This is a genomic window from Streptomyces sp. NPDC098781, from assembly GCF_044759995.1.
Lineage (GTDB): Bacteria > Actinomycetota > Actinomycetes > Streptomycetales > Streptomycetaceae > Streptomyces.
The window spans coordinates 1,074,306-1,131,976 of the sequence record NZ_JBIWAK010000002.1 but is presented as its reverse complement, the minus strand read 5'-3'; the positions used below and the strand labels follow the sequence as shown (position 1 = coordinate 1,131,976).

The 57,671-nt window shown below is 70.4% G+C and carries 45 protein-coding genes and 2 tRNA genes (2 of these 47 cut by a window edge); 38 read left to right on the top strand and 9 right to left on the bottom strand.

Going from position 1 to position 57,671, the window contains the following annotated elements; all coding sequences use genetic code 11:
- On the bottom strand, positions 1-71 hold the 5' end (the start) of the coding sequence (locus ACIQWG_RS11125; RefSeq protein WP_404093168.1) for a DUF2225 domain-containing protein. The gene continues 583 nt to the left of window position 1, outside the view; the window shows 71 of its 654 coding nt (coding positions 1-71); its start codon is at positions 69-71; the stop codon falls past the left edge of the window.
- Positions 49-1,149 (bottom strand): trypsin-like peptidase domain-containing protein, encoded by a 1,101-nt coding sequence (locus tag ACIQWG_RS11120; RefSeq protein ID WP_404093165.1) that lies wholly within the window; start codon positions 1,147-1,149, stop codon positions 49-51. Before ACIQWG_RS11120 ends, ACIQWG_RS11125 begins: the two co-directional genes overlap by 23 nt.
- A gap of 420 nt (positions 1,150-1,569) precedes the next feature.
- Here ACIQWG_RS11120 and ACIQWG_RS11115 point away from each other — a divergent pair, with 420 nt between their 5' ends.
- From ACIQWG_RS11115 to ACIQWG_RS11100, 4 genes are all read left to right on the top strand, one after another.
- Complete coding sequence (locus ACIQWG_RS11115) at positions 1,570-2,175, top strand: dihydrofolate reductase family protein (RefSeq protein ID WP_404093162.1); 606 nt, start codon at positions 1,570-1,572, stop codon at positions 2,173-2,175.
- 270 nt (positions 2,176-2,445) lie between these two features.
- Positions 2,446-4,518 (top strand): restriction endonuclease, encoded by a 2,073-nt coding sequence (locus ACIQWG_RS11110; protein ID WP_404093159.1) that lies wholly within the window; start codon positions 2,446-2,448, stop codon positions 4,516-4,518.
- The gene (locus ACIQWG_RS11105) at positions 4,437-4,712 is read left to right on the top strand and encodes a S1 RNA-binding domain-containing protein (protein ID WP_404093568.1); all 276 of its coding nucleotides are present in this window, start codon (positions 4,437-4,439) and stop codon (positions 4,710-4,712) included. The genes ACIQWG_RS11110 and ACIQWG_RS11105 overlap by 82 nt, the downstream gene beginning before the upstream one ends.
- Positions 4,713-5,001: 289 nt before the next feature.
- Entirely contained in the window at positions 5,002-5,328 is a 327-nt protein-coding gene (locus ACIQWG_RS11100) for a hypothetical protein (protein WP_404093157.1), read from the top strand.
- 45 nt (positions 5,329-5,373) lie between these two features.
- Here the strand turns inward: ACIQWG_RS11100 and ACIQWG_RS11095 are convergent, their stop codons facing one another.
- On the bottom strand, positions 5,374-6,210 hold the full coding sequence (locus ACIQWG_RS11095) for an enoyl-CoA hydratase/isomerase family protein (protein WP_404093154.1): 837 nt from the start codon (positions 6,208-6,210) through the stop codon (positions 5,374-5,376).
- A 194-nt stretch (positions 6,211-6,404) separates the two neighbouring features.
- Between ACIQWG_RS11095 and ACIQWG_RS11090 the strand changes: the two genes are divergently transcribed.
- Positions 6,405-7,841 carry a Yip1 family protein gene (locus ACIQWG_RS11090; RefSeq protein ID WP_404093152.1) on the top strand — a complete coding sequence of 479 codons (1,437 nt, stop codon included), beginning with the start codon at positions 6,405-6,407 and terminating at the stop codon, positions 7,839-7,841.
- Positions 7,842-7,857: 16 nt separating this feature from the next.
- Here the strand turns inward: ACIQWG_RS11090 and ACIQWG_RS11085 are convergent, their stop codons facing one another.
- The gene (locus ACIQWG_RS11085) at positions 7,858-9,279 is read right to left on the bottom strand and encodes a hypothetical protein (RefSeq protein ID WP_404093150.1); all 1,422 of its coding nucleotides are present in this window, start codon (positions 9,277-9,279) and stop codon (positions 7,858-7,860) included.
- A 283-nt stretch (positions 9,280-9,562) separates the two neighbouring features.
- Between ACIQWG_RS11085 and ACIQWG_RS11080 the strand changes: the two genes are divergently transcribed.
- The 13 genes from ACIQWG_RS11080 to ACIQWG_RS11020 all read left to right on the top strand — a co-directional run bounded on the left by ACIQWG_RS11080 (position 9,563) and on the right by ACIQWG_RS11020 (position 29,890).
- A complete protein-coding gene (locus ACIQWG_RS11080) occupies positions 9,563-10,663 on the top strand; it encodes a hypothetical protein (RefSeq protein WP_404093147.1) in 1,101 nt (366 codons plus the stop codon).
- Positions 10,664-10,711: 48 nt separating this feature from the next.
- On the top strand, positions 10,712-11,476 hold the full coding sequence (locus tag ACIQWG_RS11075; RefSeq protein ID WP_404093145.1) for a TIGR03936 family radical SAM-associated protein: 765 nt from the start codon (positions 10,712-10,714) through the stop codon (positions 11,474-11,476).
- Positions 11,477-11,738: 262 nt separating this feature from the next.
- Complete coding sequence (locus ACIQWG_RS11070) at positions 11,739-15,842, top strand: Rne/Rng family ribonuclease (RefSeq protein ID WP_404093143.1); 4,104 nt, start codon at positions 11,739-11,741, stop codon at positions 15,840-15,842.
- 236 nt (positions 15,843-16,078) lie between these two features.
- Positions 16,079-16,399: a 50S ribosomal protein L21 gene (gene rplU / locus ACIQWG_RS11065; protein WP_007381993.1), complete on the top strand. Its 321-nt coding sequence runs from the start codon at positions 16,079-16,081 to the stop codon at positions 16,397-16,399.
- A gap of 14 nt (positions 16,400-16,413) precedes the next feature.
- Complete coding sequence (gene rpmA / locus ACIQWG_RS11060; protein WP_404093140.1) at positions 16,414-16,668, top strand: 50S ribosomal protein L27; 255 nt, start codon at positions 16,414-16,416, stop codon at positions 16,666-16,668.
- A 134-nt stretch (positions 16,669-16,802) separates the two neighbouring features.
- Positions 16,803-18,248: a GTPase ObgE gene (obgE, locus tag ACIQWG_RS11055; RefSeq protein ID WP_404093137.1), complete on the top strand. Its 1,446-nt coding sequence runs from the start codon at positions 16,803-16,805 to the stop codon at positions 18,246-18,248.
- A 251-nt stretch (positions 18,249-18,499) separates the two neighbouring features.
- Entirely contained in the window at positions 18,500-20,014 is a 1,515-nt protein-coding gene (locus tag ACIQWG_RS11050; RefSeq protein ID WP_404093134.1) for an FG-GAP-like repeat-containing protein, read from the top strand.
- Positions 20,015-20,088: 74 nt separating this feature from the next.
- The gene (locus ACIQWG_RS11045; protein WP_404093131.1) at positions 20,089-21,573 is read left to right on the top strand and encodes a VCBS repeat-containing protein; all 1,485 of its coding nucleotides are present in this window, start codon (positions 20,089-20,091) and stop codon (positions 21,571-21,573) included.
- Between the two features lie 170 nt (positions 21,574-21,743).
- Positions 21,744-23,303, top strand: coding sequence for an alkaline phosphatase D family protein (locus ACIQWG_RS11040; RefSeq protein ID WP_404093128.1), 1,560 nt, complete (start codon positions 21,744-21,746; stop codon positions 23,301-23,303).
- 93 nt (positions 23,304-23,396) lie between these two features.
- Positions 23,397-24,590 (top strand): hypothetical protein, encoded by a 1,194-nt coding sequence (locus tag ACIQWG_RS11035; protein WP_404093127.1) that lies wholly within the window; start codon positions 23,397-23,399, stop codon positions 24,588-24,590.
- Between the two features lie 181 nt (positions 24,591-24,771).
- Entirely contained in the window at positions 24,772-26,271 is a 1,500-nt protein-coding gene (locus tag ACIQWG_RS11030; RefSeq protein WP_404093124.1) for a D-ribitol-5-phosphate cytidylyltransferase, read from the top strand.
- Between the two features lie 119 nt (positions 26,272-26,390).
- A complete protein-coding gene (locus ACIQWG_RS11025; RefSeq protein WP_404093123.1) occupies positions 26,391-28,436 on the top strand; it encodes a hypothetical protein in 2,046 nt (681 codons plus the stop codon).
- A 230-nt stretch (positions 28,437-28,666) separates the two neighbouring features.
- Entirely contained in the window at positions 28,667-29,890 is a 1,224-nt protein-coding gene (locus ACIQWG_RS11020) for a glycosyltransferase family 2 protein (RefSeq protein WP_404093121.1), read from the top strand.
- Here ACIQWG_RS11020 and ACIQWG_RS11015 read toward each other — a convergent pair.
- Together ACIQWG_RS11015 and ACIQWG_RS11010 are read right to left on the bottom strand one after the other, a co-directional pair.
- The gene (locus ACIQWG_RS11015; RefSeq protein ID WP_404093118.1) at positions 29,859-31,907 is read right to left on the bottom strand and encodes a hypothetical protein; all 2,049 of its coding nucleotides are present in this window, start codon (positions 31,905-31,907) and stop codon (positions 29,859-29,861) included. The genes ACIQWG_RS11020 and ACIQWG_RS11015 overlap by 32 nt on opposite strands.
- 107 nt (positions 31,908-32,014) lie before the next feature.
- Positions 32,015-33,421 (bottom strand): polysaccharide pyruvyl transferase family protein, encoded by a 1,407-nt coding sequence (locus tag ACIQWG_RS11010; RefSeq protein WP_404093116.1) that lies wholly within the window; start codon positions 33,419-33,421, stop codon positions 32,015-32,017.
- Positions 33,422-33,612: 191 nt separating this feature from the next.
- Between ACIQWG_RS11010 and proB the strand changes: the two genes are divergently transcribed.
- The 5 genes from proB to ACIQWG_RS10985 all read left to right on the top strand — a co-directional run bounded on the left by proB (position 33,613) and on the right by ACIQWG_RS10985 (position 38,691).
- Positions 33,613-34,740 (top strand): glutamate 5-kinase, encoded by a 1,128-nt coding sequence (gene proB, locus ACIQWG_RS11005; protein ID WP_404093113.1) that lies wholly within the window; start codon positions 33,613-33,615, stop codon positions 34,738-34,740.
- Between the two features lie 214 nt (positions 34,741-34,954).
- Entirely contained in the window at positions 34,955-35,410 is a 456-nt protein-coding gene (locus tag ACIQWG_RS11000) for a hypothetical protein (RefSeq protein WP_404093566.1), read from the top strand.
- Between the two features lie 75 nt (positions 35,411-35,485).
- Positions 35,486-36,772 (top strand): glutamate-5-semialdehyde dehydrogenase, encoded by a 1,287-nt coding sequence (locus ACIQWG_RS10995; RefSeq protein WP_404093110.1) that lies wholly within the window; start codon positions 35,486-35,488, stop codon positions 36,770-36,772.
- Between the two features lie 145 nt (positions 36,773-36,917).
- A complete protein-coding gene (locus ACIQWG_RS10990; protein WP_404093107.1) occupies positions 36,918-37,496 on the top strand; it encodes a hypothetical protein in 579 nt (192 codons plus the stop codon).
- A gap of 121 nt (positions 37,497-37,617) precedes the next feature.
- The gene (locus ACIQWG_RS10985) at positions 37,618-38,691 is read left to right on the top strand and encodes a hypothetical protein (protein ID WP_404093106.1); all 1,074 of its coding nucleotides are present in this window, start codon (positions 37,618-37,620) and stop codon (positions 38,689-38,691) included.
- A 13-nt stretch (positions 38,692-38,704) separates the two neighbouring features.
- Here ACIQWG_RS10985 and ACIQWG_RS10980 read toward each other — a convergent pair whose 3' ends face one another.
- Positions 38,705-39,802, bottom strand: coding sequence for a M48 family metallopeptidase (locus ACIQWG_RS10980; RefSeq protein WP_404093104.1), 1,098 nt, complete (start codon positions 39,800-39,802; stop codon positions 38,705-38,707).
- 143 nt (positions 39,803-39,945) lie between these two features.
- On the opposite strand from ACIQWG_RS10980, the gene ACIQWG_RS10975 reads away from it, so the two are divergent.
- The 9 genes from ACIQWG_RS10975 to ACIQWG_RS10935 all read left to right on the top strand — a co-directional run bounded on the left by ACIQWG_RS10975 (position 39,946) and on the right by ACIQWG_RS10935 (position 45,196).
- Complete coding sequence (locus tag ACIQWG_RS10975; protein ID WP_404093102.1) at positions 39,946-40,107, top strand: hypothetical protein; 162 nt, start codon at positions 39,946-39,948, stop codon at positions 40,105-40,107.
- Between the two features lie 129 nt (positions 40,108-40,236).
- Complete coding sequence (locus ACIQWG_RS10970) at positions 40,237-40,401, top strand: hypothetical protein (protein ID WP_404093101.1); 165 nt, start codon at positions 40,237-40,239, stop codon at positions 40,399-40,401.
- Between the two features lie 76 nt (positions 40,402-40,477).
- Positions 40,478-41,116 carry a nicotinate-nucleotide adenylyltransferase gene (nadD, locus tag ACIQWG_RS10965; RefSeq protein WP_404093098.1) on the top strand — a complete coding sequence of 213 codons (639 nt, stop codon included), beginning with the start codon at positions 40,478-40,480 and terminating at the stop codon, positions 41,114-41,116.
- 25 nt (positions 41,117-41,141) lie between these two features.
- Positions 41,142-42,836, top strand: a complete 1,695-nt coding sequence (locus tag ACIQWG_RS10960) for a LytR C-terminal domain-containing protein (protein WP_404093096.1) — start codon at positions 41,142-41,144, stop codon at positions 42,834-42,836.
- A gap of 99 nt (positions 42,837-42,935) precedes the next feature.
- The gene (gene rsfS, locus ACIQWG_RS10955; RefSeq protein ID WP_404093094.1) at positions 42,936-43,382 is read left to right on the top strand and encodes a ribosome silencing factor; all 447 of its coding nucleotides are present in this window, start codon (positions 42,936-42,938) and stop codon (positions 43,380-43,382) included.
- Positions 43,379-44,050: a histidine phosphatase family protein gene (locus tag ACIQWG_RS10950; protein ID WP_404093092.1), complete on the top strand. Its 672-nt coding sequence runs from the start codon at positions 43,379-43,381 to the stop codon at positions 44,048-44,050. Before rsfS ends, ACIQWG_RS10950 begins: the two co-directional genes overlap by 4 nt.
- A 129-nt stretch (positions 44,051-44,179) precedes the next feature.
- Positions 44,180-44,252 (top strand) — tRNA-Ala (locus ACIQWG_RS10945).
- Positions 44,253-44,755: 503 nt separating this feature from the next.
- Positions 44,756-44,989: a hypothetical protein gene (locus tag ACIQWG_RS10940; protein WP_003976229.1), complete on the top strand. Its 234-nt coding sequence runs from the start codon at positions 44,756-44,758 to the stop codon at positions 44,987-44,989.
- 134 nt (positions 44,990-45,123) lie between these two features.
- Positions 45,124-45,196 (top strand) — tRNA-Ala (locus ACIQWG_RS10935).
- Positions 45,197-45,300: 104 nt separating this feature from the next.
- Here ACIQWG_RS10935 and ACIQWG_RS10930 read toward each other — a convergent pair.
- Together ACIQWG_RS10930 and ACIQWG_RS10925 are read right to left on the bottom strand one after the other, a co-directional pair.
- Positions 45,301-46,911: an NADH-ubiquinone oxidoreductase-F iron-sulfur binding region domain-containing protein gene (locus ACIQWG_RS10930; RefSeq protein ID WP_404093091.1), complete on the bottom strand. Its 1,611-nt coding sequence runs from the start codon at positions 46,909-46,911 to the stop codon at positions 45,301-45,303.
- Positions 46,908-48,149, bottom strand: a complete 1,242-nt coding sequence (locus ACIQWG_RS10925; protein ID WP_404093563.1) for a cytochrome b/b6 domain-containing protein — start codon at positions 48,147-48,149, stop codon at positions 46,908-46,910. Before ACIQWG_RS10925 ends, ACIQWG_RS10930 begins: the two co-directional genes overlap by 4 nt.
- A gap of 614 nt (positions 48,150-48,763) precedes the next feature.
- Here ACIQWG_RS10925 and leuS point away from each other — a divergent pair.
- From leuS to ACIQWG_RS10895, 6 genes are all read left to right on the top strand, one after another.
- The gene (gene leuS / locus ACIQWG_RS10920; protein ID WP_404093090.1) at positions 48,764-51,640 is read left to right on the top strand and encodes a leucine--tRNA ligase; all 2,877 of its coding nucleotides are present in this window, start codon (positions 48,764-48,766) and stop codon (positions 51,638-51,640) included.
- Between the two features lie 279 nt (positions 51,641-51,919).
- Positions 51,920-52,735, top strand: coding sequence for a hypothetical protein (locus ACIQWG_RS10915; protein WP_404093089.1), 816 nt, complete (start codon positions 51,920-51,922; stop codon positions 52,733-52,735).
- Positions 52,736-52,828: 93 nt separating this feature from the next.
- Positions 52,829-53,674 (top strand): DegV family protein, encoded by an 846-nt coding sequence (locus ACIQWG_RS10910; protein ID WP_404093088.1) that lies wholly within the window; start codon positions 52,829-52,831, stop codon positions 53,672-53,674.
- A gap of 130 nt (positions 53,675-53,804) precedes the next feature.
- Positions 53,805-54,929 (top strand): helix-hairpin-helix domain-containing protein, encoded by a 1,125-nt coding sequence (locus ACIQWG_RS10905; protein WP_404093087.1) that lies wholly within the window; start codon positions 53,805-53,807, stop codon positions 54,927-54,929.
- Positions 54,926-57,613, top strand: coding sequence for a ComEC/Rec2 family competence protein (locus tag ACIQWG_RS10900; protein WP_404093086.1), 2,688 nt, complete (start codon positions 54,926-54,928; stop codon positions 57,611-57,613). Before ACIQWG_RS10905 ends, ACIQWG_RS10900 begins: the two co-directional genes overlap by 4 nt.
- Positions 57,614-57,617: 4 nt before the next feature.
- Positions 57,618-57,671, top strand: partial view of an arylamine N-acetyltransferase gene (locus tag ACIQWG_RS10895; RefSeq protein WP_404093083.1) — the 5' end (the start) only. Its footprint extends 786 nt past the window's final position; the window shows 54 of its 840 coding nt (coding positions 1-54); its start codon is at positions 57,618-57,620; its stop codon lies off the right edge, out of view.

Sequence of the window (57,671 nt, the reverse complement as noted above, 5' to 3'; positions counted from 1 at the left end):
CCGGTGACGTAGGACTCGAATGTCGTATCGCAGTTGGGACAGTCGAAGTCACGCGGGAAGATGGTCGTCATCGGAGCCCCCTTCGATGAAACGCGGAACGCTGGTCTGCCCACGCAGCTCGTCGGGAAGATGGGCGAGCACGCTTGAGAGCAGGATGCCCTCGTTGCGGTAGAAGAACCGGCCAGTTGTCGGCTCGGGAATCCTGCCCCCGCTGTGGTGGATCGCCACCACATGCCACTGGTCGTCCAGTACCGGGGAGCCCGAGGAGCCGGGGAGTGTGGACGTCAGATACTGAACAACGTCCCCTCCTTGGTAAGCGATCCGGTTGTGCTGGAGAGCGATCTGCTTGGGCAGTCCGGCCGGATGCTGCACGATATTGACGCGGTCCCCGGTCCGTGGAGGCGTCTTCGACGCGCTCAGCCATCCCCACTTACGTCCGGGCTGCCCGTCGATCGCGATGAGGGAGTAGTCCAGTTCGTCGCCCGGACTCGTGTGCAGGAGGCCGCCCTCAGCCGGCCGGTACTCACTGACCGGTCGGGCGCGGCCTTCGGCGTCGTCCTCGAAGCCGAAGCGGAAAACCGATCCGCGTAACTGCTCTTCACTGCCGATCACATGATGGTTCGTCAGTAATAGTCCGGGGGCGATGAGGAAGCCCGTGCCCGACCAGCTGCGGTTTCCCACCCTGGTCTCGACGTATGCGACGGCGGCTGCGGCACGCAGGCCTTCGGCGAGGAAGGAGACGGGCCGCAGCGTGTTCTCGCCGATGATCTTTTCCTGGAACTGGGCGATGTCCCGGTCGCTCAGAGCCCCACTTGGCTCGGGTTGTGGCGCCACCGGAACCATGAGGCCGTAGCGATCCAGGATGCCGGTGAGGAGCGTGCGCTGCTCCATCCCCACGAGCAATGTCAACTCGTTGACGATTCGCCCTAGTGCCTCGTGTTCCGGGGAGACGCGCCCATACGCGAGGGCGTGGGTCACCAGCCTGCTCGCCGCCACGTAGGGCGATCCGCTCAGGTCGACGTGGGTGACCAGCTGCGCCAGCCCGGCGTTCCGCACGAACTCGCCCCGATCGGCCTCGCGGGCGAACTCCGGTAGTTCCTTGAGTACGGCGATGAGCGCCGACCTGTCGTCCGGCGACAGTTCGACCATCCGGCAGTCCCCCTTCGGGCCGTCCGCACGACCCACCAACCAGCGTCACAGCGGCTCAGCGTCCACGGTATCCATGTCCGGGTGCGAGGCGCTGCCTATTGGTCAGAGGCCGCCCCATAACGGTCGTGGCCGCTCCCATTGACGGCGGGGTTTTGGGCTTGCTGGGGTGTGCCCCCAGATGGACTGAGGTGGGCGGGGCGCTCGATCGCGTGACGGCGGCCTTGGCGGGGCGAGCGGCAGTCACGCCTTCAGGCTGTGACACCGTCACAGAGCGTGCGATTCGACTACGGCCATCCGGGTTCTGACGAACCCCGCCTTGGCCTCAGGGTCCCCACACCTACGCGTTACTCCAGAGCGCGGCGATGAGTTTGTGACTCCCCGCCGGTCCAAGCTCGTGACGCCCTAGGAAAGGACACCGCCGTGTCGGAGCTTCTTGTCGACTTCATCACCACCCTCGACGGCTACGCATCGGGAGAGGGATGGCCCGGGTTCTGGGGCCTCGAGGGCCCGGAGTACCTCGCATGGCTCGGCGAGCAGCCCGAGGTCACCTACCTGATGGGAGCAAAGACCTACCGCCTGATGTCGGGCTTCGCCGCGGGTGAGGTCCCGAGTGGCCAGGACGAGTTCAGGCCCGAAGAAGAGGCGTCCGTCGACGAGCTCACGCAAGCGTCCAAGGTGGTGTTCTCCTCCACACTCGAGGAGCCACTGACGTGGGCCAACTCCGAGCTCGTCCGCGGTGACGCCGTCGAGGCGGTCCGGGCCATGAAGTCGAGTGGATCGGGGCTCCTCAGCACGATCGGCAGCCTCAGCCTGTGCCGGTCCCTGCTCCGAGCCGGACTCGTCGACCGCTTCAGGGTCGTGATGTTCCCGGTGATCACCGGGGCCACGGGCGATGAACGCATCTACGACGGCTATCCGGACGTCGCCCTGGAGATGATCGGGCACCGCACCTTCGACGGCCGTACCCAGCTGGTCGAGTACAAGCCCCGCGTACTCGAGCACCCGCCGCTCGGCGACCCCGCGTGACGTCGCGCCGTCCGCCGGTCTGGACGGCCGCCAGGCCGCTGGAGCCGCCAGGCCGGCGTCGGCGGACGCGGAGCGCGACCTGATAGGGGCGAACGGCCATCAGCGCTCTCCGAGGCCGCTGAGCTGCCTGAACGATCGGCTCGACTTGCCTTTGGCAAGTCGATGTCCAGGATGGTGATTACTGGATAAAGTCGGATTGTTACTACTGGTTGCGGGGGCGACCAGGTTTTGGTCGGCGGTGCCGACGTCCCTGGGGAGGGCAGGTAGCGCATGAGTCGTCGCTCTGCTGGTTTGGTCGGCGTCTGGGCCGAGATGCAGCGTCAACAACAGCGCCGGACGGAAGCTGAGGCGAGACAGCTCAGGGAGGAGGCTCGGCAGGCGCGGGCCTACCAGCGGCTCGCTGCTCAGGGGCAACGGGAGCATCGAGAGTTCCGGCAGGCGGAGGCAAGGCGGCGCACGGAGGAGATCGAAGCGCAGGTGGCGTCCTTGCAGGGGCTGTTGGTCGCTGGTTGCCAGGCCCCGGTCTTCAGAGCGTCTTCCTTGATGCGTCCGGAAGCGATCGCGCCCTTCGATCCAGGGCCGCTCGCTTGGCCAGTACGCATGCCGGACCAGAGTCAGAGCCAGTACCAGCCGCAGGGCGGTTGGACCGCGGGCCGGCGTGCACAAGCTCAAGCCGAGGCACGGGCTCGCTTCGAACGGGACTGGCACGCGGCACAGGCTGCCGAAGCACAGCGGCAGCAGCAGTTAGCGGCCGCACAGCGGGAGTATGACCGAGGGGCGGAGGCTCAGCGGTCGGAGGTACGTCGGCACAATGCCGGCATCGTCGAGGTGACCGCCGGGGTGCGGCGGGGCGAGCCGGACTCCGTGGTCGAGTACTTCTCGGCCGCGCTCTACTCGTCGACTGCCTGGCCCGAAGGGTTCCCGCGGCAGGTCGCCGCAGCTTTTGATCCTGCGGCCCGGCAACTCGTCCTGGACTGGGAGATGCCTTCGTACGACGTCGTGCCTGAGGCGAAGTCGGTGAGGTACGTCCCCTCTCAGGACCAGGACAAAGAGACCGCTCGTCCGGTGACCCAGCGTCGGGCGCTGTACCGAGAGGTGCTGGCGCAGAGCATGCTGCTGGTGTCGCATCAACTGTTCGCCGCGGACGAGTACGGCATCCTCGACTCGGTCGCTCTGAACGGCTTCGTAGACGCGCCCGACCCGGCGACGGGGAGGCAATCGCACATCTTTCTGGCGACCGTCATGGCTGGACGGTCGGACTTCACCGGGCTGCATCTGGAGCAGGTGGATCCCGTGAGCTGCCTGACCGATGCGTTGCGCGGCCAACTCACAGTTCGACCCGATCAGCTCACCTCGGTGCGGCCGAGCCGTCGGCCTCGGGACGTCGGCAACCATGTCGTCACACATGGCGGGAACGAGGAGCCGGATCTCTACGACATGGATCCGATCGCCTTCGAGTCACTGGTTGCCGAGGTGTTCCGCGCGATGGGAATGCAGGCGGTGACGACTCAGCGCTCGAACGACGGGGGCGTCGATGTCGACGCGCTGGACCCGACACCCATCCGAGGCGGCAAGATCGTCGTACAGGTGAAGCGCTACCGAGCGACGGTGCCGCCAACCGCCGTACGTGACCTGTACGGCACGGTTCAGGACCGCGGTGCCAACAAGGGCGTTCTGGTGACCACCTCGGGCTTTGGACCCGGCTCGCACACCTTCGCCCGTGGTAAGCCCTTGGAGCTCATCTCGGGCAGTGAGCTTGTCGATCTGCTGCACAGACACGGTCTTCGTGGCCGTCTGGGGGAGGGCGGGCGAGCGGCCCCCACGCGGACGACGCCGTCCGGTCCTGCGACCTCGACCGACGACTACAACGTGCTGGGCATGACGTGGTCGGGAAACGTCGCCTTGGACGTGTGCGCACTCGTATGCCGTGGCAGCCGGGTCCTGAGCGAAGAGCACTTCGTGTTCTTCAACAACCCGCAGACTCCGGATGGTTCGGTGCGAGCGGTGCAGGCGCACGCGCCGGACAAGGCGGCGATGCGTGTGTCCTTCGACGCGCTCCCGCAGGAGGCTGACCGGCTCGTGCTGGTGGCTGCCATCGACCCGGAAATAAACCCCGACGCGGACCTGACGGGCTTCACCGACGCCTGCATCCGACTTCTGGACCCGGCGAGGACGGAACTCGGCCGACTCGAGGTGTCGGATGGCCGCTCCGGGGAGACGGCACTGGTTCTGGGCTCCTTCCGGCACAGGCCGAATGGTGACTGGGACTTCGTCCTCGGTGGAAAGGGCTACCCACAGGGTCTGGAACAACTGCTCCAGGACTACGGCATCGAAGTGGAGTAGCAGCGTCAAGGCCTGCTTCGACATCTGCAACGGGGAGGCTCGGCTGTCCCTGCGGGCGACGCAGCCAGACCCCTTCGTGGTCCCGTTGCTCGGCGCCGGAGGATGCCGTACAGGTCGGCGATCAGCTGACGGTTGTCGTCACGGACGTCGACCCGGAGCGACGCCGACTGTCGCTCTCTCGGCGCCAAGCCTGAGCGACCGCGGTAGGGGGCTCATTGCCGGGCAGCACGCCCGGTCGGCCGCGTCCGACTGGCGGGGGGAATTCCGGTTTCCTAGCGTGGCGGTGACCGTGCGAAGGAGGCCGTTGTGGCGTCGAGTCGGCCGCCGGCGAGCGGTTCCGGGTGGGGGAGACCCGGTGAAGGGGATCCGTCTTCGGGAGGGTGGGCGGGGCCGGGTTCTGCTGGTCCGCCGACGGGGAAGCGGCGGGGACGGGCGTGTCTATGGGGGTGCCTCGGTGCTCTCGGAGCCGTAGCGGTCATCGTCGTGATCGTGGTGGTCGTCGCGGTCGGGAGGAGTGACGACCCCGGCCATCCGCCGTCCGCCGACGTGAGAATCACGTCCTGTGGTGTCGACTCGTCGACGCGGTTGCCTTCTGCGGGGCTGGAGATTCACAACCACAGTTCCAAGGCCTCGACGTACGGCATCAGCGTGGAGTTCGTTGCGCGGAACGGGACTCGGGTGTCAGAGGGCACGGCACTGTCGCTGACGGTCGCGGCCGGGCAGACCGTGAAGACATCGGCTGGGGGTGTGGACCAGGTCACGCAGCGGGTGACCTGCAAGGTGACGGATGTAAATCGAATGGCGGGCTGAGTGGGCCCCTGCTCCGGGCTGTGGTGCCCCGCGACGGGCGTCGTCTCAGTCGCCGAACTCTGTCACGGCCTTGCCGAGGTCGCGTTCGACTTCGCCGGGCTTTTGGAGGCCTCGTTTGGAGAGGTAGTCGAGGCGTTCTTGGGATTCTGGGAGTCCGACCAGGCTGACGAACGTGACGGCGTCGGAGCGGACGTCGGCCGGGGTCGCCAGGGTGATGTCGTTGACGGCGCGTTTGGCGGCCTTGACGCCTGCGGGTGGGAAGCCGGCGATGCGGGTGGCCAGACGCTCTACGAAGTCGTCCAGTTTGGCGTCGGGCAGGGCGCGGTTGATCCAGCCGTAGCGTTCGGCGAGGTCGGCGTCGAAGTCGTCGGCGCTGGTGATGGCTTCGATGGCGCGCGTTCGGCCCAGTCGGCGGGCCAGATGCTGTACTCCGCCGGCGCCGGGCAGGGCGCCGGTGCCGGACTCGAACTGCGCGAAGATCGCGTTCTCACGTGCCGCGAAGATCATGTCGCAGGCGAGGGCGAGTTCGTTGCCGCCGCCGCGGGCCCGGCCGCGCACCTTGGCGATGGTGATCACCGGGACGTGCGCCAGCTTGTACAGGAACATGCCGAGCGAGGCATCTCCCGGACCACCGGCCTTCGCGGCCTCGGCGGTGTACTGGGGGATGGCTGTGAGGTCCACGTGCGCCGAGAAGTACTCGGCCGAGGCGCTCTCGATGACGGCTACCCGTACGTCTCCAGGGTCGCTGTACAGCGTGTCGATGAGCGCGACCAGGTCGCGGACGAGGTCGACGCCGATGAGATTGAGGGGGTCGGCGTCGAGGGTGGCGAACAGGACGCCTTCTTCCTGGTGGGTGCGGATCGATGAGTAGGTGAAGCCCATGATCACTCCTTGGCGCCGAGAGCTGTGCTGTTCGGGGCGATCCGTCATTCCACCGTACGGGGGAGTGCGTCGGCTTACTCGTCGAGCGCGGCGGGGTCGCTCAGGGCGCCTTTGGCCTGCCGAACGGGGTAGCCCCGGGTGCGGGCCTGTGGGGTGGGTTTGAGCCTGGGGTCATGAGTATTCGCCCTTGGGTCGTGGTCGAGGCACCGGACAGTCGCGGTCTTCGGCGGGTGACTGTGGGCAACGAGACGGTGGGGAGTGCCTGGTCCCCGGGTGAGCTGCGGAGGATTCTTCGGCGGCTCGGGTTCCCGGAGGATGCGGATCTGGAGGACACCGCGTTCCTATGCTGGCGCGGGGGTGACAGCCGTACGTGGCCTGATCGGCCGTGGCTGCGGCGTGCGGTGCTGGTGCTGATGGTGGTCGGGCTGCTGGCTTCCATGGTGCTCAGTGCGGTGGTGGGGTGGCCGGATGCGGGTGGGGCGCTGACTTTCGCGCAGCGGATCACCGGGGTGCTGTTCGTGCTGTCGGGGCTGGTGCAGGGCTTGGCCGCGGTGGCGGCGCTCGACTATTGGGGGAGGCGGCAGCTTCGGGTCTCCGGGGCGGTGGTCCTGCTCGGGGTGCTCATTTCGCTGGCCACGGAAAGTCTCCTTCTCTTCATGTGGCTGGAAGAGAAGGAGTACACGCCTTATCTACTGGTTTTCCTGCCGCTCTGGTGCTGGTCACTCTGGGCGCTCGTGCTTCTTCTGCGGGAGAAATGCTGGACGGGGGTCCCGTGGCCCAAGAGGTTCGCGGCCGGAGTGGTCGCCACCGCACTGCTGACCGGTGTCAGCCTGGCGTACTCCACTATGTATCAACCTACGGCAGCTCCCGTGCACTTCAGCTTGAAAGCGAAGTTCGGGGATTCGAGGACGGATCGTAGGGTGTCCTTCGTGCACGTCCCGATGACGCTGTACCTGAAGAACACCGGCGGCATTCCCGTCTACGTCATCAATGACGTGTATACAGTGCGTGGGAGAACTCCTGAGTACTCAAGATATCCCGGGAACGAGGACTTGCTGAGAGAGTGGCGTGAAAGTGCGGGAACGTTGAGGAGTCAGGCAGGGGAGGCTGAACTCTATGTCGATAATCTAAGGAAGACCGTCATCAGCAGCGGTCATTTCTATGGGCCCGGCAAGTGGCTCGAGGTCGGACAGGAGTATTCCCTCGAGCGTGTTTTTCAGATTCCCAAGGATCCACCTTACGACACCATCACGGTAAATGTGCAGGTCTCCTATATGAGGAAGGACCGGGGGAAGCTGGATGTAGACGAGTTCAGCACTGCTCACTACACGTGGGACAAGAGTGAGGGGCAGTACTACTGCGAATGGCAGGGGTGTGGGCAGCAGCTCATCTATAGTGGCCGCGTACGACACAACAACAACCTCATCAACGTGACGCGCAGACCGCGCTTTGTGACAGCTGTCTGGTCACCTGGGCTCTGGTTCATCTCCTCCATTTCGTCACTTCGCTTCAAGGAGGCAAAGGGTGCCCTCAGGGAAGAAAAGCGCGAGCTGGACAGGTACGGAGCGGCGAGTATTCGGACTGATGCAGAAGTGCCCGTCGCGGAAATCCTGAGATCAGCCGGTCTGTGACGACAGCGTCGCCGTCCTACCCTCCGGCGCTTGCGAGCCAGCTCCCCACCGTGATCCCGTCCTCCTCCAGGTACAGGGCTGCCTGCGTGCAGTGGAGCGCCGCATTCCCGACGGTCTGGGTGAGTTCCTTCCCCGGTACGACCGTGGCAAGCTGCTCGATCAGTCGCCCGACGGCGAAGGGGCCGTGGCTGTGCTCGTCGTTCCGCAGTTGCGCGCGGACGTCGAGCACGTCGTCTCCCTCTTGCTGGGCCTTCCAGAAGTCCTTGACCCCTGTGCTGTTCCAGGCGGACGGGGTCATATCTCTCAGGCCGTTCGAGATTTTCCGGTCCGAGACGACCTCGAAGATGGCATTGGTACACACTTCGGCAGCTGCCCCGAGGGCTGCGTCCGGCGGATCCTGGGATGAGCCGGATTCCTCCTGCTCATCCTTCATACGAGTCGTCCGCTCCTTCATCTCCCCTTGGGCATCGGCTCGGTCCTCTGGAGAAGATTTGGGGTCGGTCGCCTGCCTCATCGCCTGGCTCACCTGCGCTGTTGCCTCCCCGAGTTCCTGCTGCTGTTCGTTGTACTCTCCCCGCACCCCCTGAGTTGGGCTCAGATGCTCCTGGGAGGAGCCCGATTCCTGCTGGGATGCCTTTGGAGCGGTGAGGAAGCCCAGTGACGAGCTCACCGGTACCGATGTGGCGCCGATGTCCCCCGCACCGTTGCCCTGCTCCACGGCGTAGTTCACGTCTTCGACGATCGTCGTCAGGTGCTCACTCTGCTTCTCCGGCGTCTCGGGATCGGCGATCGTGTCCAGCGCGCCCGTGGTCCGCTTCACCACCACGAAGAGCCGTGACCGGTCCTCGGGCGCCCCGTCCAGCCCCCGGCCCGCCTCAAGAGTGGAGGCCACCTGCTTCACGATCCCGGTCAGCTGGTCCCGCACCGCACCGGACGTGCCGTCATCGCTGATCACCGCCAGCGTCGCGGCCAGCGCCTCCGCGCTCTCGGTGACCGCCCCTCGGTCCTGGGGTGACGTCGACGGGTCCTCGACCGCTCGCAGGGTGGCGATCAGGGAGTCGACGGACGGGGTGAGTTCTTCGGGCACTTCCGCTCGCCGCTGCTCCAGAGTGGTCGTCACCTTTTCAAGTGCTTGTGACTGCTCCGGTGGGGGATCGGTCGTCAGTTCCTGTCGGTCCTCGGGGGGATCTGATGGCTGATCAGTGGGCGAACTGCCGTCCGACGGCGTCGTGTCGGGCGTAGAGGGATCGGCTGGTTCGGACGGCGGTTGGGTCGTCGGCGGCTGGGTGGTCGGTTCGTCGGTGGGTGTGGGTGGGTCGGTGTCACCCGGTGGGGGCGGCGGAGACGTCTGCGGTGGTGTCGTCTGAGCGGGTGCGTGGGGGGCGCTCGGCGCCGGCGGCTGTTGAGCCGCCATCGCACTCGTCACACCGGCCGGCAACGCGAGCGCCGCGGCGAGGAGGGATGCGTGGAGCCTGTGGGAGGCGTACCGCCTGGGGGTTCTGGCCATGTTGGTTCCAGATGCGCTGTGCGCTGTGTCGGGATCAACCGGCATCATCCGTCTGCCGACCCGGGCCCTTGAATCCACTGTTCACCCGCTCCGCGCATCCCGCAAACGCGAACGCCCGGCCTCGGACCGGGCGTTGTCCGCGGCCATGTTGAATCGGCACACAGTCGTGATGAACAGCGGGATCCGGACACGTGACGGTGGCGTCTCCACGAATATGGACCTTGAGAAGCCACCGGCTCGGCAGCAGCGGCAACCAGCGCCTGAGGGATGTCTTGTCGTCGCCGTCCGGCTGCCCGTGCGGATCGTCGCGCTGGTGCTCGTCGTGCCGGTGCGGATGGTGTGGGACGCGCTCGTCGTGGCGGGGCGGTTCCTCGACGACACAGTGCTGCGGCCGCTGGGGCGGGCGCTGCTCTGGCTCGGGCGGGCCTTGTTCGTGTGGCCGTTCGTGGGTTTGTGGCGGTATGTCGTGGTGCCCGTTGGTGTCGGGCTCGGGTGGCTGGGGAAGGTCCTCCTCGTCGTTCCCGCGGTGTGGCTGTACCGGTATGCGCTCACTCCCGTCGGGCACGCGTGCGCGTGGGTGGCGCGAGGGATCGGGGCCGGGCTGGCGTGGCTCCACGCGCGCGTGCTCACTCCCCTCGGGCACTACGTGATGTGGGTCCTCAGGGGGCTCGGCGCGGTCCTCGGCGCGATCGGGCTCGGCGTCTTCGGGGCCGTGGCGTGGCTGGCGCGGTATCTCGTCGTCGTCCCCGCCCTCTGGGTCTACGAGTGGATCCTCACGCCCGTCGGACGGGCCCTCGCGTGGCTCGTGCGCACCGTCGCCACGGGCATCGGCGTCACGCTGTACTGGATCACGCGCGTGCTGGTCGTCCTGCCCGCGCTCGGGCTGTACCGCTGGGTCCTCGCCCCGGCCGGCCGTGCGCTCGCCGTCGTCGGCCGGGAGATCGGGGACGCCCTCGGCCATGCGTGGCGGGTCGCCGGGCGGATATCGCTCGTGGTCGGGCGGTTCCTCGCGAACCTCTTCCGGTGGATCTTCGTCGAGCCCGTGCGGTGGGTGTACCGCACGGTGCTGACGCCGGTCGGGCACGCCGTCCGCGATGCCGTGCTGCGGCCCCTCGCCGAGGCTGCCCGCGGCGTGGGCCGGGCCACCCGGCAGGCCCTCACCGCCGCCCGTGAGTCGGTCCGGCAGGCGCGCGCCGACTTCCGGCGGATGCTGTTCGGGGAGTCCCGTGAGCGAGAAACGGTGGCCGGTCGGGAACCTCGGGGCCGCGAGACACGTACTCTTGGTAGCAGTACGACCGCACTCACGAAGGACTGAACGACACTGGGCAAGCGACAGCCCGAAGGCCCGCCGCCCGCACCGGCGGTGCAGCGCATCCGACTGCGCTACACCAAGCGCGGCCGCCTCCGGTTCACCAGCCACCGTGACTTCCAGCGTGCCTTCGAGCGCGCGCTGCGCCGTGCCGAGGTGCCGATGGCGTACTCGGCGGGGTTCACGCCGCACCCGAAGGTGTCGTACGCCAATGCCGCACCCACCGGCACGGGCAGTGAGGCGGAGTATCTGGAGATCGCGCTCACCCAGGCGCGGGATCCGGAGCAGCTGAGGGCTCTGCTCGACGAGTCGATGCCTACCGGGCTCGACATCGTCGAGGCGGTCGAGGCCCGGACCTCCGGGCTTGCCGACCGGCTCACGGCATCCGTCTGGGAGCTGAGGCTCGACGGCGTGGACCCGGTGGACGCCGGGCGCGCGGTCGCGGCCTTCGACGCCGCGGAGGCCGTCGAGGTCCAGCGCATGACCAAGAACGGCGTACGCACCTTCGACGCCCGCCCCGCTGTCGTCAGTCTTGAAACGCACAGTTCGGCAGCTGATAGGCCGACCGACCAGCCCTGTGCGATACTGCGGCTGGTTGTTCGGCACGTGACGCCTGCCGTTCGACCCGACGACGTCCTGTCCGGTCTCCGCGCCGTGGCCGACCTGGCGCCGCCGGTCCCCGCAGCGGTGACCAGGCTGGCGCAGGGGCTGTTCGATGAAGAGACCGGCACGGTGACCGACCCGCTCGCGCCCGACCGCGAGGCAGCGACGGCCCCAACCGAGGCCGAGCCCGCTGCCGCCGCGAAGGCGCCGGCGTAAGGAAGGTTCCGCGTAGGGACGGACGTCGAAGCGCCGCCCTCGTACTCGGGAGCCACCTGGGTCGGGCAGCGCACCGACCAGAAGACTTTCGCCAGGCCGTGCGCATGAGGCGTACGGAACCGGCGAGACAGGACACAGAGAGCTCCCGTGCGGCGCCCGCGCCCCGGACGGCGGCAGTCGCGCACCGCGCGAGCCGCGGACGTCACCGGCATGCCGCCGGACCAGGCGCGGCGCCCGGGAGCCTGACGGGAGAAACGCCCGCATGCTCGAACCGACCGAACCCAACGAGGGTTCCGAACTGAACACTCCCAGCGACACCCTGCCGCCGCGCCGTCGGCGTCGGGCCGCGTCCCGCCCGGCGGGACCGCCCGTGGCCGCCGCCGAGGCGGGGCCCGCGGAGGTCGTGGAGCCGGCCATACCGGCTGCTGAGGTCGCCGATGTCGCGACTGTGATCGAAAACGCCGAAGAGGCTGAAAAGGCCGAGTTGGCCGAGTTGGCCGAGGAGAACATCGAGGCCGTCGAGGCCGATGTGGCTTCCGAGGCCACCGACACCGAAGAGGCCGCTGCGACGGAGGAGGCCGCTCCCGCCGGTCGTCCGCGTCGTCGCGCCGTGCGTCGCGCGTCCGCGCCCACCGGGTCGCCCGCGGCTGCCGAAGCCGCCGAGACCGTGGTGCCCGTGACGGCTCCCGCGCCGGTCGCCGAGGTGGCGAGCCCGGACGCGACCGCTGTGGATTCCGCGGCGGAGACCGCAGAGGGTACCGAGACCGCCGCTGAGGCCGCGCCGCCTCGTTCGCGTCGGCGCGCGGTGCGTCGTGCGTCCGCCCCCGCCGCTGCTCCGGCGGCGGAGACGACGGCCGCGACGGAGGCCGTGGTCTCCGCGTCCACCGATGCCGACGACGAGAGCTCCCCCGAGGAGCCCACGGCCGCCGAGGTGGCTGAGACCGCCGAGGTCGCCGAAGAGGCCGCCCCGCGTCGTACGCGCCGCCGTGCCACGCGCCGCGTCGCCGCCCCCACCGCCGAGGAAGAGAGCGTCGAGGCGAAGGAGTCCGCCGAGACGGAGGCGCCCGCCGAGGCTGACGAGGCCGCCCCGCGCCGCACCCGCCGCCGTGCCACGCGCCGCGTGACCGCCTCGACCGCTGCCGACGAGGCTGCCGAGGCCACCCCCGCCGAAGCTCCCGCCGAGACGCTGGTGACCGCCGAGACCCCGGTGACCCCGGGTGTCGAGACCGAGGCCGCCGCGGTGGCCGGAGTCGGCGCTTCCACCGAGACCCCCGCGGCCGAGAGCGCCGAGGACACCGACACCGCCGAGGAAGCCTCTCCCCGCCGCCGTCGCCGTGTCGTGCGACGGGCCGCCGCCGGTTTCGCCGAGCCCGCCCGGACCGCCGCTTCCGCCGCTTCCGCCGCCTCCGGCGAGGACTCCGACGAGGCCCCGCGCCCCGCGCGGCCCGCCGTGGCCGTGTTCCAGGCGCCCGTGTTCACCGAGCCGAAGTTCCAGACGCCCGAGCGCGCCGCCGCCGAGGCCGCCGCCGAGGCGGAGACCGAGGACGTCGAGGAGTTCGCCGAGGAGCAGGGCGGCGCGTCCCGCCGGCGCCGTCGGCGTCGTGGCGGATACGCCGAGGAGCCCGAGACCCAGGGCGTCGAGGCCGCCGCCGAGGACGAGGCCGAGGAAGCCGAGGAGTCCGCCGACGACGCGGGCGACGGCGAGGAGGCCGAGGAGAGCGGCTCGCGTCGCCGTCGCCGCCGTGGTGGCCGGCGTCGTCGCCGCGGTGAGGCAGCCGATGCCGATGCCGATGGCGACGAGGGCGAGGAAGTCGCCGCCTCGCAGGCGGAGCAGGACGCCGAGGACACCGCCGAGCAGGAGGAAGAGGACGCGGAGGACGCCCGTGGCGAGGACGGCGGTGGGTCCAGCTCCAGCAGCCGTCGCCGCCGGCGCCGTCGGCGTCGCGCCGGTGACTCCTCCGTGGACACCGAGCCCGGCGACGGCGACCCCGAGCGCACCGTCGTCAAGGTCCGCGAGCCCCGCCCGAAGGCCGAGCCGTCCGACGAGGTGCAGTCCATCAAGGGCTCCACGCGTCTGGAGGCCAAGAAGCAGCGCCGCCGCGAGGGCCGCGAGCAGGGCCGCCGCCGGGTGCCGATCATCACCGAGGCCGAGTTCCTGGCCCGCCGCGAGGCCGTCGAGCGCGTGATGGTGGTCCGCCAGCACGGCGACCGTACGCAGATCGGCGTTCTCGAGGACAACGTGCTCGTCGAGCACTACGTCAACAAGGAGCAGTCGACCTCGTACGTCGGCAACGTCTACCTGGGCAAGGTCCAGAACGTGCTGCCGTCGATGGAGGCCGCCTTCATCGACATCGGCAAGGGGCGCAACGCCGTCCTGTACGCCGGTGAGGTCAACTTCGAGGCGCTGGGCATGGCCAACGGCCCGCGGCGCATCGAGTCCGCCCTGAAGTCCGGCCAGTCCGTGCTCGTCCAGGTGACGAAGGACCCGATCGGCCACAAGGGCGCGCGTCTGACCAGCCAGGTCTCCCTGCCGGGCCGCTACCTCGTGTACGTCCCCGAGGGCTCCATGACCGGCATCAGCCGCAAGCTGCCCGACACCGAGCGGGCGCGGCTGAAGACCATCCTCAAGAAGATCGTCCCCGAGGACGCGGGCGTCATCGTGCGTACCGCCGCCGAGGGCGCGAGCGAGGACGAGCTGCGCCGCGACGTGGAGCGCCTCCAGGCGCAGTGGGAAGAGATCCAGAAGAAGGCCAAGAACGGCAACGCCCCGACGCTGCTGTACGGCGAGCCGGACATGACCGTCCGGGTCGTCCGGGACATCTTCAACGAGGACTTCTCCAAGGTCGTCGTCAGCGGTTCCGACGCCTGGGAGACCGTCCACGGGTATGTCTCGCACGTGGCGCCGGACCTGGCCGAGCGGCTCCAGAAGTGGACCAGCGAGGTCGACGTCTTCGCCACGTACCGGATCGACGAGCAGCTCGCCAAGGCGCTGGACCGCAAGGTCTGGCTGCCGAGCGGTGGTTCGCTGGTGATCGACCGGACCGAGGCGATGGTCGTGGTCGACGTCAACACCGGAAAGTTCACCGGTCAGGGCGGCAACCTCGAGGAGACCGTCACCAGGAACAACCTGGAGGCGGCCGAGGAGATCGTGCGCCAACTGCGGCTGCGCGACCTCGGCGGCATCATCGTCATCGACTTCATCGACATGGTGCTGGAGTCCAACCGGGACCTGGTGCTGCGGCGCCTGCTGGAGTGCCTGGGCCGGGACCGTACGAAGCACCAGGTCGCCGAGGTCACCTCGCTGGGGCTCGTGCAGATGACCCGTAAGCGGGTCGGCCAGGGCCTGCTGGAGTCCTTCTCCGAGACCTGCGTCCACTGCAACGGCCGCGGTGTCATCGTGCACATGGAGCAGCCGACGTCCGCCGGCGGCGGAGGCGGCGGCAAGCGCAAGAAGCGCGCGCGTGCCGGTGCCGGGCCCGAGCATGTGCATGAGGCGTCCGTCGCCACCGAGCCGGTCGAGACGGCCGAGGAGGAGGCGGAGACCGAGGCCGAGGTGGCCGCCGAGGTCGCCGAGCCGGCCGCACTCGCCGAACCGGCCTTCGCGCCGGACGAGGAGCTGTACAGCAGCGTCGCCGAGGCGGAGGCCGCGGCCGGTCGTGGCGGTCGTTCGCGGCGCCGTGGCGGCCGGCGGGTGTCGGCTCCGGCGGGTGCGCCGAGGAAGGCCGAGGCGGTTCCCACGGCTCAGGACGTGACCGTCGCCGAGGAGGTCGAGCGCCCGGTGCAGCCGGAGTCGGCCGAGGAGGCGAAGGCCGAGCCGATGGCGGTGGAGGACGCCGTGGTCGAGGCCCCGGTCGCCGAGGAGGCCGCGCCCAAGGGCCGTACGCGGCGACGCGCGACCCGCAAGGTGTCCGCGCCCGCCGGCTCCCCCACGGGTGCCGAGGCCGCTGTGGTGACGCTCGGCGAGACCCAGGCCGAGGCCCCGGTCGAGGCTCCGGCGGAGCAGACCGTGGAGGCTCCCGCCGAGGCGGTCGCCGAGAGCGCCGCTCCGGCCCGTCCGCGCCGCCGTGCCGTGCGCAAGGCCACCGCGCCGACCGCTTCCGAGGAAGAGGCCGTCGTGGTCGTCCCGGCGTCGGAGGCGGACACCGCCGCCGAGGAGGGCGTCGCGGAGACGGCTCCGGCCAAGAAGACGGCCCGTAAGACGGCCAAGAAGGCGACGGCGAAGAAGGCCGCCACCAAGAAGACCGCGGCCAAGAAGGCGACGGCCAAGAAGGCGACGGCCAAGAAGGCGGCGAAGACCACCAAGACGGCCGCCGCCAAGTCGACGGCGAAGAAGACCACGGTCTCCGCCGCCACCGACGAGAGCTGATCCGCGAGGTGTGCGGCCGGTCCCTGTGACCGGCCGCACTCTCGTGGGGCCCGGCCCGGTTTGACCCCCTTGGCCATGGCCCCGTAACCTTGACCGTCGGCGTGTCCCTGGATATAGGCACGCCACATCCCCGTAAACCTCTTCCTCCGGAGCACTGGGTGTCCTGGAGAGGCTGTCCGCGTGCCGGACGGCTGGACTGCGGGGGTGCCGTTCCCGAGCGAGAGAGTGAGATCCGCGTGTACGCCATCGTGCGCAGCGGTGGTCGCCAGCACAAGGTTGCTGTCGGCGACATCGTTGAGGTTGACAAGATTTCCACTGCCAAGGTTGGCGACACGGTCGAGCTCTCGACCCTGCTCGTTGTCGACGGCGACGCTGTGACCAGCGACCCGTGGGTCCTGGCCGGCATCAAGGTCCAGGCCGAGGTCGTGGACCACCACAAGGGCGTCAAGATCGACATCCTTCGCTACAAGAACAAGACCGGCTACCGCCGTCGTCAGGGCCACCGCCAGCAGTACACGGCGATCAAGGTCACTGAGATCCCCGCGGCTGCGAAGTAAGGGACTGAGGAGAGATGGCACACAAGAAGGGCGCATCGTCCACCCGTAACGGTCGTGACTCCAACGCTCAGCGCCTCGGCGTGAAGCGTTTCGGTGGTCAGGTCGTCAACGCGGGCGAGATCCTGGTCCGTCAGCGCGGCACCCACTTCCACCCGGGCGCCGGTGTCGGCCGCGGCGGCGACGACACGCTGTTCGCGCTTGAGGCCGGTGCGGTGGAGTTCGGCACCAGCCGTGGCCGCAAGGTCGTGAACATCGTTCCGGTCGCCTGACACGACCCCTTCGGGGTTCAGGCGCCGTAGAGCGTTTCGCGAGGCGGACCTCACTTCCCTTCGGGGAAGGCGGGTCCGCCTTTCGCGTGTTACGTAAGAGACATTCCGTACATACGTTGATGGAGGCACCTACCATGACCACCTTCGTGGACCGCGTCGAACTGCATGTCGCCGCGGGTAACGGAGGCCACGGCTGTGCCTCCGTCCACCGTGAGAAGTTCAAGCCGCTCGGCGGGCCCGACGGCGGCAACGGCGGGCGCGGCGGGGACGTGATCCTCACCGTCGAGCAGTCGATCACGACGCTGCTCGACTACCACCACTCCCCGCACCGCTCGGCCACCAACGGCAAGCCCGGCGAGGGCGGCAACCGGTCCGGCAAGGACGGACAGGACCTGGTGCTCACCGTGCCCGACGGCACCGTGGTGCTGGACAAGGCCGGCAATGTGCTCGCCGACCTGGTCGGACAGGGCACCTCGTACGTCGCCGCGCAGGGCGGCCGGGGCGGGCTCGGCAACGCCGCGCTGGCCTCGGCGCGGCGCAAGGCGCCCGGGTTCGCGCTGCTCGGTGAGCCGGGGGATCTCCAGGACATCGTCCTGGAGCTGAAGACGGTCGCCGATGTGGCGCTGGTCGGGTACCCGAGTGCCGGCAAGTCCTCGCTGATCTCGGTGCTGAGCGCCGCCAAGCCGAAGATCGCGGACTACCCCTTCACGACGCTGGTGCCGAATCTCGGCGTGGTGACGGCCGGTTCGACCGTGTACACCGTCGCCGACGTGCCGGGGCTGATCCCGGGCGCGAGCCAGGGCAAGGGCCTGGGCCTGGAGTTCCTGCGGCACGTCGAGCGGTGCAGCGTGCTGGTGCACGTCCTGGACACCGCGACGCTGGAGTCCGACCGTGACCCCCTCTCCGACCTGGACATCATCGAGGCGGAGCTGCGGGAGTACGGCGGCCTCGACAACCGTCCCCGGATCGTCGTCCTGAACAAGGTCGACGTGCCGGACGGCAAGGACCTCGCGGAGCTGGTGCGGCCGGATCTGGAGGCCCGTGGCTACCGGGTGTTCGAGGTGTCCGCCGTGGCGCACATCGGGCTGAAGGAGCTGTCGTTCGCGCTTGCGGACCTGGTGGCCAAGGCGCGTGCCGCGAAGCCGAAGGAAGAGGCCACGCGGATCGTGATCCGGCCCAAGGCCGTGGACGACGCGGGCTTCACCGTGACGCGCGAGGAGGACGGCGGCGAGCTGGTGTTCCGGGTGCGCGGCGAGAAGCCCGAACGCTGGGTGCGGCAGACCGACTTCAACAACGACGAGGCGGTGGGCTACCTCGCCGACCGGCTCAACCGGCTCGGTGTCGAGCAGGAGTTGATGAAGGCGGGCGCCCGGTCCGGCGACGGCGTCGCCATCGGTCCCGAGGACAACGCCGTCGTCTTCGACTGGGAGCCGACGCTCATGGCCGGTGCGGAGATGCTTGGCCGGCGAGGCGAGGACCACCGCTTCGAGGCACCCAGGCCCGCGGCCCAGCGCCGACGGGACAAGGATGCCGAACGGGACGAGGCGGCGCGGGAGTTCGACGACTTCGAGCCGTTCTAGACAGCCGTTCTGGACAGCCGTTCCGACGACGCCGGGGCGCCGAGAGGCGCCCCGGCGTCGTCGTGTCCGGACCCGGTGTTGTCGTGTCCGGCCCCGGCCCCGGCGTCGGCCGGATCGGTGAACGGCGGGAGAATTCCAGGGGTACCTGAGGGCAACCACCCGGCATGCCGGTGAGTCGTACTGGGCGGTGCGGATGAGGATCTTGGTCCTCGTCACGCACTTCAACCGCCCTTCCGACCGCCGGAGTTGCCGTGCCCCCGCGTTCCCGCCACCGCACCGTCCTGTCCCGCCGCACCCGCCTGGGTCTCGCCACGGGCGTCGCGCTCGTCGCCGGCGCGCTGGTGGTCCCCGCCGTCGATGCCGCCACGGAGACGACGACCGCGACGCCCAGCGGCAAGCGGCTGCACGACGACTTCAACGGGGACGGGTATCCGGACGTGGCGATCGGCGCGCCGGGCACCGCTTTGGACGGCGTGACGCGGGCGGGCTCGGTCAGTGTGCTGTACGGCTCCTCCAGCGGGCCCTCGACCTCGCGCAAGCAGGTGCTGACGCGGCCGGGCGACGACTGGAACGGCGGGTACGGCACCGGGTTGCAGAGCGCCGACCTGGACGGAGACGGGTACGCGGACCTGCTGTCGACGGTCGGGCAATCCATGATGGACATCGGCGACGGAAACGCCCTCGTCGTCAACTGGGGCGGCCCCAAGGGGCTTTCGGGCACGGCGGTGACCTTGACCTGGGCCCCGCGGGACGAGTGGTCGGGCGGATTCACCGTCGCGGACGTGGACGGCGACAAGCGCCCTGACGTGGTGACGGGGAGCGCCGACGACTGGAACAGCGACACCCCCGACCAGGACAACGGGGACGGCACGGTGTGGCACGGTCCCTTCACCCGGACCGGGCAAGCCGCGAAGAAGGACTACTTCGCTCTCTTCTCCGACCGGGCGACGAGCTTGCACTCCCTGACGTCCGGTGACGTCACCGGCGACGGCGTCGCTGACATCGTCGTGCGCCTCGGAAGCAACGGGGCGCCGGACTCGCGTGCGGCCGCCCTCCTCACGGGCGGCAGCGGCGGGCTCACCCTCAAGGGCCGGCTCAGGGATGCCCAGGGCGGCATGATCGGTGGCGAGGACGCCGCGATCGCGGACCTGAACAAGGACGGGTACGGCGACATCGTCGTCGGCCGCTCCGACGACAGGTACGACAGCGCCGAACCGCCCTTCCGCGGTGGCGGGCTGGCCGTCGTGTACGGCGGTCCGAACGGCGTCTCCACCACTCGCAAGCCGGTGTGGATCAACCAGGACACGGCCGGTGTGCCGGGTGCGGCCGAGCTCGGGGACGGCATGGGTTCGGGCGTGTCCGTCGCCGACACCGACGGCGACGGCTACCTCGATGTGGCGACCGGGCTGCCCGGCGAGGACCTGGACGGCATCACCGACGCCGGCTCCGTGCTCGTCCTGCGCGGCAGCGCGAACGGTCTGACGGGCACCGGCTCCAAGGCGTTCAGCCAGAACACCAGCGGTGTGCCCGGGACCGCCGAGAAGGGTGACCGGTTCGGCGCGGAGAACGCCCTCGTCGACGCGGACGGCGACAAGAGGGCCGGGCTGATCGTCGGCGACCCCGCGGAGAACGCCGGCAACGGTTCCGTGTGGGTCTTCTCCGCCACCTCCGGTGGCATCGGCGCCGGCGGATCCTTCTCGTTCGGCTCGGCCACCATGGGGCTCCCCTCGACCGGAGCCAGGTTCGGGGCCTCGCTGGCGGACTGACGGCGACGACCACGTCGTACGAGGAGCACATCCGCGTACGGCCACCCCCCACGAGATCGACAGGAGACAGCATCATGAACAGGCGCAGAGGAACCTGGCGCGCGGGACTCGCGGTCGTCATGGCCGTCACCGGGGCCGCCGCCCTGCCCGCATCGCAGGCGTCGGCCGGTGGCGCGCCGGCCGCCGTCGAGCGACACGACGACTTCAACGGCGACGGCTACTCCGACCTCGCGGTGGCGGCGCCCGAGGCGACCGTCGACGGGAAGACGCAGGCCGGGTATGTCGCCGTGCTGTACGGCTCGGCGAGCGGGCTCAGGACCGCCTCCAAGCAGGTCGTCAGCCAGAACACCGCCGGCGTCACCGACTCCGCCGAGACCGGCGACCGGTTCGGCAGCGCGGTCGGTACCGCCGATCTCGACCGGGACGGCTACGCGGACCTCGTCGTCGGTGTCACCGGCGAGGACTCGGTCGAAGGGGGCGCCGAGACCGGGCTCGTGCAGGTCGTCTGGGGCGGCCCGAACGGGTTGTCGGGCGGCGCCGCGCTGGCGTACGGGCACCACACCTACGACCGGCTCAGCGACCACGGGCGGCTCACTCTCGGCGATGTGGACGGCGACGGGGCGACGGACCTGGTGGTCGTGGAGGACACCTACAAACTGCGGGTCGTCAAGGGGCCGTTCGGCCGGGACGGTTCCGCGAGCGGCGGTGAACAGACCGTCGCCGACGACTCCGACCCCCGCTTCCTGGACCTGGCCGCAGGCGACGTGAACGGCGACGGCATCGACGACGTCGTCGGCACGATGCACGACGGCGACGAGTACGACGCCCGCCGGGTGACCTACTGGCGGGGCACGCCGGACGGCCTCGCCGAGGGCGTCGTGCTCCGGGACAGCAGGGACTGGCGGGTGCAGGGCGGTGAGTCCGTCGGGGTCGGTGACGTGAACCGGGACGGGTACGCGGACATCGTCGTGGGCCGCCCGGTCGACGGCTACGACAGCGACCTGGACACCCCGATCCCCAAGGGCGGCCGGGTCGCCTTCATACCCGGCTCCGCGAACGGGCCCGTCGGCACGAAGGCGACGTACGTCAACCAGGACAGCGCCGGAGTCCCCGGCGCCGCCGAGCGCGGCGACGGCTTCGGCACCGACGTCTCGGTCGCCGACGTCAACGGCGACGGGTACGCCGATGTCGCGACGGGCGTCCCCGGCGAGGACTTCGACGGTCTGAAGGACGCCGGTGGCACCGTCGTCCTGCGCGGTGGCGCGGGCGGCCTGACCGGCGGCGGCGCCACGGGCGTCAACCAGTCCACCGCCGCCGTCCCGGGCGTGGCGGAGACCCGTGACGTCTTCGGCACCGCCACCCACCTCGTCGACGGCGACGGCGACGGCCGGGCCGAACTCGCCGTCGGCGCACCGGGGGAGAACGGCGACGCCGGCTCGGTGTGGGTGTTCAGGCCGACCTCGTCCGGGATCACGCCGACCGGCTCGTTCACTTTCGGGGCCGGGACTCTCGGCACGGTCGCGGCGAAGGCCCGGCTGGGGTCCGGGTTCACCTACTGATCCACCGGCAGACCCGTCGCGGTCGGGGCACGTTCGTGCACGGCTGCGACGGGTCTCCTGTTGTCTCCCTGTTTGTCATGCACGCGAAGTATGCCGTTCAACGGGCGGACCGCCCTGAAGCATGAGCATCCCAAGTGTCCAAGAGGCCAGCGAGGCAAGGGAGTTCGCCGATGACCCACGAGCTCGGGTCCGTGTCCCCCGACCGACGCCGCTTTCTGACCGCCGGAGCCGCCGTGCTCGGCGCTGCGGCCTCCGCCCAGCTGTGGCTGCCGAGCGCCGCCCGGGCCGCCGAAACCCCGCTGCCCGACGGCGTGTTCAGCCTCGGCGTCGCCTCCGGCGACCCGCTGCCGGACGGCATCGTGCTGTGGACCCGGCTCGCGCCCGACCCGTTGAACGGCGGCGGCATGCCCGACCGCGTCGTCTCCGTCGAGTGGGAGCTCGCCGAGGACGAGCGGTTCCGCAAGACGGTGCGCCGGGGTGTCGCCCAGGCCCGGCCCGAACTGGGGCACAGCGTTCACGTGGATGTACGGCGGCTGCGGCCGGGCCGCACCTACTGGTACCGCTTCCGCGTCGGCGGGCAGCTCTCGCCCACCGGCCGTACCCGCACCGCGCCCCACCCGCTCAGCTCCGGCGGCCGGCTGCGCATGGCGCTGGCCTCCTGCCAGAACTGGCAGCACGGCTACTTCACGCCGTACGCCGACATGCTGGACCAGGACCCCGACTTCGTGCTGTTCGTCGGCGACTACATCTACGAGTCGACGCCGTCGTCGACGGGTGTGCGCCGGCACGAGGGCGCCGGTGAGCCGTACAGCGTGACGCAGTACCGCAACCGGTACGCCCAGTACCGCTCCGACCCGGACCTCGCGGCGATGCACGCGAACGCGCCCTGGGTCGTCACCTTCGACGACCACGAGGTCGACAACGACTTCGCCGGCGAGATCCCGCAGGACCCGGACAAGCAGTCGCACGACGCGTTCGTGGCCCGGCTGACCGCCGGCTACCAGGCGTACTACGAGCACATGCCGGTCCGGGCGAGCGCCATCCCGAACGGCCCGCACATCCAGATGTACCGCCGCCTGGAGTTCGGCCGGCTGGCCCGGCTCAGCGTGCTGGACACCCGGCAGTACCGCAGCGACCAGGTCAAGACCCAGGAAGCGGCCCAGGACCCCTCGCTCACCATGCTGGGCGCCGAGCAGAAGCAGTGGCTGATCGACGGGCTGCGGCACTCGCCGGCCCGCTGGAACATGATCGGCTCGCAGATCATGATGGCCGAGACCGACCTCCAGATCGGCGAGGGCAAGCTCTGGTACTACGACGCCTGGGACGGCTACCAGGTCGAACGCAACGCCCTGATGGCGGAGCTGAAGCAGGTCCGCAACCCGGTGGTGTTCACCGGTGACCGTCATCTGACGATGATCAGCGACCTCAAGGAGGACTACGCCGACCCGGACTCCGCCGTCGTGGGCGCCGAGTTCGTCGGTACGTCCATCTCCAGCAACGGCGACCAGGACCAGGCCGCGTTCCACAAGGAGTGGGACCCGCGCCTGCCGGACAACCCGCACTGGAAGCTGCTCGACGCCCACCGCGGCTACCACCTGTTCGACATCCGCCGCGACGGCATCGACGCGCAGGTGCGGATCGTGGACACGGTCCGGCAGCAGACGGCGACGCCGAGCACGCTGGCACGGCTGCGGGTGGAGGCGGGACGGCCGGGCGTCGAGGTCGTGTAGCCGCCGTAGCGCCTGGTGGGGGGCCTGGGACTCATCCGTGTCCCAGGCCACTCTCAGCGCGGTCTCAGGAACCCCTCTTACCGTCCTCTGACCATGGAGACGGACTGTACGAGAGATGAACTCCGGGGCAACGGCGTCCCGGTCGCCCCGCTGCCCACCGGAACCCGGCTGCTGCACATCGGCCCGCACAAGACCGGCACCACCTCGATCCAGGGCGCCCTGTTCGCGGCGAGGGGCGAGATGGCCCGGCACGGCGTCGAGTGGCCGGCCGACACCCGGCACCCGATGGAGGCGGTCCTCGCGGCCTGCGCCCGCACCGGGATGATGGGCGACACCAGGCCGACCGAGCGGCACTGGGAACGGCTGCTGGAGGCGGTGCGGGCGACGGGGCGGCGTACGTCCGTCATCAGCAGCGAGTTCTTCGCGGACGCCCCCGACGACACGACCGTCGAGCGGATCGTCGGGCAGCTCGGCGGTGAGCGCGTCCAGGTCCTGGTCACCCTGCGTCCGCTCGCGCGGATCATGCCCTCGCAGTGGCAGCAGTACGTGCAGAACGGGCTGCGCATGGGCTACCAGGACTGGCTCACGCACATGCTGCGCAAGCCGCCGTACGACAAGCCCAACCCGAGCTTCTGGCGCCGCCACCGGCACGACCGGCTCGTCGAGCGGTGGGCCCGGGTGGTCGGTGCGGAGCGGGTCACCGTCGTCGTGGTCGACGACCGGGACCGGGACGGGCTGCTGCGCACCTTCGAGGCGCTGCTCGGACTGCCCGAGGGGCTGCTGCGCCCGGCTCCGGACGCGGCGAATCGTTCGCTCACCCTCGCCGAGACCGAAATGCTGCGGAATCTTAATAAGGAATTCCGCGCCAATGGGCTGCCCGAAGAGCTCTATTCACAGCTCGTCCGGAACGGCGCCGTGATGCATATGAAGAACACGTGCGCCCCCGGTCCTGGTGATGTGAAGATCCGCACCCCCCGCTGGGCCGTCGAGGCCGCCGCCGGGATCGGCGCGGAGATGGCGGAGCGCATCGGGGCGACCGGCGTGCGCGTCCTGGGTGACCTGCGCCTTCTGTCGGCCGTTCCGGCGCCCGGAACGGACACCGGGGCGGACCCGCGGCTGGCCCCCGAGGCCGCCGCGCAGGCGCTGTACGGGGCACTCGCCGCCGCAGCCGCCGCGCCCGTACGGCACACCGCGCCCGCCAGGTCGCGCACGGTCCATCAGACGTCGTCCGGGGAGCTGGTGCGGGTACTCGGTCACCGTTGCCTCAGGAGACTGCGGCTTCGCTGAGCCTGTGCGGTTACTCACAGCGATCACCACGAACCTCTGGAGCGCCTCTGGTCATCGACCATGCGTACAAGGTGAATGACAGGTTGCGCGCACATATGCAGCCGGGGACGCTCACCTTGCACTGCGGTAACCACAAGTGGGAGCATTTCCAAGTTCCCAGTCGTCACAAGGTAGGTCACCTGTGTTTCAGCACATAGCCAAGCCCCGTACCACCGCAGTGATCCTGGCCGGTGGCACCGGTCAGCGGGTGGGTCTGTCGATCCCCAAGCAGTTGCTGAAGATCGCCGGCAAGGCAGTCATCGAGCACACCCTGACCACCTTCGAGAAGGCCGACTCGATCGACGACGTCATCGTCCTGATGGCGCCGGGCTACGTGCCGGACATCGAGAAGATCGTCGCCAAGGCCGGGTTCACGAAGGTCAAGAAAATCATCGAGGGCGGCTCGACGCGAAACGAGACGACCGAGCGCGCCATCGACGCCCTCGGCGAGGGCCTGGCCGAGGGCGAGGACCTGAACGTCCTGTTCCACGACGCCGTGCGCCCCCTGCTGTCACAGCGTGTGATCGACGACTGCGTCGTGGCGCTGGAGCGTTACCAGGCCGTCGACGTCGCCATCCCGTCCGCGGACACCATCATCGTCACGCGCACGCACGGCGAGGACGGCGAGTTCATCACCGAGATCCCGGACCGCTCCCGGCTGCGCCGCGGCCAGACTCCGCAGGCCTTCAAGCTGTCCACGATCAAGCGGGCATACGAGGTCGCCTCCGGCGACCCCAACTTCCAGGCCACCGACGATTGCTCCGTCGTGCTCAAGTACCTGCCGGACGTGCCGATCCACGTCGTCGCGGGTGACGAGTACAACATGAAGGTCACCCAGCCGGTCGACGTCTTCATCGCCGACAAGCTCTTCCAGCTGGCCTCCACCGCCGCTCCCGAGCAGGTGAGCGAGGAGGCCTACCGGCAGCTGCTGACCGGCAAGACCTTCGTCGTCTTCGGCGGCTCCTACGGCATCGGCAAGGACATCGCGGAACTCGCCGAGTCCTACGGCGCCACGGTGTACGCCCTGGGCCGCTCCACCACCGGCACCCACGTGGAGAACCCGGAGGAGGTCGACGACGCGCTGTCCAAGGCGTACGCCGAGACCGGGCGCATCGACTACGTCGTCAACACCGCCGGCGTGCTGCGCATCGGCAAGCTGGCCGAGACCGACAACGCCACCATCGAGGAGGCGCTGAAGGTCAACTACCTCGCCCCGGTGCAGATCGCGCGGTCCTCGTACAAGTACCTGTCGGAGACCAAGGGCCAGCTGCTGCTGTACACCTCCAGCAGCTACACCCGCGGTCGCGCCGAGTACAGCCTGTACTCCTCGACCAAGGCCGCCATGGTGAACCTCACCCAGGCCCTGTCCGACGAGTGGGCGGGCGACTCCATTCGGGTCAACTGCATCAACCCGGAGCGCACCGCCACGCCGATGCGCACCAAGGCTTTCGGCCAGGAGCCCGCGGGCTCCCTGCTGTCCTCCGAGGCCGTGGCCCGGACCTCCCTCGACGTGCTGCTTTCCGAGCTGACCGGCCATGTCATCGACGTCCGACAGCAGGACCCGACCGCGGCCGCCGGTGAGGCCTCCGGCTTCGAGCAGGCGCTGGCCAGTGTCCTCGACCGCCAGGACGGCATGGCATAATCAAGATTTAATAGCCTTATGGAATTCAGGCCTCTGCGTTTCTTCGTTCACGAAGAATTCACAGGGGCCTGACTCCTTCCCCCGTCCGTCCGGCCCCCCCCTCCCTGAGCAGGTTCTCCGTGATATCCACCGCTATTCGCGTCGCCCGGGTGGGCAGCCCGGCCGAGCTGGCCGCGGCGGCCCTCATGATCCTGGGCTTCCCGGCGCTCATGCTGGCCGCGCTCGTCCCGAGCATTCCCGCCTTCGCGGCCGCGGCCGCAGTGACGTACCTGGCGGACCACTATCTGCACCGCAAGGGCAGCTATCTGGTCAACCGACTGAGCAAGGTGCGAGCGGGTCTGTCGATCCGGTTCCTGATCAGGGAGCTGCTGCTCATCCTGCTGCTGGCCCGGCTCGGCCTCGCGGACGACCTGGTCTACTACGGCGCCATCGCCTGCTTCATCGCCTTCTACGGCCTCCAGGCCCCGCACGGCGCGCTGGTCACCCTGATCCGCAACCGCCGCCGGATGCCGGTCGCCACCCGCAACATCGACCTGGCCTCGCGCATCCGTATCCCGGACGCCCCGCCGCGCAGGCTGCTGCACCGGTCGGCGGAGAAGATGCTGCACCTCGACCTGGCCGCCGTGACCGGCATCCTCGTCTCGGCCGCCCTGGGCTCGGCAGTGGCCGGCTTCATCGGCATCGGCGTCACCGTGGGCCTGGGCTGTCTGTACGTCCTCGCGCTCGTGCCGTACGTGCGCGGCGCGAAGATCCCGCCGAACGCGGAGACCGTACTGGCCGCCGTCGACGACTGGCTGGCCGAGTACCGGCCCGAGACGGTGCTGTACTTCTCCGGCTCCAAGGACTCCGCGTACCAGGTCAACATGTGGCTGGAGACCATGGAGCAGCTGGACTCCAGGCCGCTGATCATCCTGCGTGAGCGGGTCATCCTGAACAACCTGGCGCCCACCACGGTCCCCGTCATCTGCGTGCCCGGCGGGGTGCACCTGATGAACCTGGACCTGTCGAACGTGCGCGTCGCGCTGTACGCCGCGAACGTCGGCAAGAACATCCACCTGCTGCGCGTGCCCACCATGAAGCACGTCTTCATCGGCCACGGCGACAGCGACAAGCTGGCCAGCGTCAACCCGTACAGCAAGGTCTACGACGAGGTGTGGACCGCCGGACGCGCGGGCCGCGACCGGTACGCCATCGCCGACGTCGGTGTCCGCGACGCCGACATCGTGGAGGTCGGCCGCCCGCAGCTGGCGCCGATCCAGGGCTGGAGCGGGGTGCCCGCGGGCCGGATCCCGACCGTGCTCTACGCCCCGACCTGGGAGGGCTGGGACGGCAACCCGGGCAACACCTCGATCGTGCTGGCCGGCGAGAACATCGTGAACCAGCTGGTCCAGGCCGACCCGCCGGTCCGCGTCCTGTACAAGCCGCACCCCTTCACCGGCACCGTCAGCAAGGAGGCCGGCGCCGCGCACCGCCGGATCGTGGCCCTGGTCGAGGCGGCCGCCGCCGAGCGCGTCACCGACCCCAAGTTCCTGGCCGACGCCGTCGCCCAGGTCGCCGCCAAGGCCGAGCTGACCCGTATCGAGGCGCGTCTCGCCGAGCTGTCCGGCAAGAGCACCACCAAGGGCGACGAGGCCGAGGCCACCCGCGACGGCCTGGTCGACCTCGCACGGCACGAGGAGGTCGCCCGGCTGCGTGCCGAGTGGAACACCGCGTACTGGGGTTCCTTCGGCAGCCACGAGCACCGCGTCATCACGGGCGCCGAGCCGCGTCTGTACGACTGCTTCAACGTCTCCGACGCGATGGTCTCCGACATCTCCAGCGTGGTCTCCGACTTCATCGCCAGCGGCAAGCCGTACGCCGTCACGGACTCCGCCGAGGTGGGTGTGGAGGAGTTCAAGCGGGCGAACACGGCGGTGCGCGCCGCGACGATCCTGTCCAACAGCGCGGCCGAACTGGGCGCGTTGCTGGACGCCGTACGCGACCCGGCGGCGGACCCGCTGGCGGAGGAGCGGGGCGAGCTCAAGCGGTACCTGCTGGGACCGGACGAGCCCACCTCCATCGAGCAGTTCAACACCGCGGTGGCCAACCTGGCGATCAAGGCCGAGACGCGCAATGTCGGCCAGGAGTCACGGACGGCGGCCGGAGCCGCCGAGCTGACCGCCTGACCCGCGGACCGTACCGAACAGCGGCTCGGCCCCCGAGGAGTGATCCTCGGGGGCCGAGCCGTTCGTCGTGGGTCTCCTCCGCTTCCCGCACGCCGTGAGTCCATGTCAGTTCGCGATGTGATCTGACTCACCAATCCATGGACATGAGGCAACCGCTTCCAACGTCAAGCCGTCTATCAGGTAGCGAATGAGCTGATACGGGGGAAATATCCCATTGACAGGGGGGAAACGTGACCGTCACGCAGCCTGATGTGACTGTGATCATCGGGGCGTACGAAGCGATGCCGTACCTGGTCGAGTGCCTTGCTTCCGTCGAGGCGCAGACCATCGACCCGGAGCGCATCGAGGTCATCGCCGTCGACGACGGTTCGAAGGACGGCACGGGGGAGTGCCTGGAGGAGTTCGCGGCCCGCGCGGCCATGCCGGTCACCATCCGGCAGGACAACTCCGGCGGGCCCAGCGGCCCGCGCAACGTCGGACTGGGCAAGGCGGCCGGCCGCTACGTCTTCTTCCTGGACGCCGACGACCGGCTGGGCCCCGAGGCCCTGGAGCGCATGGTCGCGATGGCCGACAGGAACGGCACGGACGTGGTGCTCGGACGGATCGAGGGGGTCAACCGCACCGCGCCGAAGTCCATGTGGGGCAAGACGCTGGACCGTACCGACGTCTTCTCCTCCAACATCAAGTTCACACTGAGCGCGCAGAAGCTGTTCCGCCGCGATCTGCTGACCCGGCACAACATGCGCTTCGACGAGTCCCTGTGGACCGGCGAGGACGCGCTGTTCACCATGGAGGCCTATCTGCGGGCCGACGGCGTGTCCGTGATCGCCGACTACACCTGCTACTACCTGGTGGGCCGCGACGACGGCAAGCACGTGACCAAGAGCGGCGGGTACTCCCTGCGCTTCGACTCCGCGCGTGCCCTGATGAACCTGATAGCCGAGCACATCCCCGCGGGTGACCGCCGCGACCTGCTCATGCTGCGCCCCTTACTGATCACCCTGCTCCCGCAGTTCGGGCCCCAGTACGCCAAGGACAGCGAGCAGGTCAGGCGGCACAAGCTGGAACTGGCGAAGCCCCTCATGGACGCCTTCTGGACGCCGGGCATCGCCCGCCGCCTCAAGGTGGACGAGCGGCTGCGGCTGCACCTCGTCGCCGAGCAGCGGCCCGAACTCCTGCTGCCGGTCGTGGAGTTCGTCAAGGCCAAGAAGCAGCCGGCGGCCCTCCTGGAGAAGAAGGGCCGCCGGGTCTACCTCGCCTACCCGCACTTCCGGGACGCGGCGGCGGGGATCCCCGACTCGGTGTACCTCGCCGAGCCGCGCCAGGCCCGCGCCTACCCCGGCTACCGGGAGGGCGGCGCGGACTCCTTCCTGCGGCGCGCGGTGCGCAAGGCACGCCGGGTGCTGAGGTCCTCGGGCGGGGCTACGCCGGGCGGGCGGGCTGCGGCGGCGTAGCCGACCGGCGCTGGTCGGGGATCTCGGTGGCGACCTCCACCGCGAGCCGCTCCGCCATCCGCGCCCGGTGCTCCCGGGCCGCCGTGCACAGCGCCCGCACGGCGTCGTCGAAGCGCACCTGTGCGGCCGGCTCGTCCGGCCCGAGCAGGTGCCGCTTCAACTCGGCCCTGGCCTGCGCCAGTTCGTCCCGCTCGGGGTGCCGCACCGTGTCCAGCAGGTCCGGCACCCCGGCCGCGTCCGGCGTCAGCACGGTCGCCGCGCGCACCGTCGGGAAGGTCTTGCGGAACACGTCCTCGGCGAGGCCGCTGGTGTTCGCGACGGCGTACGGCTTCCCGCTCGCCATGAAGTCGCTGATCACGCTCGACACATCGCTGATCAGCAGGTCGGCCCGGTCGAAGCAGGAGTACAGCGCGGGCCGCACCCCCGTGACGACCTGGTGCTCCCCCTCGGGCAGCGAGGCCCAGTACGCCTCCTCCCAGGCCGCCGTGGCCGCCGCCACCGCCTCCGCCCGACCGGGCTCGGGCGCCGACTGGAGCAGCATCCGCTCGACCTGATCGGCCCCGGCCCGCAGGGTGGTCGTGGTGAGCCGGTCCAACTCCTGCGTGCGCAGGCCGAGTTCCTCGTTGCCAGGCGGCCGCTCGCCGGCCCGCTCCCGGTTCGCGGCCCTGATCAGCTCCCGGATCCGCAGATCGGCCGCCCCGGCCCGCGGATCCACCGACCCCGTCAGCGGATGCGGCTTGTACAGCACCCGTACGCCCGGGTCCGCGAGCAGCGCCCGTACGAGGTTCTCGCCGGCCTCGATCACCGACGTGTTCCCCGGGTTGCCGTCCCAGCCCTCCCAGGTCGGCGCGTACAGCACCGTCGTACGGGCACCCTTCGGCGCCCCTTCGTACGGCCGTACGGCGTCCAGCTGGGGGCGGCCGATCTCCACGACGTCCTTGTCCTCGACGCCGACCTCGGCCAGCGCGTACCGCTCCCGCGCCGCCGGACCGGCCACCCACACCTCGTCGTAGGCCTTCGCGTAGGGGTTGCAGGACGACAGCTTGTCGCTCTCGCCGTGGTTGACGAAGGTGTGCTTGAGCGTGGGGATGCGCAGGACCTGGGAGGTCTTGCCGGAGTTGGACGGGTGGATGAGGACCTGGAGCGAGGAGTCCTCCAGCCGCATCAGGGTGGAGACCGTCGGCAGACACAGGACCGGCACGTCCGTCGGGCCGATCTTCTGCACCATGAACCGCTCGCGCAGCACGATCACGGGACGTCCGTCCAGCCTCGCCAGCGGCTCCAGCCACATGTTCGCCTGGTACGCGGAGGACGCGCCGCCGGAGAAGTACAGCCCGACCGTCGGCCGGTACTCCGCGAGCCACGCGTCCAGCCACTCCAGCGTCTCCCGCTCGCCCGCCGGACGCCGGCTCGGCAGCAGCCGTACGGAGAGGTCGTACAGGCCCAGCAGGGCGAGCCCGAGGGACAGGGCGACGCCGAGGGCCGCGCAGCGCGGGTCGTCGGTGGCGGCCGTGGCCAGCAGGCCCGCGGTGGCCGGGAGGCCGAAGACCGGCAGACGGTGGCCGGGGCGGCGCAGCAGGACCGGCGGGGCGGGGGACAGCCGTAGGGCGCGGGCGTCGATGTTGCGGGTGAGAACCGGCAGGGTGCGGGTGCGGCGGACCAGCACCGACAGCGCCTGGATCGCGCAGTGCAGGGCGTAGAAGGCGAGCAGGCCCGCGACCAGCGGCGTGTACAGCGTCTCGCGGTGCTGCTCGCCGATCCGCAGCAGGGCCACGACCAGCAGCAGGTCCCGCAGCACGTGCCGCACGGTGATGTCCGCGTGCGACTTGGCGAACACCGACAGCACGCCGCGGTGCCAGCGGTACAGCACGCCCTCGACGGCCAGGGACACCACCGTCGAGGCGAGCAGCAGCGGGATGTGCGGGCGCAGCGCCGCCACGGCCTGGCCGCAGAAGGCTGCGACCAGGAGAGCCGTGACGAGCGCTCTCGCCGTGAGGCGGGACAGGGGTGCGGGCAACTGCGGTCACTCCAAGGTCGCGACGGGACATGTGCGCCCGGGTTAACGCGCGGCGGCCTGCGGACGACACGCACGTGACGCTCCGCTTAGGAGTGGCGTGACGGGTTCTACCGTCCCGACTTCAGCGCCCTGCGGATCGGGGCGCCCACCACGCGGCGTGCCCGGCGGTAGACGGACGCGGGGGGAAGCGTCCCGCCCTTGCCGACTCGGGACAGCTCGCGTCTCAACCGGTCGTTGTCGGCCGCCAGTTCACCGACACGGCTCTGGAGGAAGCCGAAGCGGCTGGTGAGCGAGGTGAGGTCGGCGTCGTTCCAGGGGCGGATGCCCGCCGGGAAGGACAGTGACCGCATGTGTGCCTCGAAGGCGGCGCCGCCTTCGCCGTGGGTGAAGGTGTTCTCCAGGCCGTTGCGGTCCAGGAACCCGGTGAACCGCTCGAACCGCTCCTGATGGCCGCTCATCAGGGGGCCGAAGTCGGCCTCCTCGTACAGTGCCGCCGGGTCCAGGTCCTCGGGCAGCCTGTCGATCCGGCGGTGCGGGATGCCGAAGTAGCGGCACAGTTCCAGCGTGCGCGAGTCGCCGCACAGCACGGTCGCCGGGGTGCCCGCGAGCAGGGCGGCGATGTTGCCGTGGATGCGGGAGCCGAAGGAGAAGTCGAACGCCCGCAGGTCGTCGATCCAGGTGACCGGGTCGATGTAGACGCGCACCTTGTCCTCCCGGTACATCGGGTGGTCGGGGTGCGTCGGGATGGCGGTGACCAGGGAGTTCGGGTCGGACAGGTCCCGCCAGTGCAACTGCCGTGCGTCGCTGAGGTTCTGGCCGATGAAGCGCAGGCCGGGGTAGCGGGCGTGGGCGCGGGTGATGACCCGGTCCAGGCCCTGGGACTTCACCGCGCTGTGCGAGCCGTTGACGGCGATCCGGGAACCGGGGACGAGGGCCGGCTCCCGCTTGGTGACGGTCAGCTCCTTGCCCCACAGGAACAGCGAGGGGCAGCCGATGACCTCGACGTCGCGGAATCCGAGGTCGTTCAGGTACTTCTCGGTGAACTCGCCCCGGACCCCGATCGACGCACTGCGGTCGAGCACGGCGGAGACGAAGTCGCGCACCGCGGGCTCGATGCCCTTCAGCCGCGCGGGGTTGTAGCCCAGTCCGGCCTGCGCGCCGACCCCCACCACGATCACGGGGATCCGCAGCTTGCCGATCAGCCGGGTCAGTCGCTTCAACTGGGCTTCGAACGACGGGCGGAACGCGTTGGCGAGCGGGACGACGAAGGCGTCGTACTCCTCGTTGATCCGGCTCGCCGCCGAGACGTCGGTGCGGATGCCGTTCGAGACGACCTCGGCGCGCGGGGTCTCGAGGATCTTGTGCATGGCATCGCTGAAGATCAGGTTGCCGGAGTTGGTGGCGATGACATCCCGGTGGAGGGCCTCTTCGACGGGAACGACGTCGTAGGGGCTCTTGCCCGAGCGGAGCAGGATGCGCTTCTCGCGCCGGGCGTCGTGAGCAGTGTGTGACACGGCGTTCACCTTAGGTTTGCCGTGTATTTGTTTTCTACCGGCGACCAACGCAACCTTTTCGCTGTATGCGACGCGTGAGCGAACCGTCACCGCCCGCCTGTCCGGGGGCTGGAATCCCCGCGCGCCGCACGATCCGCTTCGCGTAGATTGCCGGGCAGGGAACCGGACTTATGCAAGGGGAAAGAGCACAGGTGACAGGGGCAAGGCAGGGTGTGCGCGAGGCCCGCAGGATTGTCGTCAAAGTGGGGTCCTCGTCGCTGACCACCGCGTCCGGCGGCCTGGACGCCGACCGGGTCGACGCGCTCGTCGACGTCCTCGCCAAGGGGCGCAGCGGGGGAGAGCGGGAGATCGTCCTGGTCTCCTCCGGCGCCATCGCGGCCGGACTCGCCCCGCTGGGCCTGCGCCGCCGCCCCAGGGACCTGGCCCGCCAGCAGGCCGCCGCCAGCGTCGGCCAGGGGCTCCTCGTCGCCCGCTACACCGCTTCCTTCGCCCGATACGGCGTCCGGGTCGGCCAGGTGCTGCTCACCAGCGACGACATGAGCCGCCGCGCCCACCACCGCAACGCCTCGCGCACCCTGGACAAGCTCCTCGCGATGGGCGCGTTCCCGATCGTCAACGAGAACGACACCGTCGCCACGGACGAGATCCGCTTCGGCGACAACGACCGGCTCGCCGCCCTGGTCGCCCACCTGGTGCGGGCGGACCTGCTGGTGCTGCTGTCCGACGTGGACGGCGTGTACGACGGCGACCCCAGCAAGCCGGGGACCTCGCGGATAGCTCAGGTGCGGGGGCCGGAGGACCTGGCGCACGTCGAGATCGGCAGCACGGGCAAGGCGGGCGTCGGCACCGGCGGCATGGTCACCAAGGTCGAGGCGGCCCGGATCGCCGCCGCCGCCGGCATCCCGGTGGTCCTGACCAGCGCGATCCACGCCGCCGAGGCGCTGTCCGGCGGCGACACCGGCACCTACTTCCACGCCACCGGCAAGCGTTCCGCCGACCGTCTGCTGTGGCTCCAGCACGCGTCCACGCCCCAGGGGTCGCTCACCCTCGACGACGGTGCGGTACGGGCGGTCGTGGAGCGCCGCAAGTCCCTGCTGCCGGCCGGGATCGCGGCCGTCGAGGGCGAGTTCAGCGCGGGCGACCCGGTCGAGCTGCGCGACAGCGCCGGGCGCGCGGTCGCACGGGGGCTCGTCAACTTCGACGCCAAGGAGATGCCGCAACTGCTCGGGCGGTCGACGCGCGAGCTGGCGCGGGAGCTGGGGGCGGAATACGAGCGGGAGGTCGTGCACCGGGACGACCTGGTGATCCTGGAGCCCTGAGCGCCGCCCGAGGGCTGAGCGGGCCGAAAACAGGGGGAGCGCCCGGCCTCCCGGCCGAAAACAGGGGGAACACCCCGTTTCAAACGCCGCCCTGAGGTGGACGTTCCGCAAAACCGCCCCGCGAGCCCTTGCGGCCTGCTCAACTTTCTCTGAGGGACACATTCCGTACGACCACCGGGTCGGTGACTGCGTGAAGGAGGCCGTCGTGAGACGAGTGCGCCCTGGGACGGCGTCCCGCAGTGCCGGTGGGGCCTCGTCCCGTGCGGCCGGTGAGGAGCGCGCCTTGACGAGTGTGGCGGCCGGCGACCGCTACGAGGAGCCCAAGGACCTGCCCCGCCTGTGGCACGTCACCCTCAGCGTCTCCGGTGAGGAGGCCCCGCTGAAGGAGGTGCGGCGTGCCCTCGAACAGCTGGCCCACGACCACCCCTTCCTGCTGACCAGCCGCTACGCGGGCGACCACGCCGAGATCCGCTACTGGGAGGAGGCCCGCGATCTGCACGACGCGGCCGCCGTCGCCCTGCGTCTGTGGGGCGAGCACCGGCAGAGCGCGGGGCTGCCGCCCTGGGAGATCGTCGGCCTGGAGGTCATCGACCGTGAGACCTACCACCTGCGCGTCGCCGAGGGCTACGGACCGCCACCGGCGACTCCGGTGGGTGTCCATCCCTACTGACCGGCGCCGCGCGGCTCGTCTCGCGGTTCGGAATGCGCGATGGACCGGCCGCGCGACCGCACTACCCTTCATGCCATGACCACGCTTTCGCCGTACGACTCCATGTCCCCGGTCAACCGGGCCGCCTACCGCGCCAAGGCCGCCGCCGCCGACCTCGCCCCGCTGCCGCGGGCCGAGAAGGACGACGCGCTGCTCGCCATCGCGGACGCGCTGGAGGTCCGTACGAGTGAGATCGTCGAGGCCAACGCCAAGGACATCGCCAAGGCCCGCGAGGCCGGCACCAGCGAGGCGATCATCGACCGGCTGACCCTCACCCCGGAGCGGGTGCGGGCCATCGCCTCCGACGTACGGGACGTCGTCGCGCTGCCCGACCCGGTCGGCGAGGTCGTGCGCGGGTCCACGCTGCCCAACGGCATCGACCTGCGCCAGGTCCGCGTCCCGCTGGGCGTCGTCGGGATCATCTACGAGGCCCGTCCGAACGTCACCGTGGACGCCGCCGCCCTCTGCCTGAAGTCCGGCAATGCGGTACTGCTGCGCGGCTCGGCGTCGGCGTACGAGTCGAACAGCGCCCTCGTCCGGGTGATCCGGGACGCCGTGGGCGGGGCCGGGCTGCCCGCCGACGCCGTGCAGCTGGTGCCCGGCGAGAGCCGTGAGAGCGTGCGCGAGCTGATGCGGGCCCGCGGCCTGGTCGACGTGCTCATTCCGCGCGGCGGTGCCTCGCTGATCCAGACGGTGGTCACCGAGTCCATCGTCCCGGTGATCGAGACCGGCACGGGCAACTGCCATGTCTACGTCGACGCCCACGCCGACCTCGACATGGCGATCGAGATCCTGATCAACTCCAAGGCCCAGCGGGTCAGTGTCTGCAACTCCGCCGAGACCCTCCTCGTCCACCAGGACATCGCCCCCGAGTTCCTGCCGCGGGCCCTGGACGCCCTCGCGGACGCCGGGGTCACCGTGCACGCCGACGAGCGGGTGATGGCGTACGCCAAGGACTCCAAGGCCACCGTCGTGGAGGCGACGGCCGAGGACTGGGAGACCGAGTACCTGTCGTACGACATCGCCGCCGCGGTCGTGGACTCGCTGGACAAGGCCGTCGAGCACATCCGGCTGTGGACGTCCGGGCACACCGAGGCCATCGTCACCACCTCGCAGCAGGCCGCCCGCAGGTTCACCCAGCTGGTCGACTCCACGACGGTCGCGGTGAACGCCTCCACCCGCTTCACCGACGGCGGCCAGTTCGGCTTCGGCGCGGAGATCGGCATCTCCACGCAGAAGCTGCACGCCCGAGGCCCGATGGGGCTCCCGGAGCTGACCAGCACGAAGTACATCGTCACCGGGGACGGGCACGTACGGCGCTGAAGCGGGCGCGTGGCGCGCGGCCAGGGCATATGCATCCGACACGCGCCCCCGGGCCGCCTCCGTGCCGCACGAGGGGTGTCTCACAAGGCGGATGAATTTCCATACCGTCTGCCCAAATTGACCCCCTCGGACTACTCTGGATCCCGTGCCGGAGGACGTGGGGGGCACGCCGTTCCCTGACGGCTGGGAGCCCGACGACGACCACGACCGCGGGGTGTCGGACGAAGAGTTCGCCTCCGTGGTCTTCGACGAGGCCTTCGTACAGGCGGCCGCGGTGCACGAGCCGACCGCCGTCGAGCGCCTCCTGGCCGCCGCCCAGGCCAGAGCCGAGGCCTCCGAGGCGGAGGCCCGCCGGGCCCACGGCCGGGGCGAGCGGTACGACGAGGGGTACGGCCCCGACGGCCGCACCGGTTTCGGCCATGACCCCGAGCTGGACGATCCGGACGACACGGACATCCTCGAAGGTCATTACGGAGCCCCGGGCACGTACGGCAAGCAGGTCCGCTGGCATCGTCCGGTCGCCTGGATGCTCGCCCTGGTGATGGGCATCGGCATGGTCGCGCTGGCCTTCACGGCGGTCTACCGCGGCGCCTCGTCGGGCAACCGGGAGCAGCAGGTCCCGCCACCGGCGTCCACGGGCCTGGAGCAGGGCAGCGGGGCGGCTCCCTCCGCCTCCGCCGACTACTCGCCGCCGGCCGTCCCGGCGACGCCGCGTACGCCCTGATCGCAGCTGATCAAAGGCCTGAACGCTACGGAGAGCAGTCGGCCGATTCTGGTGAGAACCTGTCAGAACTTGTCGTGCAGCAGGGCGTTTACCCGGGCTCTCCGCGACCTACCCTGAAGATATGGGAGGGCCTGGAGACCCACCTGAGGGGACACCCGAAGGCGGCCCCGGAGGTGGCGAGGACGAGTACCGATCCGTCGTCTTCGACGAGTCGTTCGTCCGCGCTGCCCGCCTTCAGGAGTTCTCCGCGCAGGAGCGGATAGCCGACCACGCGCCCGCCGTACGCCGCCGCGCGCCGATGCGCAGAGGCCTGTCCCGGCAGGCTCTCGTACTCGTCCTGTTGATCGCCGTGGCCTTCGGTACGGCGATCTACATGGGTGTACGGCACCCCTATCAGGGCCCGCCCGGCTCCGGGCCGCCCGCCGAGCCGCTGCGGATGACCGTCATCCCGCTCGCGCCGCAGGGCGAGGTGCCCGGCACGGGCGACACCGACCTGCTGTACGCGCGCAGTCCCGCCGCGCAGTTCCGGATCGGCGCGGAGGGGATCCCGCTGCCGGCCGCGCGGCGCACCGCCCACTTCTCGGACAGTCAGGTCACGGGCGCGCTGAGCATCGCCAAGGACTACATCGTGCGGTCCGCGCTGTACCCCGAGGTGCTCACCGGCGACCAGATCCGTGCGGTGCGGGTGCTGCTGGACCCCGACCAACTGGACCAGTTCGACCAGAGCTTCGGTCATCCGGCCGCGGACGGACGGCATGCGCCGACCGGCTGGCTGGTGCGCTTCGACTCCTCGCAGGTGGAGCTGGCCGATCGCAGGATCAGGGCGCAGGGCACGCTCCAGGCCGCCGAGACCGACGCCTCGACCCTGGAGGTCACGGCAGACCACACGTTCGTCTACGCGCTGCGGGCGGCCGACGGCGGCAAGGCCGCCGAGGCGTCCCTGTTCACCGTGCGCCGCGAGCTGCACTTCCGGTTCGACCGCGAGGACCTGCGGCTGCACCAGGCCCAGCTGGTCGTCTCCTACGTCCAGGCCGGGCCGCTGTCCTGCGCCGACGACTCCACGAACCGGCTGCATCCGCTGCTCGCCGGACACACGGCGAAGGAGGGCGGCCCGGCGGGCACCGACCCGTACGCCACGGGCGGGGCCACGGCGCTGTGCGGATCGCTGGCCGTGGGTTCGCAGCCGAAGGTGTGAGGCGGCAGCCCGGTCAGCCGTTCGTCCCGGAGCCGTCCCCGTCCTCGCGTCCCGGCTCGTCCCGCGGCGGCGCGCTCGTGAAGCCGCCGAAGCCGCGCCGGACCCGGCCGCCCAGGTCGCCCGCGCCACCGGCGATGTCCGTGACCAGCTTCATCAGCGGGTCCTTGGAGGACTTCACGTGGGTGGCGTAGTGGGACGCCGACTCGCGGAAGGAGTCGGTGACCGAGGTGTCCTTGTCCTCGTCGCGGCGCGGGTAGTGACCGTCCATGATCCGCTGGTGGTCGCGGGTCTCGGCCCACTTCTTCAGCTCGGCCGCGCGGACCGTGGTGAAGGGGTGCGAGCGCGGCAGCACGTTCAGGATCTTCAGGACCGAGTCGCGCAGGTCGCCGCCCGCCTCGTACTCCTCGGCCTGCTTCAGGAAGGCGTCCACGTTCATCTCGTGCAGATGGTGGCCGCCCGCGAGCTTCATCAGGCCCCGCATCGAGGCGTGCAGGTCCTGGCCGACCAGCAGGCCCGCCCGGTCGGCGGAGAGCTCCGACTTGCGGAACCACTCCCGCAGCGCCGTCACGATCGCCATGATCGCGAGGTTGCCCAGCGGGATCCACGCGACCCGTACGGCGAGGCTGGTCAGGAACAGCAGGATCGTGCGGTACACCGAGTGGCCGGAGAGGGCGTGGCCCACCTCGTGGCCGACCACCGCCCGCATCTCCTCCTCGTCGAGCAGCTCCACCAGACCCGTGGTGACCACGATGATCGGCTCGTCCAGGCCGATGCACATCGCGTTCGGCACCGGGTCCTGGTTGACGTACATCGGCGGGACCTTCTCCAGGTCCAGGATGTAACAGGCGTCCCGCAGCATGTCGTTGAGGTGCGCGAACTGCTGGTCCGAGACCCGCACCGAGTCGGACAGGAAGAGCAGCCGCAGACTGCGCTCGGGCAGCAGGCCGCTCAGCGCCTTGAAGACCGTGTCGAAGCCGCTGAGCTTGCGCAGGGCCACCAGGGCCGAGCGGTCCGCCGGGTGTTCGTACGCACGCGAGGAGATCCCCGGGAAACGCCTGCGCTGCCTGCTCGGTACGTGCTCGTGCCCGTTGTGCTCGTGGCCGTCGGACATGTCTTCCCCCATGCGTCTGTGCGTCTGGATGGGTCTCGCTCGGCCCTTTGCGGAGCCTTGTTCCGCCCTTTGCGCCCCCGAAGCAGAGCCCAGCCTAGGCGGAGTTACCGTGGACGGGCACTACAGCGAAGGAGTTCCGCGTCATGGAGCACAACCCCGCGGCCGACTGGCTCACCGAGGCCGCCAACGCAGCCGAGCAGCAGGGGGCGGGAAATCTGCTCCGGGTCGTACTGATCGTGATGGTCGTGGGCTGTGTGCTGACCGCGTGGTTCCTGTTGCGGGGCTACAGGCAGAAGGACGACTGAACCGCCGGGAAGGTTGCCCGCGGTCGGCCGGGGCGCCCCAACGGTGGAGTCGGCGTGATCCCCGTCATGGCGCCCGCTTACGATGGGCCGACATCTTTATCCCGCCCACACCGATAGGTCACGCCGAAGATGAGCTTCCACAGCGCAGCTGCCCAGTTGGTCACCCTCGCCGCCGAGGGCGAGGAGCACGGCGGCAACCACAACAGCATCGAGCCGTGGGTCACCGGCGGTGGCGCGTTCATCATCCTCCTGTTGCTGCTGTGGATCACCACCCGCTTCAACCGCGACCGCTGAGTCCCGGCCAGCCCCCTGTCTCCGTCCGACCGCCGTCGGCCGGAGCTCTCAGGCGGGGCCGGTAGGGTCTGCACGCATGGGAGAGCAGGACATGCCTACCGGCCCCGGAAACGGCCCGACGAACCCCGGCAAGCGCCGCCTCGGCGTCATGGGCGGGACGTTCGACCCGATCCACCACGGCCACCTCGTCGCGGCCAGTGAGGTCGCCGCGCAGTTCCATCTCGACGAGGTCGTGTTCGTACCGACCGGCCAGCCCTGGCAGAAGAGCCACCGGGATGTCTCCCCGGCCGAGGACCGCTATCTGATGACGGTCATCGCCACCGCCGAGAACCCGCAGTTCTCCGTCAGCCGTATCGACATCGACCGCGGCGGCCCGACGTACACGGTCGACACCCTGCGCGATCTACGCGCGCTCAACCCCGACACGGACCTCTTCTTCATCACCGGCGCCGACGCCCTCGGCCAGATCCTGACCTGGCGGGACTCGGAGGAGCTGTTCTCCCTCGCGCACTTCGTCGGGGTCACCCGGCCCGGCCACCAGCTGGACGACGCCGGCCTCCCGGAAGGCGGTGTGTCGTTGGTCGAGGTTCCCGCGCTGGCCATCTCGTCCACCGATTGCCGCGCGAGAGTCGCGAAGGGAGATCCCATCTGGTATCTGGTGCCCGACGGAGTCGTGCGCTACATCGACAAACGTGAGCTGTACCGCGGCGAGTGAGGCAGTGAGCCGAGAGGGGCTACCGGTGAACGACCGATACGACGCGGGATATGGAGACGACCAGTACGAACTCGTCGGATACGACGAGTACGGACAGCCGGTGTACCGACAGGTACCGGCACAGCAGCAGCCCCAGCAGCACTACGACCCCTACGCACAGCAGGGGTACGGCTACGACCCGTACGCGACCGGCACGCAGCAGCCCGTGCAGTCGTACGACCCCTACGCGAGCGGCGACACCGGTCAGCAGCCGCCCACGGCCTCCTACGACGCCTACGGCACCGGAACCCACCACCAGCAGCAGGTCGGCGCGCACTCGCCGCCGTACGACCCGTACGGCCGAACCGCCACCAGCGGGCAGCAGCCGCGGGTCGCCGAGCAGACCGCCTACATCCCGCAGCAGGCCGGGCCGGTCGAGGAACCGGTGGACCAGGAGCGGGGCGAGCGGGACTACCACACCGAGCAGTTCGCCTTCGTCGAGGAGCCCGACCAGGACTCCGAGGACGTCATCGACTGGCTGGCGTTCACCGAGAACCGCACCGAGCGCCGCGAGGAGGCCAAGCGACGGGCACGCGCGCGGGTGATCGCCGTCTTCGTCGTCCTGGCGATCGTGGCGGCCGGCGGCGTCGGCTACCTCTGGTACGCCGGGAAGCTGCCCGGCCTCAGCTCGACGGACGACAAGACCGGCACCGCGACGCCCGTGGGCGCCCAGAAGCGGGACGTGATCGTCGTCCATCTGCACAACACCAAGAAGGGCGGCACCTCCACGGCGCTGCTCGTCGACAACACGACCACCAAGCAGGGCACCACCGTCCTGCTGCCCAACTCCCTCGCCCTGACCGGCGACGACGGCACCACCACGCTCGCCAAGTCGGTCGACGACGACGGCTCCTCCGGGACGCGCGACGCCATCGACACCGTCCTCGGCACCGAGATCCAGGGCACCTGGCGGCTGGATACGCCCTATCTCCAGAACCTCGTCGACCTGGTCGGCAACATCGACGTAGACACCAACGCCGATGTGCCCGACCCGGACGCCAAGTCCAAGAGCGCCGCGCCCCTCGTACGCGAGGGCAAGGGCCAGACCCTCAGCGGCAAGACGGCCGTCGCCTATGCCACCTACCAGGGCTCGGGCGAGGCGCAGAACGCCCAGCTGGAGCGGTTCGGGCAGGTCATGCAGGCCGTGCTGCGCAAGCTGACCTCGGACACCCAGGGCGCGACCACCACCGTGCAGACGCTCGGCATGATCATCGAGCCGCCGCTGACCGACAAGGACCTCGGCGCCTTCCTCGCCAAGCTGGCCAACCTGGCCAAGGGCGGCGACTACAAGACGGCCCTGCTGCCCGTCCAGAACGACGGCACGCTCAGCGCCCAGGCGAGCTCCAGCGTCGTCAAGGACGTCCTCGGCGGCACCGCCAAGAGCCCCGACAAGGACGCCGCGGTCCGTGTGTCCGTCAGCAACGCCAGCGGCACCAAGGGCAACACCGACAAGGCCCGCGTGGTGCTGCTGAACGGCGGCTTCACCTTCCTGGAGGGCGGCACCGGGTCCACGGCGTCGAGCTCGAAGGTCGTCTACGCCGACGCCGCCCACAAGGACGACGCCACCGAGGTCGCCAAGACCCTGGGCCTGTCCGCCGACGCCGTCGGCAAGGGAGAGGTGTCCGGGAACGCGGACGTCTCGGTGGTGCTCGGCCAGGACTACGAGCCGTCGTCCGGGTGAACGCGCGCCGCACCCCACGTGAGCCGATAATCACGTGGGGTGCCCTCGGCGGTCCGTGAGACCCTTGATGTCAAGTGTCCGCCGATCGAAAGCCTTGTAGTGACCGCTACCGACCGTTCCCTCGAGCTCGTCAACACCGCCGCACAGGCGGCCGCCGACAAGCTCGCGCACGACATCATCGCCTACGACGTGAGCGACGTCCTGTCGATCACGGACGCCTTCCTGCTGGCCTCCGCGCCCAACGACCGCCAGGTCAAGTCGATCGTCGACGAGATCGAGGAGCGGCTCCAGAAGGAGCTCGGCGTCAAGCCGGTGCGCCGCGAGGGCGACCGCGAGGCCCGCTGGGTGCTGCTCGACTACGTCGACATCGTCGTCCACGTCCAGCACAGCGAGGAGCGCGTCTTCTACGCCCTGGAGCGGCTGTGGAAGGACTGCCCCGAGCTGGAGCTGCCCGAGGACGCCAAGGCCACCCGTGGCAAGGCCGCGGAGCACGCCGAGCTCCAGGCCGCCGAGGAGGCCGCCGAACTCGGCGGTGAGTGGCGATGAGTGCCACCGGCGAGGTGACCGCGGGCAAGTCCGGCCGCGGCCGTCGCGTCATCCTCTGGCGGCACGGCCAGACCGCCTGGAACGTGGAGCGCCGCTTCCAGGGCACCACCGACGTCCCCCTCACCGAGGCCGGCGTCTCCCAGGCCCGCCGCGCCGCCCGGCTGCTCGCGGGTCTCAAGCCCGACGCGATCATCGCCTCCGACCTCCAGCGCGCCGCTCTCACGGCCGCCGAGCTGGCCGCGCTCACCGGCCTGGAGGTCACTCACGACGAGAGCCTGCGCGAGACCTACGCCGGCGTCTGGCAGGGCCTGACGCACGAGGAGATCATCGCCCGGTACGGCGAGGAGTACGCCGCGTGGAAGCGCGGTGAGCCGGTGCGCCGCGGCGGCGGCGAGCTGGAGACCGAGGTCGCCGACCGGGCCGCTCCGGTGGTGCTCCGGCACACCGAGAAGCTCCCGGACGACGGCACGCTCGTCGTGGTCAGCCACGGCGGCACCATCCGTACGACCATCGGCCGTCTCCTCGGCCTCCAGGCCCGGCACTGGGAGAGCCTCGGCGGCCTCTCCAACTGCTGCTGGTCCGTGCTGGGCGAGGGCGCGCGCGGCTGGCGCCTGCTGGAGCACAACGCCGGCACGCTGCCGGAGCCGGTGCTCGGCGACGACGACTGAGGCCGGGTGTCCCGGACGCGACGGCCCGGGAACCCGGATTTCACTTTCCGGCAGGTCACAGGCTAGAGTTCTTCTTGTTCGCCCCGCCGAGCGGGACGCGAGACAACATGCGGCTCAGCCGCGTGGCAAGGGGCTATAGCTCAGTTGGTAGAGCGCCTGCATGGCATGCAGGAGGTCAGGAGTTCAATTCTCCTTAGCTCCACAGCGAGACAACAAGATCCCGCCGATCGAAATGATCGGCGGGATCTTCTGGTATCCGCACCGGGGTCGCGATCAACGACCGGGCTCGCGTGGCCGGTTCGCACATGTTGTCGACCGGTGTCGAACTGTTCCGGTCCGGCTTGAGTGACTTGGGCCCCGGAGGCGTATACCTCTCAGGAGGCGCTTCGGGCTGCGTGTTCGCCCGGTTCGCACGGCCGCCCGGGCTGCTGTGTCCGGACTGGTACTGAGGCGTCGCTGACCGTATTGGTCCGGCCGTGGCAGAATCAAACGGCCGGAGGGGGCGCGGCCCGACGGGAGGGAGTAGCGATGCCTGCGTGCATCCTCGAGGAGGTCGGTCACCTCTTCGATGCAGCGTTGACACGGGATACGATCACCCGCCTCAGCTGCCCTTCCTGCGGCTCCGTCCATGTCGCTCAGCTGCTCGGTGACAACGGCGGAGTTTCCTACGTGTGCACGGCCTGCGGCCACAGCTGGAGCTGATCGATGGGTGCACACAGGCGAAAGTGCGACTGGTGCGGCAGTGGTACGCCGATCGTCCGTGACATGGAACCGGTGAACCCCGACTACCAGTACTGGTGCGAGGAATGCGCTCGGGCGCTGATCATAAAAGGCGATCCGATCGAGACCTACCGTGAACTCGAGGGCGAACCGATCTACGGCCGCCTCCTCGAAGAACACTGCACGCTGAAGCGTTTCTATTCCTTCGTCACGGCCTGAGGCGAACCGGGATCCCTCGTGGACATTTCGGACATTTACGGCCGTAATGCCGTGGGTGGCAAACGATTTGGTGCTGCACCCGGTCGACCGGTAATGTTGGCGTCGCCGCCGGGGAAACCTGGCGGACCAAGCAAGGGGCTATAGCTCAGTTGGTAGAGCGCCTGCATGGCATGCAGGAGGTCAGGAGTTCAATTCTCCTTAGCTCCACAGTAGATCCCGCCGGGTCAGTGAGACCCGGCGGGATCTTTTTGTCGTCCGGTGACGGCGAAGGGGCCGTCCAGCTGGACGGCCCCTTTCGTGTGTGCTCGGTCTCAGCGCCCCAATGCCCGCCTGCCGCGCCCCTGGGAGAGGACCGGCAGGTTGCGGGACGACTCCTGCACCCGGGTGTCCTCCTCCAGGCGCAGGGCGAGGGCGGGGCAACGCCGCACCGCGCGCAGCGCCTTGGCCTCGGCATAGCGCGGCACCTTCGCCTGGGCGACGGTCGGGAAGCCGTCGGCGCCCAACTGGAAGACCTCCGGGAGGATGTCCGCGCACAGGCCGTGGCCACGGCACAGCGTCCAGTCGACGTAGATCTTCTGCCGGCTGGGACCGTTCTCCTCCGACTCGGCGCCGCCCGGGAGGCCCGACGGTGCCCTGCCGCCCTCGAAGAGCGGCAGAACGCCCTCCACGGGCCGTCCGCAGCCGTTTCCGAGGACATGCGCCGCGAGGTCGTCGGTGAACGCCTTGATGGTCGACTCCAGGAACATCGCGGAGCCGTCCGGGTGGGAGCACGCGCCGCGCCGCTTCACGTTCTTGGCGACCTGCTTGAGCGCCTCCAGGGCGGCCGGGCCACCGCCGTTGAGGATGTCCTCCATGCCGCGCGCGGCGGCCGGCAGACCGAGGTAGCAGGGGCCGCACTGGCCCGCGCTCTCCTCGGCCAGCCACTGTGCGACGCGCAGCGACTCGCCCAGCGGGCAGGTCTCCTGGGTGATCGGCAGGATCGCGCCGGCGCCCAGCGAACCGCCCACCGCGTCCAGGGAGTTGCGGGAGACGATCGCCTCGTTGACGGTGGCCGCGTCGATCCACTTGCCGTGGTAGCCGCCGGTCAGCACGCCCTGGGGGACCGGCGGGGCACCGGCGAGCTGGAGGACGTAGCGCAGCGGCACGCCCGTGGGTACCTCGATGACCATCGGGCGGGCGACCGCGCCGGAGACCGTGAGCATCACGGTGCCCGGCTCGTCGTACAGGCCGGTGTTGCCGTAGCGCTCCGGGCCGATGCGGGCGGCGATCGCCAGTTGCGCGAACGTCTCGGCGTTGGACAGCAGCGTGGGGGCGCCGCCGACGCCGTTCTGTGAGGCGCTGACCTTGCGGCCGGGCGGGATCGCCGGGCCGCCGTCGATGGAGCGGACCACGGAGGCGGCGGCTCCGGTGACCATGCGCACCGGGTTGCGCTGGACGAACGCGCGTAGCGCGGACCGGCGGCTGTTGCTGAGGCCGCGCTCGGCGAGGGCGGCCTCCATGGAGCGCTGCGTGGACTCCCGGGTGACCGCCACCACGAGCGTGCGGGCACCCATGGCCTCGGCGCACAGCAGGGCGCCGTCCAGGATGAGATGGGGGGCACGGTTGATCATCACCGTGTCCTTGCGGCAGGCCGGTTCGTCCTCACTGCCGTTGACGACGACGACCGGACGCACCCCGCGCTTGATCGCGGTCTCGGCGACCGAGCGCAGCTTCTTGTGGAAGGGGAAGCCCGCGCCGCCGCGGCCCTTGAGGTTGATGTTCTCGGCGAGCTTCGCGAGCTGCTCGCCGCCCAACGGTTCGAGCGGCCCGTGCACCTTGAGATGCATGGGCAGATCGAGTCTCTCGACAAGGTCGAAACCCGACGTGAGCTGGGGAAGTCCGACCACGCGGACTTCTGGTACGTCGGGCAGGGCCTCGTTCACTTAAAGCCTCCGGAAGGCGTGTTCCAAGGTTCGCCCGAACCCGGTGCGTCGAAGTCGTAGGGGGCACCGGGGAATGTCTCAGTGGCGGGACCGCTGTTGTTGTACGTGTCGTTCTGGTTGTACGTGCCGAAGACGGCGTTCGTCTCAGCGGTGTCGTACACATCACTCGAGCCGTAGCCCGAAGCGCCGGTCTCATAGCCCTGGGTGCCCGAATTGCCGTAGACGGGGATGGAGTATCCCGTGTCGTTCAGGGGGTCGTAGGCGGACGGGGGTGCCTCGCCGACCGGCGGCGGGGAGGGGATCGGCCAGTTGCCCGTGCTGCTGCCGTCGACGCGCGGGATCGCCTCCGTCGGCTGCATGTCCAGGGGCAGGTCCATGCGTGAGGTCTGGTCGGCGTACGGCTGCTGCTGCCGCCCGCGCGAGCTGGGTGAGACGGCTCGGTAGGCGGCGGCGAAACCGCCCGTGGTCTCCGCGGCGGACGGGGCCTGGGAGGGCATGCCGGGCAGGGGGCCCGGGCGTGCGTCGCGGCCTCGGCTGCCTCGGGACGGCCGTTCCGGGCGCTGGTTGTCGTAGCCGGGCAGGGAGGACCCGGACGCCGCCCTCGCGCGGCTCTCCTCCAGGTCCTCGCGGACACCCGGCTCGTTGCCGATGATCTGGGCCAGCCGGTCGGCGACCTTGCGCTTGAAGGGGCGTGGTGCCGCGCGCAGGGCCAGTGCCGCGGCGACGGCGACCACACACAGCTCGTAGCACACCATGAAGAACGGCGCCGCCGGGCGGCCGGCGAACAGTCCGTGGATCAGGGCCGAGCACCAGGCCGGGTAGGCCAGCATGTGCATCATCCGCCAGCGCGCCGCGACGGGCGCCGGGGACGCGAAGCGGTTGCGCAATGCGCCGGTGACGCCCACGAAGATCATGAGGAGGGCGGCCAGGGAACCCAGGCCGACCAGGAAGGCGCTGCCCGGGATCTCGGTGCCGCCGGCGAACGTGAGGCTGAAGGGGATCAGCGCGGCGAGCAGGGTGGCGTGGCCGAGGGCCAGCTTGACGCCGATGTGCACCAGGAGGAACGCGATCGAGGCCACGGCGGTCACCCGGTGGATGCCCTGCGCGATGATCCGCTGGCGGGTGTTGAGGATCATCCGGTCCTGGGCGACGAGGCCCCAGATCACCGAGCAGGTCAGGCAGACGAGCGACAGGACGCCGGCTCCGAAGTTGAGGAACTCCAGGAACGCGTCGTCCATCACACTGTCGTTCGGATCCGTCGTCACGACATACCTCCCGATATCGCGATGAGGGGTATGGACGACAGAGAGGCACCGACCGACGCCCCCCGAGCCGGGGGGGCCGGCCTGGGGGGCGAGGTGCTGTGAGGGCGAGGGTTCATGGGGGCGACTCCGAACGGTTCGGGAAAGTGGTCCCGGTGCCGCACTCTAAGTGGCTCCATACCGGGGGGTACGGCGTTTGAGTTATTGCGTTGTTATCTACGGGCTGAGAGAAGCTTGTGCTGTCCCTTAGCGACTGTTACGCCAGGTAACAGTTGAGGGTTGTTCAACTTTTCGAGGTCTTCACAACTCTCAGGTACGGAATCGGGGGCGCGGTTGTTCATGCGCGAGCCCCCCAGTGAGCCCCGTCATGCGCCCCGCCACAAGCCCGTCGCGACCCGCTCGGGCCCTGCGGTACCCTGACGCCATGCGTGCCGTACGCCTTCTGCTTAGCGGGCCGCGCTGATCAGTCCCGACCACCGGGCGAATCGGATGGTCGGAATCGGCGCGGCGTCCCCTCCTGTGCGAGGGGATTTTTCGTTTCCGGAGAGCCGCAGCCGCGGGCAGAGACGATCGATGGAGCTTTGAGGATCATGAGCGAGACGAACCCCGCTGCCGCCGCCGAGGTGGCCGCGCCGCACCGCTACACGGCCGCCATGGCGGCCGAGATCGAGGCACGCTGGCAGGACTTCTGGGACGTCGACGGCACGTACGCGGCGCCGAACCCCGAGGGCGACCTGGCGGGCGACCCCGCGCTGGTCGCCAAGCCCAAGAAGTTCATCATGGACATGTTCCCGTACCCCTCCGGCGCGGGCCTGCACGTCGGCCACCCCCTGGGCTACATCGCCACCGACGTCTTCGCGCGCTTCCAGCGCATGACCGGCCACAACGTCCTGCACACCCTGGGCTTCGACGCCTTCGGCCTGCCCGCCGAGCAGTACGCCGTGCAGACCGGCACGCACCCGCGTGTGTCCACCGAGGCCAACATCAAGAACATGCAGATCCAGCTGCGCCGGCTGGGCCTGGGCCACGACAAGCGCCGGTCGTTCGCCACGATCGACCCTGACTACTACAAGTGGACCCAGTGGATCTTCCTGCGGATCTTCAACTCCTGGTACGACGCCGAGGCGGGGAAGGCCCGGCCGATCGCCGAACTGGTCGCCCGGTTCGAGAGCGGTGAGCGCGCGGTACCCGGCGGGCGCTCCTGGGCCGACCTGACCGCCACCGAGCGCGCCGACGTGCTGAGCGAGTACCGGTTGGCCTACGCCTCCGACGCGCCCGTCAACTGGTGCCCCGGCCTGGGCACCGTGCTGGCCAACGAGGAGGTCACCGCCGAGGGCCGCTCCGAGCGCGGCAACTTCCCGGTCTTCAAGGCCAAGCTGCGCCAGTGGAACATGCGGATCACCGCCTACGCCGACCGGCTGCTGGACGACCTGGACGAGCTGGACTGGCCCGAGGCCATCAAGCTGCAACAGCGCAACTGGATCGGCCGCTCCGAGGGCGCCCGCGTCGACTTCCCCATCGACGGCGAGAACATCACGGTCTTCACCACCCGCCCCGACACCCTGTTCGGCGCGAGCTACATGGTGCTGGCGCCGGAGCACCCGCTGGTCGACAAATTCACCCCGGACGCCTGGCCCGAGGGCACGCACGACGTGTGGACCGGCGGCCACGCGACCCCGGCCGAGGCCGTCGCCGCCTACCGCGCGCAGGCCGCCGCCAAGTCCGACGTCGAGCGCCAGGCCGAGGCCAAGGACAAGACCGGCGTCTTCATCGGCTCGTACGCGACCAACCCGGTCAACGGCGAGCAGGTCCCCGTCTTCATCGCCGACTACGTCCTGATGGGCTACGGCACCGGCGCGATCATGGCCGTTCCGGCGGGCGACCAGCGCGACTTCGAGTTCGCGCGCGCCTTCGAGCTGCCGATCGTCTGCATCGTCGAGCCGACGGACGGACGCGGCACGGACACCTCCACGTGGGAGAACGCCTTCGGGTCCTACGACGCGAAGATCATCAACTCCACCGGTGAGGGTGTGTCCCTGGACGGCCTGGGCGTCGCCGAGGCCAAGGCGCGCATCACCGAGTGGCTGGAGCGGTCCGGCATCGGCGAGGGCACCGTCAACTTCCGGCTGCGCGACTGGCTGTTCAGCCGCCAGCGCTACTGGGGCGAGCCCTTCCCGATCGTCTACGACGAGGACGGCGTCGCCCACGCGCTGCCCGAGTCAATGCTGCCGCTGGAGCTGCCCGAGGTCGAGGACTACAGCCCGCGCACCTTCGACCCGGACGACGCCGACACCCAGCCCGAGACGCCGCTGTCGCGCAACGAGGAGTGGGTCAACGTCACGCTGGACCTGGGCGACGGACGCGGTCCTCGCCCGTACCGGCGTGAGACCAACACCATGCCCAACTGGGCCGGTTCCTGCTGGTACGAGCTGCGCTACCTGGACCCGCACAACAGCGAGCAGCTGGTCGACCCCGAGATCGAGCGGTACTGGATGGGTCCGCGCGAGGGCCAGCCGCACGGCGGTGTCGACCTGTACGTCGGCGGCGCCGAGCACGCCGTGCTGCACCTGCTGTACGCCCGCTTCTGGTCCAAGGTCCTGTTCGACCTGGGGCACGTCTCCTCCGCGGAGCCGTTCCACAAGCTGTTCAACCAGGGCATGATCCAGGCCTACGTCTACCGGGACGCGCGTGGGATCGCCGTACCGGCCGCCGAGGTGGAGGAGCGCGACGGCGCCTACTACTACCAGGGCGAGAAGGTCTCCCGGCTGCTGGGCAAGATGGGCAAGTCCCTGAAGAACGCGGTCACTCCGGACGAGATCTGCGCGGAGTACGGCGCCGACACGCTGCGGCTGTACGAGATGGCGATGGGCCCGCTGGACGTCTCCCGGCCGTGGGACACGCGCGCGGTGGTCGGCCAGTTCCGCCTGCTCCAGCGACTGTGGCGCAACGTCGTCGACGAGGCCACCGGTGAGTTGACCGTCGTCGACGCCGAGCCCGACGAGGAGACGCTGCGTGCCCTGCACAAGGCGATCGACGGGGTGCGCGGGGACCTGGAGGGCATGCGGTTCAACACCGCCATCGCCAAGGTCACCGAGCTGAACAACCACCTGACCAAGGCGGGCGGCGCGGTGTCGCGCTCGGTCGCCGAGGCGCTGGTGCTGATGGTGGCGCCGCTGGCCCCGCACATCGCCGAGGAGCTGTGGCGCAAGCTGGGCCGCACCGACTCGGTCGTCCACCAGGACTTCCCGGTCGCCGACCCCGCGTACGTCGTGGACGAGACCGTGACCTGCGTCGTGCAGATCAAGGGCAAGGTCAAGGCCCGCCTGGAGGTCTCGCCGGCCATCTCCGAGGAGGAGCTGGAGAAGGTCGCGCTGTCCGACGAGAAGGTCGTGGCGGCGCTGGACGGGGCCGGGATCCGGAAGGTGATCGTGCGGGCGCCGAAGCTGGTGAACATCGTTCCGGCGTGAGTCCGCCTCCGCGGCGGGGCCGGGTCGGGTTCCGTGAGCGTACAGCGGTCGGCTCGGGCGGCCGCCGGGTTCGGGGGGCTGTGCGGGGCCGGCCGGCGGGGCTGACCGGTGGGGCTGACCGGTGGGGCCGGCCGGTGGGGCTGACCGGCCCACATGATCTCGGCTCGGGGTGATCCCCTACGGGCAGGTTCGGGGTTCTTCTGGAACTCCGAGCCTGCCCGCTGCGTTTACCGTTGAAGAGTGACGTGGCGTGGGCCGCGCCGGTCGGAGGAGGAGTTCGTGGAAGCAGTGATCGCAGTTTTCGCCCTGCTCTTCGTGCTCTTCGTGGCGCTCGGCGCGTACGCCACGGTGAAGGTGGTAGGTGCCGCCAAGCGCCGCGTGGACGAGACGATCACCCACGCACGGCGCACGGTCGAGAACCACACGCTGCGGGCCAAGTCCTTCGCCCAGCCCGGTCCGGCCGGCGAGATCGCCCAGCTGCGGCTGAAGCTGCGCACCTCCATGCGGGCCACGCAGGAGGCACTGCACGCGGGCGTGGGTGAGGACGAGTCCCTCAGAGAGTCCCTCGGCCTCTTCCAGCGCCTCAGCACACACGGGCACGAACTGGACGCCGAACTGCGGCGCCTGGAGTCCGAGCCGGACCGCTCGACGCTCGCCGAGCGGGTGCCCGACCTGCGCGAGCGCACCGAGCGCATCGTCCACGCCGCGGACTCCCTGCGCTGGGCGGTCCGCGACCGGGCCGACCGCTTCGCCGCCGACGACCTGGACTCCCTCAGCACACAGATCGACATGGAGACCGGCGCGCTGCGGCACTGGCAGACGACCGAGTCCACGACGCCGGGATCTTCGCCGGGCGGGTCCTCGACGACCGGGGCCGCAACGGCCGCGTCCTCGTCGCCGACCCCGCCGTCGTCGACACCGCCCCCGTGGCCGGAGGCCCCCGCCGCCGAGTCCGGTGCGACGACCGAGCAGACCTGGCCGGACACCCCCCGGTCGAAGCGGGCCGAGGAACCGACGCGGCCCGCCATCAACCCGCCCGGACCTCGCCCGACATACCCGTGGCAGAAGAAACCCCGCCCCGAGAGCACGACTTGAGCGCGCGGGACCGCGAACCGCTCCGGTCAAGGCTGCACCGGCTGAGCGGGGTCGGGCTGCCGCCCGGGCGCTACGCCAGGTAACCTCCAGCTCATGTCCCGCCATGTCGCTATCGTCACCGATTCAACGGCCTACCTGCCGCCCCGGACGATGGAGCGCCACGGCATCACAGCGGTGCCCCTGACCGTGGTCGTCGGCGGCCGGGCACTGGACGAGGGCACCGAGATCTCCACCCGTTCCCTCGCCCAGGCGTTGCAGAAGCGACGCCCCGTCACCACCTCCCGCCCCAGCCCCGAGGTCTTCGCGGAGCACTACCGCAAGGTCGCCGAGGCCGGCGCCACCGGCATCGTCTCCCTGCACCTGTCAGCCGAACTCTCCGGCACCTACGACGCCGCGGTCCTCGCCGCACGCGAGGCGCCGGTGCCGGTCCGGGTGGTGGACACCGGGATGGTCGCCATGGCGCTCGGGTTCTGCGCGCTGGCCGCGGCAGCGGCGGCGGAAGCGGGCGGCACGGTGGACGAGGCCGTGACGGCGGCCGAGAAACGGGCCGGGGGTACGGCCGCCTACTTCTACGTGGACACCCTCGACTACTTGCGTCGTGGCGGCCGTATCGGCGCCGCCCAGGCGCTGCTGGGCTCCGCGCTCGCGGTGAAGCCGCTGCTGCAACTGGAGGGCGGCCGGATCGGGCCGCTGGAGAAGGTACGGACGGCGTCCAAGGCGATCGCCCGCCTGGAGGAGATCGCGGCCGACCGGGCGGGCAGTGCGCAGGTCGACATCGCGGTCCACCATCTCACCGCCCCCGACCGGGCGTCGGCGCTGGCGGATCGTTTGCGGGCACGGGTGCCGGGGCTGGCCGACCTGCATGTGAGCGAGGTCGGAGCGGTGATCGGGGCGCATACCGGGCCCGGTCTGCTGGGGGTCGTGGTCTCGCCTCGCTGAGCGGTCCGTTGGGTGGGGTCGGGCGGCGACGCTCCTCGTGTGGGTGACGGAGTTATCCACAACTGGCTGGTAGTCCCCGGAAATTGAGCAAGATCATCGCGGTTGTGGCGAGGTGCCTGATCCTCGTCGCATGGCACTTCGATCACGTACACGCACAGCCACGACGACGGTGAGCAGCGGTCCGGGCCGCGGCCGCTACTCCGACAGCCGCGCCCGGCACCGACGAGGCACGCAGGCCCCGGGGAGGGCCCGGCAGCGCCATGGCTCGGGGGAGGAGCTACGGCGCCGGGCGGAGGTGATCTTCGCCGAACGGGCCGCGGAACGAGGGGAGTCGGGGACGGGGCCGCCGGGGTGGGAGGAGGGTGCTCGACGCCGGGAGGGTGAGGGCGGCGAGCGGGCCGAAGCCGGCGACGTAGGGGCGGACGTGGCAGGGGCCGTCACTGGCGTTGCTTCCGGGGCCGCCCCCGAGGTGTCCCGCGAGGTCTCCCCCGAGCGGGACGACGCGGGCACGGGGGATTGGCGGGCGAGGGCCGGGCTGGCGCTGCGGGAGCGGATGCCGTTGTGGCTTCAGGCGCGGTGCGGGCTGGAGCGGCGGAGCGTGCTGGCGCTCACCGTGGTGCTCGTCCTCGCCGCCGGTTTCGCGGCGCAGCACTTCTGGACGGGGCGATCCCAGCCCTTGCGGGCGCCCGAGGTGGTGCGGGCAGCGGCTCCTTACGGCTCGGGCGAACCGGTAGGGGAGCAAGGCGGGCCGAGCGGGCCGGCTGCGTCGGCGGCCGGTGCGCAGGTCGGCGCCCCGGGCTCGGCCGCCGCCGAGATCGTGGTGGACGTCGGCGGGAAGGTGCGTGAGCCGGGGATCCATCGGCTGCCGGCGGGCTCGCGCGTGGCAGACGCCCTTCGCGCGGCCGGTGGGGTGCGCCCAGGTACCGACACCGACGGTCTCAACCGGGCCCGGTTCCTGATGGACGGCGAGCAGGTGATCGTCGGAGCTCCGGCCGGCGCTCCCGGGACGGCTCCGGGTGCGGGCACGGGCGGCGCGACGGTCCCCGGCGGCACGGCACCCGCCGCGCCGGTCTCCCTCAACACCGCCACCGTGGACCAGCTCGACACCCTCCCTGGCGTCGGCCCGGTGCTGGCCCAGCACATCATCGACTACCGCACCCAGCACGGCGGCTTCCGCTCCGTGGACGAGTTGCGTGACGTCAACGGCATCGGTGATCGCCGCTTCGCCGATCTGCGGAACCTCGTACGGCCATGAGGCGCGAAGACCGCGAGATCCGTGTCCCCGACCTCGTCCCCATCCACGTCCCCGACCTTGCCTCCACCTCCACCTCCACCCGCACCCCTGTCCACGCCGCATCCGGACGACGGCTCGGTGCCGCGCACCCCCGGCAGGAAGGACCGGCGGACCTCCGTCTCGTCCCACCGGCACTCGCCGCCTGGGCGACGGCGGCGTTGATGCTGGACGCCTCGCCGGTGTGGATTGCCGGTACGGCGGTCGTCTGCCTGCTGGCGGCAGTCGTTCTGCTGCTGGTGCGTGGCAGCGGGACAGGCGCCGGCCGCCCCACCGGGACCGGGCCGGACTCCCCGCCGGTGCTGCCCACCCCATGCGAACGGGGCTCGACGTCCGTCCGCCCGCCCTGGCACCGCACCTGGCACCGCACCTCCGTCGCCGCCGCCTTGCTCTGCGTCGCCGCGGCCGCCGCCTCCGCCGGGCTGCACGGGGCCGACCTGCGACGCGGGCCGGTGCCGGGGCTGGCGCGGGAGTACGCCACGGTGACCGCCGAGGTCGAGCTCACCGCCGACCCCCGGCTCACCAGACCCCGGGTCAAGGGCAATCACATGGCGCCGACCTCCGTGCTGGTCGAGGCGGACGTACGGCGAGTTGAGGAGGCGGACGGCACGGCGATGGTGACGCGGGCGCCGGTGTTGATGATCATCGACGGGGACCGGCCAGACCGGCCACCCGCCGCCGACACGCAGCCGCAGCCGTCCTCCGCCAGCCAGCCCTCACCCTGGCTGAGCCTGCTGCCCTCCACGCGTCTGCGGGTGAGCGCGCGGCTCGCGCCCGCCCTGGTCGGCGGGGACCGGATCGCGGCCGTGCTGCGGGTGCGGGACCCGGTCGCGCCCCAGGTCGTGGGGGAGCCGTCGGGGGCGCAGCGGCTGGCGGGGCGGTTACGCGGCGGGCTGCGGGAGGCGACGGACGGGCTGCCGGCGGACGCTCGGGACTTGCTGCCGGGGCTGGTCGTGGGCGACACCTCGCGGATCACCCCGGAGCTGGACCAGGCCTTCAAGGAGACCGACCTGGCGCACACGCTCGCCGTCTCCGGCAGCAATCTCACGATCATCCTGGCCCTGCTGATCGGCCCACCCGGCCTGGCACAACTTGCGGAGCGCCGTGGGCTCGCGCCTCGCCTCGGCGTCTCGCTGCGGACGACCGCGCTGCTCGGCGGAGCGCTCACCCTCGCGTTCGTCGTCGTGTGCCGGCCCGACCCGAGCGTGCTGCGGGCGGCGGCCTGTGGCGCCGTCGCGCTGCTCGCGCTGGCGACCGGGCGCCGCAGATCGCTGATCCCCGCGCTGGCGACGGCCGTGCTGCTGCTGGTCCTGTACGACCCGTGGCTCGCCCGCAGCTACGGCTTCCTGCTCTCCGTGCTGGCGACGGGCGCTCTGCTCACCCTCGCGCCCCGGTGGAGCGTGGCGCTGCGCGGACGCGGGGTGCCGCCGAGGCTCGCCGAGGCGCTGGCCGCCGCGGCAGCCGCACAGGCACTGTGCGCGCCGGTCGTGGCGGTGCTGTCGGCCCGGGTGAGCCTGGTGGCGGTGCCGTGCAATCTGCTCGCGGAGTTCGCGATCGCGCCGGCCACGGTGCTGGGCTTCGCGGCGCTGGCCACGGCGCCGGTGGCGATGCCGGTGGCCAAGGTGCTGGCGTGGTGCGCGAGTTGGCCCGCCGGGTGGATCGCGGACGTCGCCCGGACGGGCGCCGCACTGCCCGGCGCGGGCGTGGACTGGCCCGGCAGCTGGACCGGGGCTGCGCTGCTGGCCCTCGCCACGGTGGTGGTCCTGCTGGTCGGCCGGCGTCTGCTGCGGCACCCCTGGTGGTGCGGTGTCTGCGGGGCGCTGCTTCTGCTGGCGGTGGTGCAGCCGCCACCGCTGACCAGGGTCGTCACGGGGTGGCCGCCGCCGGGGTGGCGGTTCGCGATGTGCGATGTGGGGCAGGGCGACGCGACGGTGCTCGCGGCGGGCGAGGGGACGGGTGTGGTCGTGGACGCCGGCCCCGATCCGACGCTGGTCGACCGCTGTCTGCGCACGCTCGGCATCAAGCGGATCCCGCTCGTGGTGCTGACCCACTTCCACGCCGACCATGTGGCGGGCCTGCCCGGCGTCCTGCGCGGGCGCGAGGTGGGCGCGATCGAGACCACGGGACACGAAGAGCCCGTGGACCAGGTGGAGTTCGTACGGAGGGAGGCGGCCGTCCGGCGCGTTCCCGTGACGCGGGCCGCGGCCGGGGAGGAGCGGCGCACCGGCTCGTTGAGCTGGCAGGTGCTGTGGCCGCCGGCCCACCCCGCCCTGGCCCCCGACGGCCCGAACGACTCCAGCGTCACCCTGCTCGCCCGCTCGGCGGGACTGCGGCTGCTGCTGCTCGGGGATCTGGAACCCCCCGCCCAGCGGGCGCTGTTGAGATCGCCGGACGCGGCGCTGCTGGCCGGCGTGGACGTGCTGAAGGTCGCCCACCACGGCTCGGCCTACCAGGACCCGGAGCTCATACGCCGGGCGGCGCCCAGGCTGGCACTGATCTCCTGCGGGGAGGACAACCCGTACGGGCACCCGGCCCCCGGCACCGTCGCGGCGCTGCGGGCGCAGGGCGCGGTGGTGCTGCGGACGGACGAGGACGGGGCGATCGCGGTCGCGGGTACGGGCGCGGAGCTCACCGTGGCGGGAGACTGAGGGCATGGATTCCGTAGAGGTTGATGCCTATCTCCGGCGCCTGGGAGTCGAGCACCCG

Coding starts and splice junctions, on each gene's coding strand:
- ACIQWG_RS11035 (WP_404093127.1), top strand. CDS start 23,397: ATGGAGACGGACTGTACGAGAGATGAACTCCGGGGCAACGGCGTCCCG.
- ACIQWG_RS10970 (WP_404093101.1), top strand. CDS start 40,237: ATGAGCTTCCACAGCGCAGCTGCCCAGTTGGTCACCCTCGCCGCCGAG.
- ACIQWG_RS10985 (WP_404093106.1), top strand. CDS start 37,618: ATGGGAGGGCCTGGAGACCCACCTGAGGGGACACCCGAAGGCGGCCCC.
- ACIQWG_RS11040 (WP_404093128.1), top strand. CDS start 21,744: ATGACCCACGAGCTCGGGTCCGTGTCCCCCGACCGACGCCGCTTTCTG.
- ACIQWG_RS10900 (WP_404093086.1), top strand. CDS start 54,926: ATGAGGCGCGAAGACCGCGAGATCCGTGTCCCCGACCTCGTCCCCATC.
- nadD (WP_404093098.1), top strand. CDS start 40,478: ATGGGAGAGCAGGACATGCCTACCGGCCCCGGAAACGGCCCGACGAAC.
- ACIQWG_RS11045 (WP_404093131.1), top strand. CDS start 20,089: ATGAACAGGCGCAGAGGAACCTGGCGCGCGGGACTCGCGGTCGTCATG.
- ACIQWG_RS11080 (WP_404093147.1), top strand. CDS start 9,563: ATGGACCTTGAGAAGCCACCGGCTCGGCAGCAGCGGCAACCAGCGCCT.
- ACIQWG_RS10950 (WP_404093092.1), top strand. CDS start 43,379: ATGAGTGCCACCGGCGAGGTGACCGCGGGCAAGTCCGGCCGCGGCCGT.
- ACIQWG_RS10995 (WP_404093110.1), top strand. CDS start 35,486: ATGACCACGCTTTCGCCGTACGACTCCATGTCCCCGGTCAACCGGGCC.
- ACIQWG_RS11110 (WP_404093159.1), top strand. CDS start 2,446: ATGAGTCGTCGCTCTGCTGGTTTGGTCGGCGTCTGGGCCGAGATGCAG.
- ACIQWG_RS10925 (WP_404093563.1), bottom strand. CDS start 48,149: ATGGACGACGCGTTCCTGGAGTTCCTCAACTTCGGAGCCGGCGTCCTG.
- ACIQWG_RS11095 (WP_404093154.1), bottom strand. CDS start 6,210: ATGGGCTTCACCTACTCATCGATCCGCACCCACCAGGAAGAAGGCGTC.
- ACIQWG_RS10975 (WP_404093102.1), top strand. CDS start 39,946: ATGGAGCACAACCCCGCGGCCGACTGGCTCACCGAGGCCGCCAACGCA.
- ACIQWG_RS10905 (WP_404093087.1), top strand. CDS start 53,805: ATGGCACTTCGATCACGTACACGCACAGCCACGACGACGGTGAGCAGC.
- obgE (WP_404093137.1), top strand. CDS start 16,803: ATGACCACCTTCGTGGACCGCGTCGAACTGCATGTCGCCGCGGGTAAC.
- leuS (WP_404093090.1), top strand. CDS start 48,764: ATGAGCGAGACGAACCCCGCTGCCGCCGCCGAGGTGGCCGCGCCGCAC.
- ACIQWG_RS10910 (WP_404093088.1), top strand. CDS start 52,829: ATGTCCCGCCATGTCGCTATCGTCACCGATTCAACGGCCTACCTGCCG.
- ACIQWG_RS10940 (WP_003976229.1), top strand. CDS start 44,756: ATGGGTGCACACAGGCGAAAGTGCGACTGGTGCGGCAGTGGTACGCCG.
- ACIQWG_RS10980 (WP_404093104.1), bottom strand. CDS start 39,802: ATGTCCGACGGCCACGAGCACAACGGGCACGAGCACGTACCGAGCAGG.
- rpmA (WP_404093140.1), top strand. CDS start 16,414: ATGGCACACAAGAAGGGCGCATCGTCCACCCGTAACGGTCGTGACTCC.
- ACIQWG_RS11070 (WP_404093143.1), top strand. CDS start 11,739: ATGCTCGAACCGACCGAACCCAACGAGGGTTCCGAACTGAACACTCCC.
- ACIQWG_RS11120 (WP_404093165.1), bottom strand. CDS start 1,149: ATGGTCGAACTGTCGCCGGACGACAGGTCGGCGCTCATCGCCGTACTC.